Raw genomic sequence first — 54,260 nt, forward strand, 5'->3', positions numbered from 1 at the left:
CTGCTTCCATCAGGCGATCGACCGCCTGGATGCACATTTTCACCGCGTAGCCTTGGTTGGTGCGCCAGAACGCCAAGGTAGCGCGCGATGGGTATTCATGACGTTCGCTGTATTGCGCAATCTCGTCCCAGCTCTTTTCCAGCAACGCCCGTGCGGCAGCCACCTGGTGGGTGGACTCAGCCAGGCGCATCAGGGCGGGCGTGGCGGCACCGACCGCCGCACCGGTGTAGGCCCTAACCCGGTTGCGGGTTTTCTCGCGGAATACCTCCAGCATGCGCTCGGCAATGCCCAGGCTGACAGTAGAGAAGCCGCTGGCAAAATAAGGGCGATACGGAGCGAAGAAAATCTTGCTGTCCGGGTACATACCGAAGCCGGCGGACTTGCCTTCCATCATGTCCTTGGCCTTCTGGATGCGGTGCTCGGGCACGAAAGCGCCGCGTACGATCAGCGTCTTGCTGCCGCTGCCGCGCATGCCCACTGCATACCAGTCGTCACGGATTTCATAGTCGCTGCGGGGCAGAACCGCGAAGCAGTAATCCTGGGTGCCTTCGGCATTGGGCCGGCGGAAGCCGAGAATCGCCCACTCGGCGTGGTCGCAGCCGGAGCTCCAGCCCATTTCACCACTGAAAGTCACACCACCTTCCACCTCTTCGGTACGGCCGAAAGGCGCAATGCTGCTGCTGGCCGTGGCGTCCGGGTCAGTACCCCATACATCCTGCTGCAACTTGGCCGGGAACATCGCCATCTGGTGGCTGTGGGTGCACAGAAGGCTCATAGCCCAAGCGGTGCTGGCGCACGCGCCGGCCAGCAACGCGATGCACTGGGCGAACTGCGGCAAGGAAATTTCCAGGCCACCGTACTGCTTGGGCAGGAAAGCGCGATGCATGCCGATACTTTTGAGCAAGGTGATGTTCTCTGCTGGCACACTGCGGTTTTGCTCAGCCTTGAACGCGTTTGCAGCAATCGCCGGCAGGATGGCTTTGAGGTCTTCCAGCAAAGGATTTGGCTTTTTCATGAACGGTCTCTTTATTATTGGATAACCAGCGTGCAACCCCCTGCGCGGCAGCGGGCAGCCGAATAGTCTCAATGACACGTTCAGTATGTGGCGGAGGCAGGTGTCGAGAAATGCACGTTACGAGGGGAAAATTGTACTTTCCATGGTATCGGCCCTGGGTTCACTTCGAAGCGATTGACCCCTGCCCCAGTCGCCACCACAATCCTCCTCGAAGCGCGCGTGGCCTACCCGCGCCATTGATGGAGTGACCTGGTTGAAAGCGCTTTCCCCCTCTGCGGCACGAATCTGCGACGCCGCCGTCGGCCACTTCGCGGCATTCGGTTACGACGCCTCCTCGTTGAATGAGATCGCTCAGCTGGCTGGCATGCGTAAAGCCTCGCTCTACGCGCACTTCGCGAACAAGGATGCATTGTTCCTGGAAGCGTTTCAGCGTGCGCTGGAAGTTGAGACCCAATTCGTCGAGAGCGCTTTTCGAGAGGAGACGGCGGGCGCGGTAGCGCCTGGGCACTGGCTGGTGCTTCACCTTGCCGAGCGCTACCAACAATCACAGAACCTGCGTTTCATCCTGCGCACCGCGTTTCTACCTCCGATCGATATCAAGGAGGCCGTCACCTCAGGGTTCGAGCGATATCTGGAGGGCGTGCGCGAAGGTTTTTGCCAAGCGCTGCATGCGCACTATAGCTGGGCTGACCTGGCAAGCACACGCCTGGAGGTCTATGCCGATGCCTACTTGGGCATCATCGACAGCCTGCATGTGGAACTGATGTATGCCGACCCCGCCGTCTATGCACGGCGTGCGGCATCGCTGTTGAAAATCCTTGACGACTCATTGTCGCTGAACCGCTGAGACGAGGGGCAGTCACACGGGCCTACGGCTTGATCTTCTTCATCTCTTCGAGCAGCCGGGTCAGTTGCTGAAGCTTTTCCTCGCCGAACTGACTGAGGATCTTGTCGTAGTTGCGGCCCATTTCCTCGCTCATGGCCAAAAAAACCTGCTGCCCCTTGACCGTGAGGTTGATGAACACCCTGCGTTGGTCTTCAGAAGACTTGCGCCGCGCGACTATACCGTCGCGCTCAAGGCGCTTGAGCACGCCGCTCATGCTCGGTTTGAGAATACAGGCAAGCTCTGCCAACTGATGGCTTTCCAACTCACCCTGCTGTCGCAGGATACGAATGACTCGCCATTGCTGTTCGGTCAGCTCGTGGGCGTTCAGCGCGGGGCGGAAGAACGCCATGGTGGCTTCGCGAGCCTGGAGCAGCGTGAGCGTAAGGGAGGGACGTGGCGTGGTCATGCGTACGGGGGGCTCGTCGATAAAAAGCGTGCCGGCGAGTATGCCAGCACGCGCTCATTAATACATTAACCAATTACTCGATAAGCAAGTGGTAATGGCGCTTCTTGCCCAAGCTCAGGCGCCATTGATGCTGGCCAGGCGGTAAATCGGCGTCCACTGATAGCACCACCTCACCATCCAGGCGCAAGCCACCACCCTCCGCCAGTCGCCTTGCCGCACCACGCGATGGTTGCAGACCGGCCTGCACCAGTACCTCGGCCAGGCTCAAGACCTGCAGCGTGCTGCGGGCTACGGTAATAGTGGTCAACCCAGCGCCGATGCCGTCCCCGTACACGCCACTGGCGGCCTCTCGCGCAGCCTTGGCTGCCTCAGCGCCGTGCGCCAGGGCTGTCACCTCATCGGCCAGCAAAGCCTTGGCCTGGTTCAAGGCCGCACCACCCTCGCGCGTGAGTTCGGCGATCCGCTCCAGCGAAAGTTCTGTAAACAGGGCCAGAAAGCGCGGAAGGTCCCGATCATCGCAATTGCGCCAGAACTGCCAGAAGTCGAAGCTCGGCAGGCGACGCTCGTCAAGCCAGACTGCGCCGTTGAGCGACTTGCCCATTTTCTTGCCATCGCTATTGGTCAATAACGGCATGGTCAGACCGAACAACTGACGCTGATCACGGCGCCGGGCCAGCTCGACGCCATTGATGATGTTGGCCCACTGGTCAGCACCGCCCAATTGCAGCGTGCAGTCGTGCTGACGCGCCAGCTCGGTAAAGTCATGGGCCTGCAGCAGGGTATAACCGAACTCCAGAAATGATAGCGAGTGTTCCCGGTCCAGGCGTTGGCGCACCGAGTCGAACGTCAACAGGCGGTTGATCGAGAAGTAACGCCCAACCTGGTCGAGGAACCGCAGATAGCCGATACCATCGAGCCACTGCGCGTTGTCGACCACTAAGCCCTCCCCCTCACCCAAACGCAGGTAGCGCCCGAAGGTGCGCGTGATGCCAGCGATATTGGCCTGAATCTGCGCCTCATCGAGTACCGGACGGCTCTCGTCCCGGAAGCTTGGGTCACCGATGCGCGTGGTCGCGCCACCGATCAGCAGGATCGGGCGGTGCCCAGCCTTCTGCAGCCAGCGCATTAGCATCAAACCCTGCAGGTGCCCGACATGCAGGCTGTCGGCTGTGGCATCAAAGCCCAGGTAGAACGTGCGCGGTCCATCGCGCAGATGAGAGCGTAGTCCTTCGAGGTCAGTGCTCTGGTGAATGAAGCCCCTGGCTTGCAGGTGGCCGATCAGGTCGGAATGTAGGTCGCTCATGATAACTCCTGGGTAAGCCCGAGGAGCGAGACACACGTCCAGCCGCCCCGGGCGGATGACGTGCACGCAGTCACGACCGCCTCAGCTTGAGGTGGCGTAGCGGCGGTAACGTGGTAGATTGATTAACATATTCATGACATTCATGATCAAGGAGACTGCGACGCACGTCAAGCCTCCTCCTACACTGCGCCCTGGCACGCAGATCAAACGCCGTGGCAGGCTCAGGCAAGACGCCTACCGATCGTTAGGTGCTCAATGGCACCACTTGCACTGCTTCGGCAAAGGCCCTATCACAATTCCAATTCAGCAGGCTGCGTCATGATCAACATCGAGACCCCGACCTACTACACCGCGACCAAAAAGTACAACCTTAGCTTCCCCACCCTGGAAAGCGACATCGACGCCGATGTCGTGGTCATCGGTGGCGGCTTCTCGGGTATCAACACAGCACTGGAACTGGCAGAAAAAGGCGTCACCAATGTTGTGGTGCTCGAAGCCCGCTACCTGGGTTTTGGCGGTACCGGGCGCAATGGCGGGCAGATCATGGCCGGCATTGGTCATGATCTGGAAAAAATCAGAAGCAGCGTCGGTGACCAGGGGCTGAAGCGGATTTTCGAGATCAGTGAACTGGGCGCCGGCATCATCAAAGAGCGCATTGCCCGCTACAACATTGATGCGGACTTCTGCCACGGCTATGGCTACATGGGCTTCAACAAACGCCAGGAAAAGACCCTGCGAGCATGGGAAAAAGACTTCAAGTCGATCAACACCCATGACGAGATCCGCTTTCTGGGTGGCGCCGAGGTGAAGCAGATCATCGGCAGCGACGCTTACAGCAGCGCCCTGCTGCACATGGGCGGCGGCCACGTGCACTCGCTCAATCTGCTGTTGGGCGAAGCCCAGGCCCTGATAGGCCACGGCGCACGCATCTTTGAACACAGCCCGGCGCTGGAGGTGACCTACGGCGAGCGTATCAAGGTGCGCACCGGCCGCGGCTCGGTGCGAGCCAGCAAGCTGCTGTGGGCCTGCGACAGCTTCCTCAACAAAATAGAACCGGAGCTGCACGCACGCACCATCAACACCTACGCCTTCCAGATGATGACTGAGCCACTGCCGGAAGAACTGATACAGCGTATCAGCCCGATCCGCGGCGCCTACAGTGATATCCGCCCGGTGATCGATTACTACCGGGTCACCCGCGAGAACCGCTTGCTGTTCGGAGCCGCCACGCCGTTCATCGAGCACATCCCGCTGGACCTCAAGGCCTGGAACCGTGCCTTGATGCTGAAGATTTTCCCCTACCTCAAGGATGTGCGGATCGACCTCGCCTGGGGCGGTCCAATGGCCACAAGCGCCAACCTGTTCCCGCAGATCGGCACACTCAGCAATCGCCCCAACGCATTTTACGTTCAGGGTTATTCGGGCTTTGGCGTCACGCCCAGCCACATCATTTGCAAGATTCTCGCCGAGGGCATGCACGAAGGCTCATCGCGCTACGACCTGATCAGTTCGGTCAAACACGCACGGATCCTCGGCAAGGACCATTTCCGCCCTCTGCTACTCACCGCCGGCAAGACCGTGCACCAGCTTTCGGGCTATTTCAACGGCCGCCGCTGACCGTATCTTTCACCCACTGGAGAACTGCCATGACCCTCACTGCCGCCAAGCAAGGCATACAACTGTCCGAACTCGATGCCTGGGGCACCGTTGCCGATCTGGGCTCGGAAATCCTCGAAGGCGAAGTCAAAGCCTTTGGCAAAATGACCCACGGAGCGCCGACCGACCCCGTCAGCAGCGCTTACTTTGGCACCACGCGCGGCAAATTCCGCATGGTTTACCCGTTCAACGAGCAGGCGATAATCGTAACAGGCGAAATCCAGCTGACTGACGAGTCCACAGGCCAGATCACTCGCTACAAAGCCGGTGACGCCTGGTTCGTAACCAAGGGCACGCCGGTGCTGTGGGAGATTTTGAGCGAGTCGTTCGTCAAGCACTACTTCGCCGTAGCTTGACGCAAGCAGGTAATAAAAACGCCGCCAGCGCTACACGCGCTGGCGGCGTTTTTATTGCGGTGGGTTAGCGCAAGCAGGAGCCCATAGCCGTGGCCCGATAGTCCTTTGGAGATTGGTCATACTGCTTTTTGAACGAGCGGCTGAAATGGGCGGAGTCCGTAAAGCCCCACTTATAGGCGATTGAGGTAATCGACTCGCCCCTGAAGAACGGGTTGGCGAGATCCTCGGCGCTGCGCTTGAGCCGGGCTCGTTGAATGTAACGACAGACGCTGTCACCGTCCTCTTCGAACAAACGATAGAGGTGGCGCACTGAAATGTTAAGCCCGCCAGCCAAAGCAGCAGGCGTCAACCCGGGTTGTGACAACGATTTGTCAATCACCTTTTGCACATAACTGCGCATATCGCCGCCGTTAAGCGCATCTACGCTGCCAAGGTTGCCTTCTCCAAACTCAAAGCCCGGCTCCAAAAGCGCGGTGAACGCTGCTTCCAACGCAGCGCCCTGGGCCCCGTCTTCGCCTGTGTTCTCATCCTTGCACATCTGATCCATCAACACATGGAGCATGCGTCCACACGCGTTGCTGGATGAAATCTTTCCTACCAGAGTTCCTCGGCCAGGAACCTGTTTGCGCACCTGATCGCGGGAAAGCGCCAGTGAAACATGCTCGATCAGACCCGCCGGCTTGATTTCGCAGCGCCCCACCGAGTCCATGAGCATGAGATCACCAGGGGCCAGGTGGATGGTCAAACCGCCCTGCTCGACCGTAGAGCGCCCAGAACGCTGCAGGACCAGAAAACAGTGCTGGTCATCATCCAGCGCCGGATTATCACCTAGCCGCCGAATGACGCCGGCGTTCGTACGCAAAGAGGCGACTGGCAAGCCTGCACGCGTATGAGCTGAGACATCGCCAATGAAGAGCGAATGATTGCAAGCCAATTCCGTTTCGAAACGGCCGCAAATCCCCTGCATGGCAGCGGTCCAGTGATCAAGTCCCTGATGGTCGGGTTGTTGAGTCTGCATAGTGGCCTCGACGCGAAATTGTTGTTATGCAGCAATTGATAACATGTTAACAATGTCCGCACAACTGTCACATTTGGTCGAGTACACCTAGCAAAGGGTATGCCAGGTCGCTTCAGATCCGCTGCAGAAACTCCGTGAAGCCAGACAGACAGGCGAGTAAATGCGAACGCTGCTGCGGACTAATTTGAATATAGCGACGAAACGCCGGCATCCGGTTGACCACCTCGCTAGCGCCTATATGTTCCAGGGCAAGCTGCCATTGGCCATCGCGGCATTGCAGCGTCAGCCGCTTGAAATCCAGCGGCATCAGCTGCGCCAACAGCGTCGCATCTCGGCCTAAATGATCGCGTACTTGGGCAAAGAGGGCCTGGTCACCGCCCCGGAACACGCAGGTGACGCCGGTGCGCCGAAACGCCCCGGTATGGCGCAGTTCCAACCGCACATCGCCCTGTTGCAGGGCAGGCACGCTCAACCGAAACTCGCATGTCACGACGTGCATCAGCAGGTGCGCTTCGACGCACTCACGCACCTCGACCTGCCAACCCAGCGGCGGCAAACACAGCTGTGCGACACCCGCTTGCGCCCGCTGTATCTCCAGCGGGCCGAGATTACGCAGCAGGTGCCCCAAGGTTACACCGGGCCGATAACCGGCAGGCGCCCGAGGCGCCAGCAGCCGTTCACGCAAATGTCTGATCATGTTGCGTACGCTCCGCAGCGTGTCCAGGTTCGGCGGCGAATTCTTTTTCCAGCACATCCTCGACCCGGGCAGGCTTGAACGGGTTGACCTTCTGCACACACACAGACCAGAACAGCGCGTAGGCTGCCGTGCCGCCAAGCATGATGGCAAACGGCACGTAAATATCCGCGGGGCTCATTCCGGGCGGCGTGATAAACAGCATGCCGATGATGATACCGGCGCTGGAAACGATTTGCGGCAACGGGAACAGTGGCGAACGGTAGGCGCGCGGCAGATCTGGGCGACGGATACGCAAGATCACCACCGACAGTGTCACCAACAGATAGGCCGTGCTCCAGGCGCAAACGGCAGCCAGCACCAGGTGCAGGATGTTGTCTGGGTTGCCACCCAGATACCAGGCATGCAGGCACGGGATCAGTGCGACCACCAGAATGCACAGCAGTGGCGTCTTGAAGCGCGGATGCAGGTAGGTGAAGACCTTAGGCAACGCCCCGTCTACGGCCATCCCGTAAAGAATGCGCGGCACCCCGGCCATCAGCGTGTTGATGGTTGCCGCACCGGCGAACAAGAATCCGATACCCAGCCAAACTGGGCCGATGTCACCCATCACCTGTTCGGCAAAGCGTGGAATGGCCATGGGCGTATCCAGCAGGTGTACGCCGGTGGCGGCATCGAGTACGACGTTTTCCACCTGGCGCTTCATCGCCGCGCCGTAGATGAACATGCAACTGGCCACACCAAACAGACCCAGCGCCATGGCGCGTGGCAATACCCAGGCAGAGCGACGCAATTCGGGGGCAAGCGGCGTCACGAACTCGCAGCCGACAAACATGAACATGGCCATGCCGATCAGTGAAAGGATGGTCATCACATCAGAGCCCACCAGGGAGACGCCAAACGGGCCCTCCAGCTCCACCGCAGGTGCAGCGATAAGACCCACCACACCGAACACCATCAGGGTCGTCCACATGCCGAAGGTGAGAATCACCTCCGCGCGACTGAACGCGCTGACGCCGAACGCGTTCAGTACCGCGAACGACAGCACAAAACAGACACCCAACAGCCAGGAACCGCCTGCGGACTCAACCAGCGTGTTGAGGTGTTCGAAATTCACCAACGCCATCACCCCAGACAGAATGGTCTCGGCCGTGCCAGCGAACACATGCACGATCAAGTAGGCCGAAAGCGTACCGGTAATGGCGAAGAAACGCCCCATACCACAGTTGATGTAGTCGTAGACCGAGCCGGTGGTCGGCAGGATCGAGGCCGCCTCGGCGAAAGTGGTCGACTGGGCCAACATCATCAACGCGGCGATGACCATGGCGACAGCAAACGCACTGCCGCCGATGCCAAACCCCATGGTCGCGGTGAGAATAACGGGGCTGGCCATGATCAAGCCGACGGTGCTGGCTAGTGCGGTGGGAAAACCGACCGTACCTTTGTTCAAGTGCTCTGTGAGCTTATTGTTAAGTGACATCGTTATGCCCCGGCATGTTGTTATGGCTTTGAACGCGGCAAGTGACCCTGCACGCACGGCTGCTACTTGCCTCCCTGCACGCCTACTCTGCGCCCGCCGAAAAATGACGTCTTGCCAATGGCTGCCGCTGCCTTTGTTGCTCCCTGCCAAACCCGCTTACAGCGGCTCTGGCAGGGAGAGTCATGCCGCTGTCACTGGGACGCAAGATCACCGCCTCGCATAGCACTATCCTCCAAGTTTTGGCGGCCTGCAGGCCGGTCCTCACCTGCCCCTCGGAGTTCCCATGAGCGATATCGATCTTCTTCCTTCTGTCAGTGCCTTCCTAGCACGCGATCACGGCCTGTTCATCCATGGCCAAACCGTGGCCAGCCATGACAGCGCGAAAATATCGGTGGTCAACCCAGCCAACGGCCAAACCATCGCTCAAATCGCTGACGCCAACCAAGCCGACGTTGACCGTGCAGTGGATTCCGCTCGCCAGGGCTTTGGCCGCTGGTCGCGGGCCAGCCCAGCAGCCCGCGCCGGCGTACTTTTCAAGCTCGCCGACTTGCTCGAAGCGAATCGCGAAGAACTGGCCCAGTTGGAAACCTTGCAATCGGGCAAGCTGATCGGCATCTCGCGTGCATTCGAGGTCGAGCAGGCTGCACACTTCCTGCGTTACTACGCAGGCTGGGCGACCAAGATCACTGGCCAGACCATCACCCCGTCTTTGCCTTCGTTCGCCGATGAGCGCTACAGCGCCTACACCCTGCGCGAGCCAATCGGTGTGGTAGTCGGCATCGTGCCCTGGAACTTCGCGACCATGATCGCCATCTGGAAGTTGGCCTCGGCGCTGACCACCGGCTGCAGCATCATCATCAAGCCGAGCGAGTTCACGCCGCTAACGCTTTTGCGTATCGCCGAGCTGGCCATCGAAGCAGGCTTGCCGGCGGGCGCATTGAACGTGCTGACTGGCGCTGGCCATGTCGGCAAGGCCCTGATCGAGCACCCAGGCACTGACAAAGTATCATTCACCGGCTCCGTGCCTACAGGTATTGCTGTCGGCCAAGCGGCCATGGGCGCAAAACTTACCCGTGCCACGCTGGAACTGGGCGGCAAGAACGCCGTGGCGTTCCTGCCAGACGTAGGCCTGGAAAAAGCCGTCGACGGCATCATCGAAGCCGGCTTCCTGCATTCGGGGCAGATTTGTGCCGCCGGTGAGCGTTTCTATGTGCACCGCTCGCGCATCGACCCACTGCTCGAAGCCCTCTCCCAACGCTTGGGCCAGTTGAAGGTAGGCTCGCCGCTGGACGAAACCACGCAGTTCGGCCCAGTGGCCAACAAGCCACACCAGTTGAAGCTTGCCGAGCTGTTCGCCACGGCTCGCGCCGAGGGCAGCCAGATCATCCACGGCGGGCGTATTGGGGATGGCCCAGGATGCTTCGTCGAGCCGACTGTGATTCTGGCCAAGTCCGCCAGCGACACCCTACTCAATCAGGAAACATTCGGCCCGGTGGCGACCTTCCTGCCTTACGACAGCGAAGAGGAACTGCTTCAGTTGATGAACGCCTCGCCTTACGGACTAAGCGCCAGCCTATGGACCAACGACCTGGGCAAAGCCATGCGCCTTATTCCAGAAATTCAGGCGGGCACCTTGTGGGTCAACATGCACACCCTGCTCGACCCGGCTGTACCGTTTGGCGGCATCAAGGCCTCCGGCATCGGCCGTGAGTTCGGTTCGGCGTTCATCGACGATTTCACCGAACTCAAATCGGTCATGATCCGCTATTGAGAGGCTTGAGATGTCGCACTGGCTACGCGAACAACTCACCCTTACCTTGCCCCTGGCCATGCATGCGCTGCAGGCCGCGCTCGACGCGGCCACTGAGCAGCAGGTCAAAGTCAGCCTGGTAATCGTCGATGGCAGTGGTCTACCGATCCAAACCGCTCATATGGACGGTGCACCCCGCCCAGCACATGCCATAGCGTTGCGCAAAGCCCTAACGGCCGCGGGGTTCGGAATAGCCACGGCAGACTGGGATCAACGCTTGGAGCGCTGCTCCAAAGCGGTGCGCAACGGTTTGCCGCTGCAGCCAGGGATGGCCTTGTTCGGTGGCGGCGAACCTTTGTGCCATGCCGGGCAGGTCATCGGGGCGATAGGCGTGTCTGGTGCCAGCGAGGCCATCGACACACTCTGCGCCAAGGCCGCCGCCAATCATGTTACGACCCTTCTGCAACCCTAATCTAACGCTGTAAATCTGTATGTGGCCAAGGCGTGCAAGCGCCTTGGCAGCCAGAAACAAGACCTCGACCTGCCCCTCACGCACTAATAAGCCGTCGCAGCCAACCGCGACGGCGCTCGCCAATACGGGTGCCCACGTACAAGAAAGCGCCTTTTCAAAGGCGACTGACAACGAGGGAAAGTGCAATGGTCAAACCGCAAACGCTGTCGACCCTGGCCCTGGCGGCCCTACTCGCCAGCCAGGTCGCGCCGGCTTACGAACTGTACGCCGACGAAGACAGCCACTTGAATGCTGACATGCTCGCGGTCTGGGGTATGTTCAACAGCCGCAAGAACTATGACGGCACTTCTGGAGGCTCAACCTGGCGCGAGGGCTTCATCAAGTATGGACTCAGTGGTGATCAGGGCCTCGCTGGCAGTGGCACCCTGTATGGCGCATTGAACTGGGTAAGTTCCGCGACATGGGGCGACGGTGATGCCGCCGGCTACACGGACGGCTCCGAACGCACCACCAAGATTGAGGACGCCTATTTGGGCTGGCGTTCGGGCGACCTGGTGCCGCTACTGGGTAAGGATGGTGTAGATGTTTCCGCCGGCCGTCAGGTGGTCCGCCTCGGCAGTGGCTTCCTGATCAACGACGACGGGCCGAACCTGGGCAATGGTGTCGCAGACGGTACGCTGGATCGAGGTGGCGCTTACTACCTGGCGGCGCGCCATGCCTTCGACCGCACGGCAGTGCTGCGCCTGGGTGGCCAGGACGGTTTGCACGGCAGCCTGTTGTGGCTCAAATCCGACAACCGCGCCCAGGCCGAAACCGAACTGGCTGCCGGTACGCTGGACTACACCCACGCCCTGGGCACCCTGGGCCTGACCTGGATTCACGGCATCGATGTCACCGACCAGTGGGCCAGCGACTTCCAGAAGGCTCGCGAAGGCATGGATGTGTACAGCGTGCGTGGCGAAGGCAGTGCTGGTATCGAAAACGCCAGCTTCGCCTTTGAATATGCCTGGCAGGACAAAAACGGGGGACCGGAAAATGCCTGGTACCTGCAGGCCGGCTACACCTTTGCAGACTTGCCTTGGGCTCCGCAACTGACCTACCGGTATACCCGCTACTCGGCTGAATGGGATCCTCTGTTCAGCGGCCTGTCCAATGGCTACGGCACCTGGTTCCAGGGTGAAGTCGCTGCCAACTATGCCGGCCCGTTCAACAGCAACACCGGCATTCACCATATTGGCCTGAAAGCCAACCCCCTGGAAAACCTCACGGTCGGCGCCCTGTACTTTGACTTCGATACCGTGCGTACCCGCGACAGCTTGAACCTCGATGCCCGCGAGCTCGACCTGTATCTGGAATGGGCCGTCAACGACCACCTGATCATCAGCCCCCTGATCGGCCTGTATCAGCCGCGCAAGCATCAGGATAACGGTGGCAACCAGGTCGGCGGCAACGGCACCAACATCTATAGCCAACTGACCGTGGCGGTACCGTTCTGAATTGAGTAGGAGGCGGGCTCACACCCGCCGTCCTCTCACACCACCGTGCGTACGGTTCCGTACACGGCGGTTCAAGCTATGCGGCTAAGCCGGTTGATCGTATCCAGTATCGAGACCAGTCCGAGTCGGTCCCATAGTTTCTTCGGCAGCGCCTGATTCATATGTGGCGCCCCCGAGTTCCACCATGGGCCTCGGCCGTTATAGGCCGATTTACAGGCACGCTCCTCGCTTAAGCCCAGACGCATCAGGTTGCGCGCCCTCGTAGAGGGCTGTTTCCATTGGCGCCAAATGGCACAGCGGAGTTTGTGCCTGATCCAGCCATCCAGCTCCTCAAGTGGCCGCTTGCTCTGGCTGAGCTTGAAGTAACCCGCCCAACCTCGTAGTACGGGGTTTATCCGCTCGATGGTGTTTGCCATCTTGCGGCCCCGTGCGCCGCATAGCAGCTCTGCGAGCCGGTCGCGCAGGCGACTCAGGCTCACCGTTGCCACCCGCAACCTTGGCTGCTGATGCCAGCTCATCCCATAACCCAAGTAATCACACTTCCAGGCTCTCGCGACTCGACTCTTCTTCTGATTCACCGTCAGTTTCAAACGTTGACTCAGGAAGCGCTCCACACTAGCCAGTACCCGTTCGCCAGCCCGAGGACTGCGCACATAAATGTTCGCGTCATCGGCATAGCGCACGAAGCGATGGCCCCGCCGCTCCAGTTCGCGGTCAAATTCATCGAGCAGGATATTCGACAGCAGCGGCGAGAGCGGGCCGCCTTGCGGCGTCCCTTCCTGCCGTGGACTGACGACACCGCCTGACATGACTCCCGCTTCAAGGTAGCGACGGATAAGCCTAAGTACGCACTTATCTTTGACCCGGCGCTCGATACAGGCCATGAGGATGTCGTGGTTGACCCGATCAAAGAACTTCTCCAGATCGACTTCCACGCACCACCGGTGCCCCGATGCCACATGGGCACGGGCCATCTCGACAGCTTGATGCGCGCTCCTGCCCGGACGGAAGCCGTAGCTGAAATCCGAGAACAGAGGATCGAAGAATGGCGTGAGTTGTTGCAGCAATGCCTGCTGGATCAGGCGATCCACGACGGTGGGAATTCCCAGTTGCCGCGTGCCGCCCTGCGGCTTGGGAATTTCAACCGCACGTACGGCTTGGGGATGGTATTCACCGGCCAGCAATCTGCCTTTGAGGATTGGCCAATACTGATTCACATAGCCTGCAAGGTCGGCGACCGTCATGCCATCGGCACCCGGCGCTCCCTTATTGCTGACTACGCGCTTATACGCACGTCTGAGGTTGGCCGGTGCGAGCACCCGCTCCATCAGCGTGTCCGGCTCTGCGTTCGTCCACGCCGATGACGCCGTCGATACCTTTGCGCTGTCAGGCATCATCCTCGGCTTCTGGCCGGGATTCGGAGTGACAGATTCCGTTTTAGGAAATTTCTGCATTGCGGCTACCAACGAGACAGTGACGCCTACTGGCGGCATAACCTGTTCGGCCCTTGGTGACGCGGTTAACCGCCACTTACTACGGCCTCGGCTGACTTCTGCACGCTCATCCCGTCGCCTCTCGACGCTCGGTAGCACCAAGGCAAGCGTACAGATCTCCCAGGGTAATTCACGTGACCTTCCTGCTTATGCCTGTCGGATTTACGTCGCAGCGTTCCGTGCAAGTATTGGGCTTTGACGATTATGGCCGTCTTGCCCCGCTGCGCCGCCTGATCCGCTTCCTGTTCGTCAGGCCAGCATTTTGCCTCGGGCTTCCTTCAGATTCGTAGTCGCCCACGACACCCTTGCCTCTGGCTAACACTTCCCCTTGCCGGGTGTGTAGAGGACTTTCACCCCCAAGTCACCAACGAGGCCACCACAGCCAAGCTGGTTGCGCTATCGCGCAACGCGCCATGCCTGGCGCACCATAAAAAAAACCGCCGGCCCATGGCCGGCGGTCAAAGCGCTGTATCTATGAAGTATGAAAGCTGCCCTGGTGAGGCGGCGTCACTATCCCCTTTCCTTTCTGAGCCTGCTTGCCTCAGCGTGCCAGCGCCTTTGTCTGGGCGTGACGACCGCTACTCTGCACGTTTACAGCGTTTGACCTCACGGGCGCGCAAGCATACGATTCGCCAACCTACCGACCGGTAGGTAGCAATCTGAAAGAGATGACCATGCAACCCAATCAATCTTCTTTGGTACCGTTCAGACTAGCTCTGAGCCTCGGCCTGATCGGCGCTCTGGGGCCTTCAGCGGTCGACATGTACCTCGCGAGCCTCCCGGAGATTGCCGATCACTATCAGGCAAGCTTCACCCATGTGCAGCTGACCCTGACGTTCTTCTTGCTTGCCATGGGGGCCGGGCAGCTAGTCTTCGGTCCCATCGTCGACGCCTTCGGTCGGCGCAAACCACTGATGGCTGGCCTATTGCTCTTCATCCTGTGCTCATTCGGCGCAGCGATGGCGCCGAGCCTGAACGCTCTGATCACACTACGTTTCTTTCAAGGACTGGGCAGTGCTCTGACCCTGGTGGTGATCATGAGCATGGTGCGTGACGTCAGCCATGGCGTGGCCGCGACCAAACTGTTCGCACTGTTGATGACCATTGAAGGCGTAGCTCCGATCCTCGCGCCGGCTCTGGGCGGCGTGATCGACGCGTATTTCGGCTGGCGGGCGGTGATGCTGGCACTGGCCGGTATGGGCCTGGTGGTATGGATCAACAGTCTTTTGAACCTGCCGGAGACCCTCCCACACAATCACCGTGAAGCACTAAGCCTTGGCAGCGCTTGCCGAACCTACCTGACCCTCCTCGCTGACCGAAGGTTCCTACGCCCAGCCCTGGCGGTGGCTGCGGTGTTTTTCTTCCTGTTCGCCTACATAGGTGGCGCAACGCTGGTGTACCAGCAGCACTTTGGCATGACCGCACAAGCCTTCGGCCTGCTTTTCGGTGCCACCGGCGTGTCAGTGATGCTGGGTGCCCTGTTCGCCAGCCGACAGATCGGGCGCCTTGGCTTGAACAGGCTCAGTGCGCTAGGCGTACGTTGCATGGTTGCTGGCGCCCTGCTGACCTTGGTCAGCTTAGTGGTCGGCCTGGGGATGCCCGGTGTAGCCGGTGGCATGGCTTTAGCTCTATTCGGACTAGGCATAGCAGAATCGACGTTGATGTCGCTGGTGATGTCATCGCAAGAAAAATCCCTGGGCTCGACCGCCGCCCTGCTCGGCGCCATCCAACTATCAGTGTCTTCCAGCGCCTCGCCATTGGCTGCTGTAGTTCTGCAACACGGCCCGGTGGCTTGGGCCGGGCTTCTAGCAGTTAGCACACTGCTGGTCTGTGTGCTGACCACCCTGAGCCTGCGAGACGTGCCAGCAAGCTATTCATTGGCTGGGCATTGAGGAAGTGCAATGAACAATCACTTCCTAGGCTACTTGATTTGCAGCGGAATTATCGTGTTTGGCGTGGTGTACCACCTAAGCGAATGGAGACGTGCCAAACGGCCGAGGCCCTCAACTGACGACCAGAATTGAAGACGAACCGACTGAGCTGGCACAGATGATCAATTGCTCTGGCAGACACAAACAAGACGACCTACCAGTCGTTAGCGAAACTGCCCATTACCTTGAGATCACCTGTCCAGCCCGGTCCAGCCGGGTAACACAACAATAAAACCCCAATACGGCGGCCCCCCCAGGTACCGTCCGTACAGTGAGACCCGCTATGACCTTCGACACCCGTATCGATTTCATCTACCTCTCCGAACAGGACATGATCCGCGCAGGCGTGACGGACATGCCCGCCTGCGTCGACACCATGGAAGAAATGTTCGGTTTGCTCTACCACGGCGACTACCGCATGGCCGGTCCGAACAGTGACTCGCACGGCGCAATGATCACCTTCCCCGAGCATTCACCGTTCCCGACCATGCCCAAGCCAACCGCCGACCGCCGCATGATGGCGATGCCGGCTTACCTCGGCGGTAACTTCCAGACAGCAGGCGCAAAATGGTACGGCTCCAACATCGCGAACCGCGAAAAGGGCCTTCCACGCTCGATCCTGATGCTCACCCTTAACGACGCCGACACCGGCGCCCCGCTCGCGCACATGTCAGCCAACCTGCTTTCAGCCTACCGCACCGGCGCGATCCCAGGCGTCGGCGCCCGTCACTTGGCACGCAAGGATTCAAAGGTCATCGGCCTGGCCGGCCCGGGGGTGATGGGTAAGACCACGGTCGCCGCGTTCATGGCCGTGTGCCCACAGGTCGACACGATCAAAATCAAAGGCCGCGGCCAGAAGAATCTCGACGCGTTCGTCAGCTGGTTGAACACCACCTTCCCGCAGATCACCAACGTGCGGGTGGTACAGACCCTGGAAGAAGTAGTACGCGACTCCGACCTGGTCAGCTACTGCAGTTCCGGCGAAGTCGGCGACCCATCCCTCTACCCGCTGGTGAAGCGCGAATGGGTCAAGCCCGGCGCCTTCCTCGCCATGCCCGCCCCGTGCAGCATCGACGCGGGAATGGAACAGGCCGACGTGCGCAAGGTGGTGGACAACACCGGCCTCTACGAAGCCTGGTTCGAAGAACTCCCCAAGCCGGCCCACAACCATGTGCCGCTGGTGGGCGTGCGCTTCATGGACATGATTGCCGAAGGCACCCTTCAGGCCGAGCAGGTCGAGGACATCGGCAAGATCATTGCCGGTGAAGCGCCGGGACGCCTGAACGACGAGGAAATAATCCTCATGTCCGTCGGCGGCATGCCGGTGGAGGACGTCGCCTGGGGCACCGTGGTGTACCGCAATGCCATCGAGAAAGGCATCGGCGTCAAGCTCAATCTTTGGGAACAACCCGTTCTCAGCTAATCGATTTCTCTCGCAATGAAGGCATCTCCATGACCCAAATCACCAAACTGAAAACCGGCTCCAAGTTTGAAGACATGGCCAGCTACTCCCGCCTGGTGGCGGTCGATAACTGGATCTATGTCTCCAACACTGCTGGCCGTAACCCGCAGACTCAGCTGATCGCCGAAGACGTGATCGAACAGACTCACCAGGTGTTCGCCAATATTGAAAGCGCCTTGGCAGCCGTCGATGCCAGCCTGGCTGACGTCATTTGTTCACGTGTGTTTATTCAGCAGCCGAGCGACGTGCCAGCCGTTATGGAAGTGATCGGCGAGAAGTTCCGTGGCATCGACCCCGCCACCACGGTCACCTGCCCACCGCTGGGTTCTACCGTTTACAAAGTCGAGCTGGAAGTCACCGCCTATCGCGGGGCCTCGCGCGCCGAGGTCAAACTGATTCGCCTCGGCCAGTAAGGCCTAACACCAGCACCGTGCCACCTGTACTTATCGCCGCCGAGTAACGCCATGTCCCCTGCTATCGACCCTGTAATCACCTGCCCCCATCAACCGGAAGCGACCACTGTCGTGATCATCGGTGGTGGCATCATAGGCCTTACCGCCGCGCTGACTCTCGCCGAGCGCAACATCCCGGTGGTGGTACTGGAGAAAGGTCGCATCGCAGGCGAGCAGTCATCGCGCAACCTTGGCTGGGTACGTAAAACCAACCGCCATGCACACGACATCCCACTTGCGTTGGCGGCCGATCGACTCTGGGCCGAAATGCCGCAACGGGTCGGGAGTGACGTGGGTTACCGGCAGGCCGGAATCATGTTCGTTGGTCGTAACAACACGCAGATGGGCATGCACGAAGGTTGGCTGAAGAGCGTCGAACACCTTGGTCTGGACTCGCGCCTGCTGAGCAATGCCGAGATCGCCAGAATGGTTCCCGGTGGGCGCACTGACTGGGCCGGTGCTATCTACACTGCCTCAGATGCTCGTGCGGAGCCAACCCTGGCCGCCAGCGCAATTGCCCGTGCGGCGATGGCCAAGGGAGCAGTGATCGTTGAAAACTGTGCGGTACGCACCCTTCAGACCAGTGCCGGATGCGTCAGCGGCGTTGTCACCGAACTAGGCGAGATTCGTTGTGATCAAGTGCTGCTGGCTGGCGGTCTATGGTCGCGTAGATTCCTCGGCAACCTTAAAATCGACCTCCCGACTTTGCCATTGACCTGCTCAGTGCTGCGTACAGAGGCCATGGATGGCCCCACGGAGGTCGCCGTGGGTGCTCCAGATTTCTCATTCCGCAAGCACAAGGACGGAGGGTTCATCATCACCCAACGTGGCAAGCTGGATGCCTTCCTTACCCTCGATCACTTGCTGTTGGGTACACGCTACCTGCCACAGCTTCGCGCACAGCGCGACTTTCTGCAGATCAGTCTGGGCAAATACTTCCTCAAGGACATAGCCCTGGCGCGGCGCTGGAAGGCCACGGATGTATCGCCTTTTGAAAAAGTCCGGGTTCAAGACCCACAGGCAAACGTGGCGTTGAACGAAGACGCACTGCGCAACCTTAGGACTGCGTGGCCGGTGTTTGAGCAAGCACGGATGGCTTCTGCGTGGGCCGGGACCATTGACGTGACCCCTGACTCAAACCCAGTCATTAGTTCAGTATCGACTTTGCCCGGACTGACCCTGGCGACCGGTTTTTCCGGTCACGGTTTCGGCACCTCGCCCGCTGCAGGCCAACTAGCAGCAGATCTGGTATCGCAACAAACGCCGTTGATCGATCCGAGTCCCTATAGCTTTGATCGTTTTCTACGACCGCGGCATGGCGTGAAATGAGGGTGTCTGACTAGCGAAAGACTATTCAGACAACCGCCTGAGTCAATCTACTACCATCACATCGTGTAGTGGTCTAATGATTCCGGACACCCATTTAGGCGAGAATGCTCGCCACAGAGAGGTGTCTGATGACCAAGCAACGCCGTACCTTCACCCCTGAGTTCAAACGCGAAGCTGCCTGCCTGGTGTTCGATCAAGGCTACAGTCATGCCGAAGCAGCACGCTCGCTCGGCTTGGTCGAATCGGCCCTACGCCGCTGGGTTAATCAGCTTCAACAGGAGCGCAGCGGCGTCACGCCGGCCAGCAAAGCGTTGACGCCAGAGCAGCAAAAGATCCAAGAGCTCGAAGCTCGGATAACGCGCCTTGAACGCGAGAAATCGATACTAAAAAAGGCTACCGCGCTCTTGATGTCGGAAGATCTCGAGCGTATTCGCTGATCCACCAGTTCAGCGCCCATGAGCCCGTTGATTGGCTATGCGAGGTGTTCGAAGTCACTCGCTCAAGTTACTACGCACATCGCCATAGAAGGCGAACTCCGGACGTTGAGCGACTGAGGTTGCGTAGTCGAGTGAATGAGTTATTCACGCGCGGACGAAGTGCGCCCGGCAGCCGCAGTATCAAGATGATGATGCAAGAAGAGGGTGAGAAGATCGGGCGGTTCAAGGTCCGCAGCCTGATGCGTGAGCTGGCGTTGGTCAGCAAGCAGCCAGGGTCGCATGCGTACAAAAAGGCCACAGTGGAGCGGCCAGATATTCCGAATATGTTGAACCGAGCGTTTGATGCCGAAGCGCCAAATCAGGTCTGGTGTGGCGACATCACTTACGTTTGGGCGCAGGGAAAATGGCACTATCTGGCAGTTGTCTTGGATCTCTATGCACGCAGAGTCGTGGGCTGGGCCCTATCAGAAAAACCGGACGCAGACCTCGTGGTCAAAGCGCTGGACGTGGCTTACGAACAGCGCGGTAAGTCTCAAGGGCTACTGTTTCATTCCGACCAGGGGTCGCAATATGGCAGCCGTCAATTCCGCCAGAGACTGTGGCGCTATCGCGCGCCAGAGCATGAGCCGCCGAGGCAACTGCTGGGATAACGCGCCGATGGAGCGAGTCTTTCGCAGCTTGAAGTCAGAGTGGATACCGACCACGGGCTACCTGACCGGGCAGCAAGCCCAACGAGACATTAGCCAGTACCTGATGAGCCACTACAACTGGATCCGCCCCCATCAATTCAACGATGGGCTGGCTCCGGCGAAAGCTGAAGAAAAACTCAAAACTGTGTCCGGAATGAGTTGACCACTACAACACAAACTTGGCCACCAAAGTTCGCCAGTTCCAGTTCCGCGATATACGACCGAAGGCCGCGTCGGAGATTGAGGATATCAGCCACGCGAGCCGACTGCTTGGGCACTCCAAGGAGGAAATTACCAAGCGCGTTTATCGCCGGGTCGGTGAGGTAGTCAGCCCGACCAAATAGGGGGCTGATGCGGAAACGATGCCCAATGATGCGGAAACGATTGTTGTTTTCTGCGCACAAAGAAAAACCCCGCAGACGTTAATCTGCGGGGCTTTCGAATGGTGGAGGCCGAGGTCGGAATCGAACCGGCGTAGACGGATTTGCAATCCGATCCAAGAATCTCCGTCTCATGCTCCTTAGGCGCTAAAATCAGTTCCAAAACGAATCGGAATTTGCCGAGCTGTAACCCGCATTCTACAAGGGTCGCCGTTTTAGTTTTGGAACCGATTTTAGCCACTTTCACGAGGCGCTTTCTCATGACACAAAGCGAATTTTTCAAGCGCCTGGGCGCGCCGCTCAAAAACACCCGATGGTCGTGGGGAGCTCGTCGAGCTGGTGGCGATCTTGTGCTCAGAGTTTGGAAAGATCGCACAAGGGAATTCAACGGGCGTTCCTTCGCAATGCTCACGCATCACAGCAAATACGCGCATAACCAAAGAAACCCCGGATACAAGGAGCGCAATCGTCACGTGGATGAAATACGTGGTGGCACCTGCTGCTATATGGTCATGTGCCACGTAGAGGACGTCGCGGCCAACCCCCGCCAGATCCGAACTTTTGAGCAGGATAACGTCTATCTGGGAGGGACCTTGCTTGAGTGCGAAGGTGACTGGTGGATCGAAATCGTGAAGCCAATCCCCGCTGCGGAGCTTTTCACCCCAGTACTGCAGCAGTAGCGTGAGATTCGGGCCTCAGGCCGCGCCACAAGCGGCCTGTGCACCGCTCCTGTCTAATACAGTTCGGCTAGTTTCAGCGACTTTCACCCAGTAAAACCGAGAAGCTTTCGAGCAGTTTTAGACAGCCTCAGCCCCCCCCACCCTGGCGTTCTGCCAACGATGATCCGGCCTGGCTCATCACTCCCCATCCCCTGCCACGATTCGTACTTGAACAGGCCGATGTGATAGGCCTCTTCGAACTCCATCAGCGCCCAGTAGCGAGCCGCCTCGGACAGCTCGAGCATGTCGACCAGGTTCTCCGAACTCACTTCACGCCGGCGGTGAGCGGCATAGGCCATCTCATCGAGCACAGCGGCGCGGCCGTCTGGATCGGTTATCAAAGAGAACTGGTCGTTCAGCTCATCCAGCCATGCTTTCGGTATCCCGGCCATCATTCTGCCCTGCACCACCAGGACTGCGCGTAGAGCACGCCGTCGACCTCCTCCACCCCGTTGATGTTGATGCCGAGCTGGGCCATTCCGTTGACCTTGGCATCGTGCAGCCGCGGGAGGATGTCCGGCCCAGGCGAAGGGTTGAACACCCAGGCCTGTGTCGAAACTCGGCCCAGTGGCTCGCTGTGGTGGTCGCCGATGTGGATGTCGGCCCGCATAGGTGTGATCTTGCCGAGCTGATTCGTAGGGATGGCCACGCCATTCACGCGGCGGCGAACGAGGAGGAAGTACATAGGGCACCAATACTGTATGGATAAACAGTATCGTATAGGCGGGATCGGGCGCGGGCAATTGCCGATCAGCGGCTCAGTGAAGAGGTGGCAAATCCTTACCCCTGGCCTTGGCGATGACGCGAAGCTAATAATCGGAAACCACCTGGAACAGCGACTCAGCCAGCAGACGCAGGCGCTCGATTTCCTCCGCCGGCGCGCCGCGATGCTGGGCCTGGTGATACTCCCGCATGGCGTCGATAGCCTGCTGAATCAGCGGCTCGCCGGCCTCAACCATCCCTATAAAAGTGCGCTTGTCCACTTCCCTGCCCCGATCACTTGATCAGGGCATTATAGGACGCCTCACATAGATCACCTGCTATTCGGGCTTGGTCATAAGCTTTCGCCAGCTCTCCCGCTCGAGCATCAGCCCGTGTGAGCAGGTCGGAGAGCACCAGGGCGGCGCGGGTGGCTGCCTCGCCTCTGGCGACAGCGGCGGTATCCGTGCCGGGGCAACTGACGGAGGCGGCAAGCTTTCCGGCTTCGTCGCGCAGCCGCTGGCCAGCAGCATCGGCGTCAACAGCGCCAGCATCAGCAATCGTTCTTTCTTCATGCCCTTTTACCCTCGCCTCTTGCTGCGCATCTGCGCGCCGGTGTTCTTCCTGACGCGCCGCGCGCTCGCCAATTGCTTCTGCCAGTCGATCGCCGCTGTCCCGCTTCGCTGATTGCTGGCCGGCCTTGGCAAGTTCCACTGAACGGCCGTGCTCATAGGTCGCCCAGTGGGAAGCTATAAGCACCAGGCCTGCGGCAACTCCAGCCCACGGGCTCATGAAGCCAGGGCCCGCCGCACACCCTCGTCGATCACTTCAGCCTTGTATGGGTTGCCGCCGTTCTCGTGGACGATGATGCCCACCACAGCCTCACGCAGAACCTGCGGCTTGGAAATGTCGATGGAGTCGCGCACGCCCACGCCGAGGCGCTTGGCGATGGCCTGCGCATAGGCCAGGGTGTTGTTCTCGCTGGCCGGCGCCCAGCGGTTGATGAATTCCAGTGGGGTGTCGATGCCAGGTCGACCCACCCCAGGCATGCCATCCTTGCCGCGGTAGTTGAGCAGTAGCTTGGCCAAGGCCCGGATACCATTCTCGGCTTGATCAAACCGCGCGAAACGGGGCTTGGTCACTCCCACCTCCAAGCCAAGCTGGCCCTGCCACGCATTACGGGGGTTGAAATCGATGTTGCCTGGATTGTTGTTCCGGACGCCGCGAGGAGCGCTCATTCAGCAGCCTCCTCTGGTGCATCTTCGGGTACGACCTCTTCCGGCGCCTGGGCAGTAACGGTCACCTCAGCTTTGAAGACCTTGAGCACCTTCGCGGTGGAAAGAACCACCCGTGGATTGGCCTGCAGCTCCTGTGTTGCAGCTGCCTCGGCTTCAGCCTCGGTGGCGAACTGGCGTTTGTTGATTGGGTTGTAGTCGTTGGTAGTGTCGATGACGATGAAAGGCATGAGTTTTCTCCAGACAAAAAAATACCGCCAGAGGGCGGTAGGGTTTGAGATAGAGCTAAAGATCAGGCGGGCGGCGCCGGCCAGTCGATTAATTCGGGATAGCCTGGTTGTTCAGGCAGACGGCCTAATGCGATGCGATAGCGCTTCCACTCCTTCAGCGCTGCTGCCTCGGCCTCGGTGGAATCATCGAGATCTACGGCATCCTGCAGGGGCGCGATCGCATAATCAGCAGCCTGTCGAAGTTCAGCGGCCTTATCTGTCGCCTCGCGGAGCAGCAAGGCCGGGCGCAGCGCCTCCACCTCCGCAGACGATGCAATACGCCATCCAGGCATCCCCCCATAAGACAGCGCAAGCGAGATGCCATCGGTCCAGTACGAGGGCTCGGGGTTGAGGTGGCGCTCGATTTCTTGAACGCTCATAGGCCGCAGATCTTGCGGTATGAAACTATCTTGGCTGCCATCAATTTCGTAGGCGAACACCTCGCCAGTGGCCGGTCTAACCATGTATTTATGAGACATCGCATTTACCAATTTAAGTTAGCTCGCGCCATTGAATGACCGGGCAGGTGCCACTGACACCCGCCAGCGCGACGCTATACTGAGCACCTGGCGGGATGATTACGCAGCCGGAAGAAATGTATCGACCGGGCGATGCCGAGTAAGTCCCAATTGCAACAGAAGTGCCGTTGACCCATACCTGATAGCCGATATCGGCAGAGCTGGTCGGGCCACCGAACACAGAAATCTGAATGGGCTTACCGGTGGTATTCGTATAGGTGGTGTTCAACGAACGGGACACCGCCAACCAGACTTGGCCCATGCCAATATCGCCAATACTCAAAGCCGCCTTCGCGGCCGCTGGAGTTGTACCGCCCGTCCCTCCTTTAGCAATTGGCAGCGCTGCAGGTAGAGCATTACCACCCAGCGCTGCATAGATTTCATCAAAGTTTGCAATGGCCTTGATCCATGCACTGCGTCGATCATCGCCACCGGCACCGCTGGGCGCAGTCCCAAGATTGATTACTTGTTTTGCCATACTGGCTCCTTAAAGAGGCTTCATCGGACGCGAAGCGAACAATGTCCGGCCGTTTGCTGTAAGCGGGTTGATACCTGATCCGTTATCGCAGTACATCTGCAAGACGGAGCGATTGCCAGGCAGGAATCCGCCGTAATTTGCGCGCAGTGGCTGGGTTGTCTGCCCGATGTTCGTTACAGAAAACAAAGCATTGGCCAGAACATAGTCCTGATAGCTCCCTGTCCAGGGCATCTGCTGACTTGGCGAGTAATAGGCTCCCCCCACAATCGGGTCGCCCGCTTGAACGAATGAACTGGAGGCCGGCTGACCGTTGAGAAGAGCAAGGTTGGCGGTGGTGACAAAGGTTCTGCTACCTGCACTGTTCCGGACCGATGCCCCAAACTCTCCCGGTGGCGTGGCTGGCGTCAGGTAGCTCGCGCAATACCAATTGATCATCATCGGATAGAGTGCAGTTTCCCCATGCGCCACTTGGTTGTTCCAGGCTTTCAACCTGAACCCCGTCCAGTTCCCGGGGCTACCCTTCACCGAAAAATTCCCCACCATCATGTAGTTGTCAGCGTTCAGAAAGACTAATGGCCTCTCGTACGTAGTGATAGGCGCAGCGAAATTCACATCAGCCCACTGGATCTGGCTTCCGCTCCCCGGTCCTTGGAAACCAATGTTGAATCTTCCGTTGTAGCGAACCGTCAACACCTGGTTAACCGAGTCGATCTGCGTTCGAATGTTATTGTTCAAGGCGCGGATGCCATAAGAGCCCGGTGCGGCGAACGGCTCACCACCCAGCGAGAGAATCATCACTTGCCAAGTGCGCCCGTAGGGCTGCCGCAGCTGCAACTGCCCCGTCGAGAACCAAGCCTGAGGGCTGGTGGTGTTCTCGCCGCCGTCATACAACGCGTCCACGACCACGAACGATTGCGCCTGAATCTCGGGGATCGAGATGTATTGGTCGAATTCACCGTTGCCGGTCACCTGCATCATCTTGAGCGATCGCACCGAGGTGATTGTGGTGTCTAGGGTAATGACCCCGGACGCATCCCGCGTCCGGAGCCCGTAAAGATCAGCCATCAGGTAAGCCTCCCTACCGCCGTACGCTCGATACCGTTGGCGTCATAGACGTACAGGCCGCCGTTGTTCAGCAGCGTGGATCCGTTGCCGTCCTGTCCGCGCACGGTAAAGGCACCTGTCACCAAGTTGATTTCAATGAGCGGCAGGCCCTGAGAGTTGACCGCCTGAGACCTCAGCGTCATGCCGAGGACCAGGTTCTGGATGAAGGCCTGATTGATCACCGCCTGGTTGATGAATACCTGACCGTTTGATACCACGAACGGAAGCGTCATCTGGCCAGATGACTCATCCACAATCGCGAAGCGTTGTGCATAGGCCAAAATCTCGGCAGTTTCCCCATCGCTCCCCAGTGCCAAACCGGCCATCACTCGACGTCCACCGGAGAGGGTTTCCGCCTTGATGGTGGTCATCGCGGAAACCTTACCGTCAACTCCCGCAATAGTTTCGCTGACCTGCTGCACAGAGGCGCTGACATCACCCACTTGCGACTGGACCGTGTCCACCCGCTTGCCCATGGCAACGCCGTCCTCAATCCGAGCGGACTGCTCCGTCCAGACACCGACCAGGCCACCAGCCGCGCCCGCCAGGCCGGTGCTGTCGCCCTCCATTTCCGGATTCACCTGGACGTACAGACCATCCAGACGGCTGGCCTGAGCGGTAATCGCCGTCCCTTGCTGGTTCACCGTGGTATTCAGTTGGCTGATGGCCGTGGCCTGACCGCTCACCGCCCGTGCGGAAGGGCCTGCCACGAACGGCGAGGGCGTGTTGCTCTCTCCCACCCGCTTCTCGATCATCACCGAATCGATGATGGCCGTGAGCCCGGAAACAGCGCTCATGTTGAAGTAGATGGTGATGCCAACCTTTGCGCTGTCCGTGACGGTGACCGGGAATGTCACACGGGTCCGCGTCGTCGGCAGCGCAAGCGTCGGCCCATACCGATGCGTGCCGTTGTACAGCGAGATGCGCCCGTTGGTGGCAGCGCTGCACTGAATGTACATCGACACGAGGTATACGCCCGGCTCTATCCGCACGTTCCAGCCGGCCAGGTTGTTGGTCGGGCTCAACATCAGGAAGCTGTTGGTACTGCTCCCGGCCAGGTAACCAAAACCGGAATCGGCCTCCGGTACCGCTACCCCCTCCCGCGTCACGCCGCTGCCCACCGCCGTGGCTGGCAGCGAGGTAGAAGTCAGCCAGCTGTAGTCATCCGCCAGCAGATTGGAACCGCTGCCCCCAATGCCGCTGATGGAGCTCTGGAGCTGAGTGACTGCCTGCCCCTGCGAACTCAGGGTGTTGCCCTGCTGGGTCACGGTTCCCTGCAGGCTCTGCAGTGCGCTGTTGTCTGCCTTGCCCGCCACGGCGTTGTTCAACTGGGTGATAGCTGATCCCTGGCTGGAGACCGCGCCCTCAGTTACCGAAACACGGGCATCGACCGACTGCAGTGCGCTCGCCTGGGCATTGTCCTGACCGGCGCGCTTGCGAGCGATCGGCGACGACAGGAATACATCGGTGGCCTCCCCCACCGACACGCGGAAAGTCATCGCCATGCGCACGCAACCAGCCGGAACGGTGGCCTGCCCAGTCAGCTTCGTCCAGGTCTGTGCAACGTTTGTGGGGCGAACCCCGTCACCTGCTGCAACCACCCAGTTGTGACCCACGCTTGTGCCATCTAGATCGTAGAACTGAATCCACAACCCATGCTGACGCGCCACCGAGCTGTAGGCATACAGCTCGAAGTCATAGACCTCGCCGCCCGCAACCGATATTTGCGAAGTCACCGCATTCTCGGGAGGCCGGACGTTGAGAGCGCTCTGGAAGCCTAGGTAGTTGTTGCCGGTGGTCGTTGCCACAGGCCACTTCACCACCCGGGGCGACGGAGCGCCAGCAGGCACCGAGGCATCATTACGCGCCAGTACGCTGAAACCTGGCGAGCCTGAGAACACGGGCCCATCTGCGAAGGTCGGGTTGAACACCAAATTTTCAGCCGAAACTACGCCTACCGAGGCTTTGATGTTGGTGATCTCGCTGCCTTGCGCAGTGATGGCTGAACCTTGCTGAGTGACCGTATTGGTCAGAGCCTGCACCGTTGATGCATCTGCCTTGGTGGCAACCTGGCTCAGTGCGCTCGCGGCGGCAGTGGCGGCGTCCGTTGCCACCTTGTCCGTCACCGCTACCCAAGCGCTACCGCTCCACCGCTTGGGTGTGTTGGCGTTGCCCGTGGTATCGATCCAGAGGTTTTGGGCCAGGCGGTCAGCCGTGGCCGGCGTCGCGCTCTGGATGATCACCTTGCCCTTACCCCCCGCCAGGTCCGAAGCAGCTTGCGCCGCCTGTTGCGCCGCGGTGACGTTCTGGTTGGTGGTAGACAGACTGTTCGTCAGGTTTGTAATGGCCGACCCTTGTGATGTCAGTCCGGATTCGGTCTGCAATACCCTTGAGTCAAGCGCTTGAGTGGCCGAGGCCAGGGCCGCCTCACCCGCGTTCTGTCGGGCGATCTTCAGATTGGCAATCCACATCTTAAAGCCAACCGGAGCCAAGCCGTCCGGGACCAAGTACAACGACATCCGCCCCACGGTTTCGGGAACAGTGCGCTGCACCGTGAGTTTCTGCCAGCCACCCAAGGCCGCGTCATACCCCACCACCCGAATATTGCCGCCAACCGATTCACTGCCAGTCTCCCCAACCCAGAAGGTTAAAGCCAGCCTTCCCGCCCCCTGCACTGGGCTCTCGCAGAACATCTGGCATTCCAGATTGATGACTTCGCCGGGCTGGACAGGCACCTGAACACTGCCATTGCGGAAGACCAGCGCCTGACCGCCCCACCCTGCCGACTCGCCAATCTTGGACATGCACAGCAGTCGTTCGGCTGGTGCGCCGACCGGGACGCCCGAATCGCTGCGGTTGTGGTAGCTCATGGTGATCACCGAAGTGCTGTTGATCACCAGGTCGCCGGCCGCATTGAAGTCCGGGTTACGAAGCAGGTTCTCTTGCGAGAAATTGCCGACCGAGGTCTGGATGCTGGTGATCGCCTGTCCTTGGGCGGTCACCGTCTGGCCCTGCTGTGAAACGGTGTTGCTCAACTGTTGTACAGTCGAGGCATCAGCCTTCGTCGCCACTTGGGACAGCGCACTGGCTGCCGCCGAAGCTGCATCGGTGGCCACCTTGTCGGTAACCGCCACCCATGCAGTTCCGCTCCAGCGTTTCGGCGTGTTCGCGTTACCGGTTGTATCGATCCAGAGGTTCTGCGGCAGGCGATCCACTACTGCCGGGGCCGTGGACTGATACATCACCTTACCCTTCCCACCCGCAAGATCGGACGCCGCCTGTGCTGCTTGTTGGGCAGCAGTGACGTTCTGATTAGTCGTAGTCAGGCTGTTTTGCAGGCCAGTCAGTGCGATTCCTTGTGAGGTCAGGCCCGTTTCCGTCTGAACCACTCGGGCATCGAGCTGGTTGACCGAGTTGGCTAAGGCGCCGACCTGACCAGCACTGTTGCCAATGTTGAAGGTCGATGGGGTTGTGCCGGCCCCGACCTGCTCCTCGAGCATGATGCGGTCTATCAGCACCGCTATCCCATCCTTCGGGTTGGGCGACGCAGATATGCACACCACCATCCGATCAGCTACGAAAGCGGCGCTGGTCAGGTCAAACACGACGCTGTACCGGCCCCACTGATCGGTAATGGCGACATCCTGCCCAGGTGCGAACCTAACAGCACCGTCGGCATCAATAGTCCGTAGGCTGACCTGCATCTGCTTGGCCCCTGAAGTACTTTTGGCGTCCCAAGCCAGGATGTACTTCTTGTTCTTAAGGGCGATGTTTGCCCCCGAGTAGATATTGCTCGGCGCAAAGTAGGTGGTGCCGGTACCGGAGCTCTGAAGCAGGCGCAGGACATAGCCGCTGAACCCGTGCGGATCAGCCTCAACCGTGGCTGACTGCCCTCCACCCATCACCAGCGCGGGAACTGCCGGGCCAAACACAGCGTATTCGGCGGGCACCAGGTTGATCCCGTTGCCCGCGATGTTGCCTACCGATGCCTGCACATTAGTCAGCGCGGTTCCCTGTGCTTCAATCTTGCCTTCAGCGCTGGTTACCCGGGTACCCAGGTTGTTTACAGCGGTTGCGTCAGCCTTGGTCTGGGCCACGGCCAGAGCATTGGCCGCCGCAGCCGCCGCATCCGAGGCAACTTTGTCCGTTACCGCCAACCAGGCTGAACCACTCCACCGCTTTGGCGTATTGGCTCCGTTGGCGGTGTCGATCCATAGGTTTTGTGCCAGACGATCAGCCACCGCGGGCGCTGCCGTCTGATACATGACCTTGCCTTTACCGCCCGCTAGGTCAGCAGCGGCCTGAGCCGCCTGCTGCGCCGTCGTGACGTTTTGATTGGTGGTGGTGAGGCTCGCTTGCACGCCAGTGATGGCCTGGCCTTGAGCCGAAATTACCCCCTCCGCCTCGGTTACCCGGTTCGTCAGGTTGCTCACCGCCGAAGCGTCGGCCTTGGTCTGCGCCACGGATAAAGCGTTAGCCGCTGCCGCTGCCGCATCCGTTGCAACCTTGTCAGTTACCGCCGCCCAGGCGCTGCCAGTCCACCGTTTTGGCGTGTTGGCATTATTGGTGGTGTCGATCCAAAGGTTCTGCGCCAGGCGATCAGCTACAGCAGGCGCTGCCGACTGAACGATTACCTTGCCTTTGCCGCCGGCAAGAGTCGCCGCATCCTGGGCAGCCTGCTGCGCTGCGGTGACGTTCTGGTTGGTAGTGACCAGGCTCGACTGAACGCCGGTGATCTCCTGGCCCTGTGCCGTAATCGTGTCGCCCTGCTGAGTCACGGCGCTGCCCAACTGCGAGACAACGGTTGCGTCGGCCTTGGTCTGGGCGACAGACAACGCATTCGCTGCCGCAGCCGTGGCATCAGTGGCCACCTTGTCGGTGACGGCCATCCATGCCGTACCACTCCAGCGCTTAGGCGTGTTGGCGTTGCCGGTGGTATCGATCCACAGGTTCTGTGCCAGGCGGTCAGCCACAGCAGGCGCAGCGGACTGCACGATGACCTTGCCCTTCCCTCCTGCCAAGGTCGCTGCGTCCTGCGCGGCCTGCTGTGCAGCGGTCACATTCTGGTTGGTGGTCGTCAGGCTAGATTGCACGCCGTCGATGCGGGTGGATTGAGCCGTCAGCTTCCCGTCCTGCTCGGTGACCTTGGTCTCCACCGTGGTCATCCGGACGGCAAGGCCATTCGCTGTCTGCACGGCCTGGCCAATGTCGGTCCAGTATGTGGCATTTGGCGGCGTGGTGTTTACCGGCACGGCCTGGTTTGCTTGATACAGCTTGCCGTCGGCGCCTAGCACAACCTGACCCGAGGTGTAGGTCTTATCCTTGTTGTAGGGCAAGGCGCCCGCCGCAGCACTGACGGTGTCAATCTGCTCCTGCAGCTGTTGCTTAGCGGTCACCAGATTCTGCTGAGCCTGCTGGGTGGCGGTGTCTAGGTTGGATTGAACCTGCGTGACCGCAACGCCCAGTTGGTCGGTGATCTCGGTGACCTGCTCGTCCAGCTCTTCCAGACGGTTGTTGACCGACCCCGGAAGGTCGGGCGGCCCGGAGATCAGGGCGATTTCTTCCCGCACCGCCGGGGCAAGCTGGCCGTTCTCAATTTTGTCCTTCAACGCATCCAACATGTTGTCCACGCTCGTCGACGTGGAAGCGACCACCTTCAGGAATGCGCTCACACCATAGGCGTTCTTCGAACGAACGAAGTAGGCATAGTTAGTCGCAAATGCCAACCCGGTGTGAGTCAGGGTCAGGCCTTGCCCCAGATACTCGCCTTGCGTTGCCTGAGGGTTGGTCGAGAAGAAGTACTCGTAGGTGCCACCGTTCAGGCCATGCAGCGTGTTGCCGGGGATCAGCGTGATGGTGTCGATGGTGGACTGCACCACGCATGACTCAGGGATCGGAGGGCCGTCGATGCTGACCGTAATGCTGGCCTCGCCGGAGCGGGTCAGCGGGCCCAGAGCGGCCACGCTCATGGTGTAATTGCCCGACGACAGGCCAGCAATAGGCAGCTGCAGCGTGGTCTCGGGCACCTGCTGGGCCTGCACTGCGGTGCCGCCCTGGCGGACGGTTACGGCATAGCCGGTGACGATCCCAGCAGGCTGCACCCAGCTCAGCACCCCCTGGCTCACCTCTGCAGTTTCGGCAGGCGTCCAGGCCACATTGGTAGGACTGCCCAGCCCCCCGGTCGGCATACTGATGAAGCCGATCGGATTATACGGTTGCCCTACGGCATCATCGAACTGGGCTGCTTCATACTGCTGCAGCTGGGCAGTGCAGCCTTCGTTGGCGCCCATGCTCCAGTTGGTGACGATGAACTCACCCAAGATATTCAGCGACGGCAGATTTACCCGCACGGCACGGCCTGGGCGGCAGTTGTAGCCAAGGAAGTTCATCGGCACGCTGATGGTGCCGCCCGCGCGCCTCCGGCGCAGCTCGATGTTGGCCAGACGCTGGGCCTGATAGGCGTCGGTAACGTAAGAGAATGACAGGGTTTCCGCAGCCTCGCCGCCGTCTTCAACAACCCACTGAGCAATGCTCACCTCCGGGTAGTCGGTTTCGGTCCACGACTGGGCGGTGTCGATGAACGTACCGCGAACCGTATTGATGGCCGCGTCATTGGTCGGCTCAGTGCTGCCAGTAATGGTGCCAACGACCATGTCCTCGGTGATTTCAAAGTCGTACGGCCCGTAATAGGCCCCGGCCTGGAACATCCAACGGCCGCCCACGCGGATCGTGCGGCCGCCACACGCGGTTTCGAGTTTCTGAAGGACGTTTGTTCGTTGCTCGTCTGCGCCGATTACGCAGCTGCTGTGATAACGCGGGCTGGTGGTGCCGTCCGGGTTGACCACCGACTCATCGCAGACGTTCGCGCCACTGGCAAAGGTCTCAAACACAATCTCGTCATCCGGCACGCCGCAGCGGTTACGAAGGAACCACAGGATATGCAGCGCGGTGTTTTCCGTGTAAACGGCCATGCCGGTGCGCGGGTCGTAGATATCGTTCCGCCCGCGCACGATGAAGCGCGCGTCTGGAATGCCAGACGGGAACTTCTCGGCACTGTACTTGAGCGACAGGCGCACGAACGACAGGCCACGACCAATCTGCTCGTCCTTCCAGTCCGGACAGTTGGCCTTGAGGAAAGCGTTTACTTGGGTCGGATTGACGATCAGCTCATAGGAAGCGTGCTCGCCGTAGGTGGCGATCTCCTCCTCACCCAGGTAGATGTTCTCCAGGGCTTCGATGGGGCCCTCGCAGAGCACGTACACCAAGTGCAGCCACTCACCATCGGTCTGGTCACCAACCTGCTCCTGCGCCCACACCAGCACGCCACCGGTGCTGACGCGGCCTAGGATGAAACGCGCCGGTGCCTTGGAGGAACGGACCGTCTGCGCCGAAGGCTCGTTGTCTCGCAGAGGCGACTTGGTATTGAGCTTTTCCTGCTGCTCGGCCATGTAGAACGCCATGCCAGCACCGATAGCCGCCCCCACCGGGCCGCCCTGGATGAAGCCAATCACCGCACCAACAGCTACCTGCGCAATCTTCTTGACGCCACCGGACATTATTCGATTCTCCAGACTGCAAGTGGGTCGCACAACACGCGGGTCACCCCGTCGTCAGTGGTTGCCCAGAATTCATTGGCCCAGAAGACCGCCATGGATTTACCGCCCGGCGCCTCATACATCGCCACGTCACCGCGCTGGATATAAGCAGGAGCCACCCGGGTGAAGCAGGCATCCCATGCAGCCTCGAGGCTGCCGTGGTTTTTCTTCAGCGCTCGTTTGGCCCCAGCCTCGGTCTTATAGGTACCGCGATAGGCCTGTGCAGGGTCGGTACCGCATACCGCAGCCGCACAGTCCGCAGCGAACAGGCAGCAATCAAATTCTCCCCATGAAAAAGGCCGCTCTGAGGCGGCCTTGATCACTTCGCTGAGGCGTGTAGTCCAGTCTCGGTAGCGCATGCCTATTTCTCGTAGGTGAACGTCGGGGCGTCCTTCTTGGAGCCCCAGTAGATGGGCCATTCGGACATTTGAGCGATGGCGTAGAAGAACCGGTCACCCTGGTGCCGGGCCCGGTGGTTCTCGTCGGTAAAGCGTTCGGTACCGGTGCGGCTCCACTCGGCCATCCGGTCAACGATCGGGACGGTGATCTTGTTTCCGTCCTCGCCGTTGCCGGCGTAGGAAAAGGTGGCGGCGTCCATGCGGCCGGAGAACAGGATGTCGGCGGCGTAGTTGCCCTGCTCGTCGAACACCACAAACATCAGCTTGCCAGAGCGCCCGCGGCAGCCCCGGATGTTGGTCTCGGTGATGATGTAGCTGTCCAGGCCGGTGAGCGCTAAGTCGATCGACATGGGCGAGTTCGAGTTGTCGCTCTCCTGCGACTGCCCTACCTCGCCGAACTGCCCTACCCCCAGATACGTGATACCGCCGATCACCAGGTCACCGGTGCCGGTGTGCGCGTAGACCGGGCCATCCTCGAAATCGAGCTGACAGGCGTACACGCTCAAGAATTTGCCCGTGGCGATGATGTCGACCACGCTCTGGCTGAACGGGAATGTCGAGGGCATCAGAAGGCCTCCCTGAACTGGTAGCTGCCGTTCGACACGGTCTGGCGCACGGTCATGCTCCAGGTGTCCTGGGTCATGCGCATTTCGGAATACGGGTTGAGGTATTCGATGGCCGAACCAACCGCCAAGGTTTGGCGAATGCGCTTGTTCACCTGCACCACAGCCTGTCCCTGGGCGTTGGTCACGGCCGGCTTGATGACTTCGAACATCTCGCCGGCGATCGTCATGTAATCCCCGACCGAAAACATCTGAGCGTTTGGAATGGCGCCGCCGACCTGGATAGAGCGGGACTGCGACGGGCCACTGACGACCTTCAGCGCCCCCACACTGTTACCGCGGCGCCGAGTAAATGCCGGCACGTTGACCGTGCCGAACATCCCATCCAGTTCGCCCAGGAGCGAAGACAGCTGCCGCTCCTGCTTGCGCGTGAGCAACCCGAACGTAATGGTGCATTGCCAATAGGCGCCCGGCTGCCCAACGATCTGCTGGGCGTTCGAGAGGGTCGATGTGAAGGCGCGGCTGTTGTTGACTAAGCCCCACGTCATTTCAGACGGGCGCAGCGATGCCGGCCATTGGATAGCCATGCAGTACTCCTTCTTGCTATCGGTTTCGGGCGATAAGCTGGCGCGCCGGCCCGTTCATCTTGAGGTCGCGCAGCACCAAGTTGTAGCCATCCTGCGCGCCCTTCTGTGCGGCCTGCTGGATTCGGGCCAGGGTGGCGTCGTCTGCAGTACCTTGGACGCTGATGTGCTGAACGATCCCCGGCGCCGAACTGGTCGACGCCTCGGGTTGGCTAGCAGCCATTTGCGTAGCGGTCGAGGCTATCCGCGGCGTCACGAAACCGCCGGAGGCGTAACCCCTGACGTTCAGCCCCTCCAGGTAGTTGCGCATGCCTGGCTGAGCCACTACCTCCTTGCGGAGGACGAATTCACCGCCGTGCACAACTCCCTTCGGCTCGAACTTGCCGCCATCACCCGTATAGCCGCCAGTGGAAAGCTGCCTCAGCGGCTCACTGAAGCCTGTCATTGTGCCCTGCCCGAGCGCCTGAGTACCGCCGGTCATAAAACCAAACGCATTGCCCAAGAACCCAACAGCAGCTTGCCTCACCTGGATGCGGATCAGATCCTCGATGACCCCATCGGCGAAGTCCTTGAAGGACAGCTTCCCGGTCTTCACGAAGGTGACGACCGAGTCTTCCATGCTGGAGAAGGCGTTGGTGAATAGGCTTCTCGTCTGCCCAGCGACGTTGCGCGCTTGCTCAAGGTAGGTGTTGAACGCCGCCCTTGCGCCAAGCGACCAGTCGGATTGCTGCTCGTCGACACGGAGGTAGTATTGCTCCTGCATAGCCAGGCGTTGATCCAAAGCGTTCTGCAGCGCCGCGTTTTGCTTCTGGTAAAGCTCTTCGCTGATCCGCCCCTCGTTGCGCTGCTGCAACAAGTTGTCCATTTGCTGCTGGTACTGCTGCTCGATGCTGAACCGTTCTTCAATGCGCTGTCGTGCCTGGTCTCCCAAGCCCGCACCGGCCAGGCTGTTGTTCAGCCCTACGGAGGACCTCTGCAATTGGCTGTTCAGGTTGGCCTGGAAGGCTGCGAGCCTCTGCGCCTCCTCCGTGGCCACCTTTCGCAGCTGCATCTCCTTTTCCAGCTCGGCGTTCTTCTTGAGCTGATTGGTGATCTGCTGCTGGTTGGCTAGCAATGACCTCTGCTCGACAGTCAGGATCTTCTTTTCCTTGATGTCGGCCAGCTGCTGCTCCCAGCGCACCAGGACTTGGCCAGCTTCGCCCAGCTTCTGCATCTGCCCCATCTGGACACCGATGAGGCCGTTCTGCTGCTGGAGCACCGAGTAGTGCTGGCGAGCCTGGTCGAGGGCCTTGGTGCCGGCGTCTTCGCGGTAGGCAGGTCCTTTCGGGCCTGGCTTGTCCTTGTACTGCTCTCGGGCGGCATCGCGAAGTTGGTTCAGCTCTGCCTCGGTGTACACACGACCACCGTCGCCAGCGGCAGACTTCTTGGCGAGTTCGTTGATTTCCTTGAGGCGGGCCGCCAGCTTGTCTTGATTGCTTGCGGTCGTCCGTAACTGGCCATTAAGCGTTTCCTGAGAAAGGACGGATTCGCGCTGGCGCAGCCGATAATTTTCCTGAGCCTGGTCGATGGCTAGCTGCGTTTTTAACTGGTCCTGCAAAGCATTGATGCGGCTCTGGGCTACCTCCCGCGCATCTTGGTTCTGTTTGCTGCGCGCAGCGATTGGGTTCTGCATGCGCTTATCGATCTCGGCCAGTTCCTTCTGGGCATCCGACAGCTGGCCGGCAATTCCCTGAGTTCGGCCGAAGTTAACAGCGGCGTCACCGGCGGATTTAGTTGCACCCCATACTCCGCGCCAAGCTTTCTCAATCCACCCAAGATTCTCAACAATCTCTTTCGATCTTGTATCGATGGTCTGGGCGTAGGTGTCAGTCAAGAGCTTGGCTGCGCCGACAGTGTCCCCCTGATCCTTGAGCGCTTGGATCTGGGCGTATGTGCTGGCCGTGAGGAAATTGTATTGATCGTTCAGCTCTCGCGCGGCAGCAACTGGGTCTTTGCCGATCTTCACAAAATCGGCAATCGTTTCCTCTACCGCGCGACCAGTCGCATCTTTCATCTGCAAAGCGGCAGTAGTGACTACACCGAAGCTGTCACCAGCAATTTTTCCGCTGTTCGCTACCTGCGCCAAAGCATCCGCGGCTGCACCTGTCGTGCCCACAGTAGTGCTGATCTGTCTTGCAAGATCAGCCATCGCCCCGACATTGCTGCCTGCGGCATTACCGCTAAGTACCAAAGCCTTCCGAAACTCGTCCGCTTCTTGCGAGCCTTTGTAGTAGGCAATACCCAAACCAGCTGCCGCCGCGCCTGCGACAGTGAATGGGTTGACCAAACCAACAGCGTAACCGCCCAACGCTCGCATCGCTGGCCCGATTCCGCCGAACATATCTTTCAGTTGTCCGCCCTGCTGTAGTAAAACGGTGAACGGGTTCATGCCGCCCTGGAGGGAGACTACGATGTCGGTGAACTGTGCAGGTACACCGCGCAGGGCGGCGGTATATGCCTTAGTCGACATTCCGGCCGCCTGTGCCTGGCGGGCGTACCTGTCCATGGACTGCTCTGCTGATTGAGTGCTTGATGCGAGATCCTTGATGGAGACGCCGGAGCTTTTTGCCTGGAGGCCAACGTTGCCTGTAGCGGCCCCAGCACGCTCCCCTGCTGTTGTTAGCTTATCTAGATCTTCCGCAGCTGAGACCGCCTCACCTGACTCGACTCTGATGCCGAGAACCGCAATATCACCCTGACTCATGGTTCCTCCAGGCGTAAAAAAACCCGCTCGAGGCGGGTTCCAGTTCCTTCATTTGCTCATTGGATTCCGCAGTTTATACGGTCCACTGAGGTTTCATTTTCCCCTTCCAGGGCAACCACATTTGTGCCATCCGGCATCCACGTGACGGTGTAGCGCTTAAAGCCAACATAGCCGCCCATGGCGTTCTTCGAGTTCACCTCGCCACACACCCAGCCATCCTTCTTGCTTCGCTCATTCCTGAACTGCGCAGACGAGGGGTCAGTGAGTTGCTCGGCAACCGCCTCGCGCGCCCGGTCGATATCGCTCTTCCCGCAGCCTGCCAGGACGATCCCGGCCAGCGCGACCAATGCCAAACGCTTCATGCGTGCCCTCCTTGTTGATGAGGGCAATCTACCATCGCGTCGTGTCAGCGCAAAACTGAGGAGCGCCGCTAAAAGAAAAGGCACCCGAAGGTGCCCTCTCGATGCCGCCTAAAATCCATATCGCACCATAGGCGCGACCACTAACCAACCTTACGCGCGATGTTGAAGCGGCCCCGAAGGTTCACAACTGCCGCCATCAAGAACTCGAACATGTCGGGAGTCGAGACTGGAATATCCCCGGGCGACATGACCATTCCCTTGATGAGGTCGCGCGTCGAAAGTACGCAGGCATCGTCAGCCACCTCTTCCACGCGCTGCTCGCCTATGTGGTCGAACGAGACCAGATAGCGCTTCTGTGGACCTCCGACGATCTGGACCTGATCACGCTTAGGCAGGAGCTCGCCCTCAAAGACGTAGGCCACCACGAAGTTGCAGGCATCCGAAAGGCACTCGGCCGGGATGAGGGCAGTGCGCTGAACATTGAACCGGCTGCGCAACCTACTTTTCATCGTGTGCCGGTAGCTCCGGCGCATGCTGCGCGGGAGGTCCATAGCCTTCTGGTCAATGACCCGGTCCAGCACAATCTCACCGCTGCTTCCGATAACCGCGCCGACAAGGTCGCCCATCGCGCTGTGCTGATCTACATATGCACCAGTCTTGCGGATGGCTGGCAGCACATCACCGGCAAGCCACATCTGGAATGGGAGAGCCTTGGGCTTGTCGGAGCGCCCAAGCACAAAATACAAGCCTTGCTCGGAAATCATCAGCGTTTGCTGGGTGCCTCCGGGGGTGTGCAACCGATGCACACCCTTCCAGGCATCGGGTACGTGCGACATTGCGCGGGAGGGCTTGTAGGTTTCCGCGTACTCCAAGGAGTCGAGAACATCCTGCGCGGCAAACCATGGCTCGCCATCGATCAGCAGCGTGCGCACCTGCTGCTTGCCGAAATTGAAAGGGACTACGTTTGTGCTATTATCGCCCATGACGTTGTTTTCCTGATCGATGACTGCGTTGATTCCCAAAGCCCTGGCCGTTGGCGCGACCGGGGCTTTTTCATGCCCGCTGTTTCTGCCCATCTTGCATTTCCTCCTCCAGGGATTTCCTCAAGCGGAATACGATCTCGCCGCTCAGGCTGCGCCCGTTTTCAGCTGCCCGCGCCTCGAGCTTCTGCCGCATCGTGCACAGCATGCGTACTGCAGTGGTGATCTTGCGGGTTGACATAGATGCCTCCTTTTTTGCGTTTTGTGAGTTTATTGCTTTTCTCAACCTTGTCAAACGCATTTTTGCTCTTTGTGAGTTTGTATTACTCTAGAGCTATTCACGAGGCCCCTATGAATACTGAATTCGCGACCAATCTCATTCGACTACGCGGCGAGAAAAACCTAACCCAGCAGGAGCTGGGTGACGCAAGCGGCGTTTCGCCTTCTCAAATCTCGAGATACGAGGCTGGCCAGGCCAAACCGCGGAAGACTGTACTCGGGAAACTAGCTTGTGCCTTGGGCGTGAGTGTCGATGAGCTGCAGGGCCAGCCTCTTGAGCCTAGAACCGTCACACTCATTCTTGAGGAACCAGGCGGTGAAGACATGCCCCTGACCATCGACCGATCCGCCTTTGAGCTGCTGCAGAAGGCGGCCAAGGAGACCGGAAAGCCTTTGGGTGACATTGTGTCGGATACGCTGCTCTGGGGACTGCAGATGATCAAGAGCAGCCCAGAATTCGCTGAAAGCCTGAAGCGGCAGATTGAAGAAAGCCGCAAGTCGGATGAGAAGTAATAACCAGGCCAAGCCAGGTTAGCAACCTTGACTGATGCAAAGCTTGTTAAATCAAGACTTTTCTTGCAGCACGGACAAATACCACCTCTATTTCCAGGATATGGTGCAATGAAGTACACCGAACCCTCGGCGGGCCTTGACGGATTCAACTGCCCATTTTGCTCAGCTTTCGCTCACATGAACTGGAGATTCCTTGTCGGTTACTCCCAACTTGGATACGCAGAAGCAGAATGTGCAAAATGCAAGAAGCGATCAATGTGGAAAGTGTATGAACATGAGACGCTGCCGAGTACTGGCCACATAGTACCAACAAAAGGTGACATGCTCTATCCGGACCACGGTTTCGCTCCTCCTCCGCACGACGATATGCCCGAAGAGGTACGAGAAGACTATCTAGAGGCTGCTAGTATCGCACACCGTTCGCCCAGAGGCTCTGCAGCTCTTCTCCGCCTAAGCCTCCAAAAGCTATGTAAACATCTAAATCAACCGGGCGAAAACATTAATGATGACATACGAAATCTTGCGACAGAAGGTAAGCTACCACCAAGCATCATCCAAGCAGCAGACACTGTAAGAATAACGGGCAACTGCGCAGTACACCCGAGTCAGATGGCGGAAGAAGACATCGACTTTGTGTCTGTAAGGCTATTCCTATTGGTTAACAAGATCGTAGCCAAGGCCATCTCCGAGCCTCGCGAAATGGCAGAAATTTACAAACTAACTCCAGAACAGGCCCGTAAAGCAGCGGAAGCAAAGGACAAAGCCAACCGAGAAAAGAACGCAGAAAAAAGCAAATAATAGGCCCCGAAAGCTACGAACAATATAAGATCAGCCATTAACAATAAGTGGATTCAACTCACAATATTTATCCGACCTGGAAGTCTCTCAACGTCGTTTGGAGGCCAGGCAGCGGCCAACCTGCGTCAGTCATTGCCCTACTAATTGTAGAACTGAGGTGACTTCTGTTTACTAACGGTTGATCCCGGTCCATCTGGGCGAGATTCTCAAGGAAGAGTTGCTCCATCCACTGGACCTCACTCCGACAGAGGTTGCCCGGAAGTTCCACGTTTCCGCTCTCACTGTCCTGGACATTGTGAATGAAAAGCGCGGTGTTACCGCTGATGTCCCGGCTTGCCGCCTGCTTCGATACCACGCCACAGTTTCGACCAATTTTCAATATGCCTACGAGATCCGACGGACCGAAATTGCCCACGGTGCCCAGATTGGACAGGTACAAAAAGGCGGTGCAAACCAGCTGAGCTTGGGCTCCACGTATCTACATAGCCACAATCAGCTAATGCCAAACACAAAGCCCGGCTCAGGCCGGGCTCTGTTGAAGTCATATGTCAGGGCCTTTTGCTAGCGCTTACCCCCCCCTTTATCTCCTCCGGCACCCGGATTCCCACCACGATCAACGTTCCCTCCTCGATCAATGTGTCCACCACGGTCAACATGATCGCTACCACGCACATCGTTTCCTCCGCGATGGCGATCGCCACTCTGGACATATCCGCCACGCTCGTTACCGCGTCCTTCGTTCTTAGTCTCCGGCATTTCCCTACCCTCTATTAGCGCCCTCTCTGACGCGCGTAGAAGAATAGCTAGCGTACATTTCGGCTATAGTTTTTTTTGAAACTAGAGCTATAGCTAGAGCTAAGGAGAAGAACCCGGCCCGAATACGGTAAACGAGCAGATCCATCGTTGCAAAAAGCCCAGCGCTGGGCCGTGCTTACCAATCAATGCTCTTGGGGAGACCAGTTGAACTTGTAGTTCAACGGAGGTAGTTCGTAGTGCTCTGCCAGATACAGGCCCAGCATCTCGCCTTCCTTCGCGTATGCCGCTGCTTTGTCGACGGTGGGATACCAGCTTACCCAGAGCGTGTCCAATGGGAACATCTTTTCGAACGATGCGAAGCTGAACCGCCATCCTGCCATGTGGCCGGTAGCGCCTTTCGTACGTGCACATCGAATGAATGCTGCAAGACGGCGCTTGAGGTTGTCCGACTCTCCGACAGTCAAAATACCGTTATCGTCAATGCCCACCGCTCGCGCGATAGCACGGTCTGCACAGATGATGTACACACCAGGTACTGCGGGCGCGCTCTGATAATGATCTACGAGCTTCAGCCACTCGGGCTCCCAGCCGTCCCAATTTTTGACTTTCATCGAACGCCTCCATTCTTAGAGGCAAAACGATATCACAGTCGCCACCCGCGCACGGTCAGATGCAAAAAGCTCAGCGCAGGGCTGGGCTTCGACCTGTAGTCATGCAGTGGCACCTTCGCTCTTTGCAGCCGCACGCTGGAAGATGAGTTGATCCATCACAAAGATCAAGGCGATTACGGACACCCAAGTGAACAGCAGAAAATCTTCCGTCACCAAGCTAGTTGAAAGACCTACACTCCCCAGCGTGTATTCACGTACGTACCCGATGCCAGGCAGCGCTACAAAGGCCACAACGAAAGAGAAGGCCAAAGATTCAAAGCGTACGCGCTTAGCCGAAATTGTATACCCACAGACCAAACACAGTAGTGTCAGGCTGGTGATAAGGTTGAGTGAGTTGTAGGGGCCGGAAGCAAGAAAAATAGAAACCGAACTTGCAGTCGCCGCGGCCGAAAGAGCCGGGATATCTGTTTTATTACTCAAAATGTTATCCATTTATATGCCAAAATCTCCATTGGGATGGTACCAGCCGCAACGCAAGCAAGGCAAATAGCCATCACCAACTAGAGCGTAATCGTTGGTCCTGTCCACCCATCCACCCTGGACGGAAACCCAGTACCCCGCCCCACCGCCGCCGTAGTAGCGTTTGGCCTTCAAGACGACTTGAGATGTTTGGAGGCTGAAGTGAAGATGCTCAAGAAGGTAATCCAGTTGATCCGAAACGAAAGCAAGCGGCCTTGGTCGGAGGTCAGTAGCTGGGCCCTGGCTCCAATTGGTGGCGCAAGCAAATTTATCGCATGGGCTCTAACACTGGCCGTGTTGGGTGTAATGCCGGGCCTGATCCAAGCTACAAACGAGGTTGGCATTACCGCTCTGGGTGTCGGAGCATACAGCGCAGTTGGTTTGATGGCATTGACCGCCGGCCACTTCAGGACTGTGGCCAAACGCTGCTTCGAGCTGCTCTACCAACGCCATTACAGATAATGCACTAACCGGATAACCAGCTTGGAAATGTAGCAGACACGCAAGAACATAAAGCCCAGCGCGGGGCTGGGCTTTTCTCTGGGTTATGGGCCTTTCATTGCATCCGTGGTTGCCTTGATGATCTCCTTTGCTGCCTCGACGCTGATTGGCAACGGAGCTTGCGGATCGTCCTGCTCCGGCTTGGGCCGATGATGGAAGTATCTGAGCAAAGCGATGAGCAGCAAGGTCGGCACAGTCGAAAGTGAAACAATGATTGGAATATCGCCAGTGGTATGCGGCCTTACTGACGCGAAGAAATACCAAAAACCCATAGTGAAACGGATGTTGCCAAAAAAAACGAAGCCCAGCAGCGCCAGATAGAAAACGATCACCAAGCCAACTGTCACGTTGGTCAGTCGTTTCTCCCATCGGAACCGCCAAGCCTCCTTTTTTAGGTAGTCGCTAATCAATCCTGGGTTTTCGGCCTCACCGCCTGCCAAATCATCACTTGTGCCAGTCATAGAAGCCCAATCGCTTTCAGCCTGAATTCCATTGCAGCTGTAGAAACACCAAAGGTACTGGCTAACCTCGAAAGGTCAGTGACTCGTTGCTCAAGCACCATGTGTTTCACCAATGCTGCCGGCATTAGAAGAGCTGCAGCAAACCTGTTGGCAGCGACCTCTTTGGGATCCCGGGAGCGCGCGCTGAATTGCTCAGATGTATCCCGAGGGGCGTCCAAGTCTCCATGAACGTGGTGGCCGATCTCATGAGCAATGGTAAAGCGTTGCCGAACCGGGGCATCCATCATGTTGTAGGTGATGAGTGGGTCACCATTGCGGTACATATAATGACCGCTTTCAGTGGCGCTGCCCCCGTTAAAGGGACTGCTTACCCGCACCTCAATGCCCATGGAGCGAGCAATGGCCTCAGGATTTACGGGGAGCCGACCATCCCAATGTGCCTGTAGGACGTCGTTTGCAGTGCGATACTCCATGCGGCCTCCTTAGCTTGATGGGTTCGTTCATCAAAAATGAGGCGCGATTCTGCACAAGTCAAGGCTAATCGTCAAATTTATGTTGACAGGCCTTATCGCCCTCGTTCTCGCGTGGACTATAACAAAATACTGATCATTTATACAGCAATCTGAGTATCCGGCTGGACGGATAGCCAGTAACCAGTCAATCCGGCGGTGTAGTAGCGTAATGATGCCAATACAGGGAGATCACCATGGCTTTCGTAACACGAGAAACGGCACGCTTCATCACGGAGACAGATAAACCTGGGAACACACACTGGAACACATTGTATGAGCCAGCAGACCGTGTTCCTGTCTCTGGGATTTATCGATGCGAAGGCTGCGGTGACGAAATCACCTCCAACGCCGGGGATCCTTTCCCTCCGCAAAATCGCCATCAGCATCAGAACCGATCTGCAATCCTATGGCGCCTCATTGTGCGCACTAGGACCAGCTGACCCTGACCAACCAACCGCTCCGGTCCATTGCCGGCAAGCCCATGGACTGGATAGCGTTTCTTCTAGCGCAATCAGTTAAGGATATCGAATGGCCACAACACTTGTTCAACTCAACCTGTCCCTCGCGCCCAAGGCGATAGTAGGGCTCGGGAATGGGACCAGCGCGAACCTGATGGTTGAAGTAGACCTCTTGGGCAAGCCGATCGGTGATTTTTCGATAAAGGAAATTGAGGAGCTCGCACGAGCTGAACTCAAACGGGTCGCTGCAACTGCCTGACTTTCTCATCTAAGGCAGCAATGCGGGCGGTTAATATCGCCTCATATGCTAGCCGCAAGCTCGACTCCGTCGTGAGTCGAGCTTGCAGCTCTTCAATCCTACGGTTTGCTTGTTTCAGCCCGTCAGCCGATGTTGAGCTCATTCAATGCTCCTATGGATTCACCGCTTCACTTCGCGTCCCGATGACGCAACACAAGGCGCGTCCGGTCGAGCCAGGGCCCGCCAAACACGATGATTTCTGATGGTCTCCACTACTCCGCCGCCTCGGCCATCACCGTCAGCGCTTCGTTCTCCATAACGCGCACGTCATCAAAGGTTTCGGACAGCTCGCGGCTCTTCAGACCGATCATCTTGGCGGTCCCGGGAATGGCAGCGTAATCGAGCCCTGAGGGCCCGCCCGGCCCCAGGCGCCATTGCGTGCCCAGCGCTTCGAACAGGCAGAAGGCAGGCCACGCATCCGGCCAGACCTCCACGTCGTCGATCTCGATGTCGTCCAGGGTAAGGCCCAGGAAGGCCAGCTGCTCGGCGGAGGGACCTTGCTCATACAAGGCCCGCGCCGCCGACTTCAGTTTCCCAGGCGGGCAGGGTTGTAGGCTTCCTGATAGGCGTCCAGCACGGCTTGCGGCGCGCCGACACAGGTGGTCACTAGGTCGAGGATGGCCTGATCGGTGAACTTGTCGTCGAAGCCCCAGCCGGCGGTGACGGCCTTGATCTGATCGGCCTGCAGTTGTACCTGGCCGGCAGTGAACTGCTCGAGACTTGCCCCTTCGGTCTTGCACTTTTCGGCGTGCGCTTCGAAAGCTTGGTTCCAGCCGTCGTACAGCTTGGCCAGGGCGGTGCGGTCGAAGTAGCGGAACGTGAACTCCACCGCAACCGAGTCGCTGCCCACGCGCGGGATCTTCACCTCGGCGCTAAACGTTGGGTTCTGAGCAATTTTGATCTTCGCCATGAGTTCTCCTTACGCACCGGCCAGGTAACGCAGCGAACGAGCCGACAGGCCGACGCTGATGGTTCGGGTCATCACGTTATTCCGCTCCATGGTCGGGTCTGGAGTGATGCTGACGTAGCCCGGGTACAGGATCTGGTCACCGTTGCGGAGCTTCATGCGGATCACCGCCAGTTCCTTCGACGCGTCGTAACCTTCCACGGCCTCAACGTACGCAGCAGTGGGCTGGTCCTCGACCACAATCGACAAGCTGGTTGGGTTCCGGTTGGTTGGGAACTGCTTGTCGTCGTCATCTTCTAGGTATCCAACGGTCGCATACTGCTGCTCGCCGCCCGAGGAAGTGAACGAGGTGACCTTGGAGATCTGCACCCAGTCAGAGACGGGAAGCACGGAGCCAACGCCGGCGCCAGCGGTGAAGCGCTCCACATTACTGGTGTCCAGGCCGCCCAGCGAGAAGGTATCGGCGGCGACACTGGCTGCTTTGACGGCGCGGTCGTTGATCAGCGCCCAGCCGGAGTTGACCAGCAGAACATCGCCGTTCTGGATGGCGTGACCAGCAGCGGTGGCCACCGGCGGCTTGGCGTTGGTCAGCGCAGTGAATGGGACGGCAGCGCCGATGACGCGTGCGATCTCCAGCACTGCGCCGTTTGGCAGCGGGAAGCGTGCGGCCATGGTGTGTTTCCTCTTGGTTAGAAACGACGAAGCCCGCACTGGGCGGGCTTTCGTTCGTCAGGGTGGTGTCAGTGAAGTGGAAGTGATGGCTGCAACTGCGACGCCAGGTCGCTCAGCTTTGCTTCAAGTGGAGGCTTCTGTCGCTGCCATTGGCGCAGGCCTTTTCCGCAAAGGCTTGCCACAGCCTGCTTGCCGCTGTATTCGAGCAATGTTCGCTGGAACTCGGCACCAAGCGACTGCCCTTGGCGAGATTGCTCGTCCAGAACATCGAGCACTTTGCGCCTGAAGGCCTTCGCACGCTCGGTGCGGGCGAACATCCCAAGTAGGTGAGCACCACGAAGACTGAAAACCCGCACCTCTTGCTCACCACCTCTGGTCTTCATCTTGACCAGGGCTGTCATTGTCGGCGTGAACTCGTCCGCATGGCGCCGGTAGAGGTCACGCACGCGTGTTTCAAAGGGGGTCGCATTTCCGTCACCCCCTTTTCCATAGAGCGCGGTCGCCACCTCGGCAAGCGTGAGACACGGCTGCCCGCCGTGATCGATCACGCTCAGTTCGGTGTCGCCAATAATCAGTTTGTCCATGATGTATCCCCTGAAATAGCCCTGGAAATAGATCGGCCACAGCAACGCCCCAGGGAAGGCGCTTTCGGGTGCCCCCTAGCTGTAGCCTGAAAGGTGCTCTGGTGTTACTGGTCCGCGACACCGCGGTAGGTGAAGCTGGCCGGTACCGTGTAGGTTGCCGACTCGGTGATAGTTGGGCCCTGGTCAACAGGTTCGGTGACCAAACCCTCGAAGCCGTTGCGGCTGAGCTCCGAATCAGCCCGGAAGAGGCTCGAAAGCTCACCGACCAGGGCCTCAGCGGTAGCCAGTGGCTGGCCCGCCGGGCAGACGATGCTCACTTGGTAGACACCGGTGTACTCGTAGGCGTCTCCGCCTAGATAGCGGCAAGTAGTTGCACCGGGCAGTTGGTATGCCTGCAAGTAGGTTTCTTCTGGCAGCGCCTCGAACCCCTGCTCGAAGTTCGCGACCCGAATCGGGCGCGCAGCGGCCCAGGCCATCAGCTTGATCTCGATGGCCTGGCGGGCTCGTGCATGGCTCATACGCTGTTGCTCCTGATGGCTTCGTCGACAATGCGCTGGAAGTTGGCCAGGGTGACCCGGACCATGCCGGCCGGCGCCTGGGATGAATGGCCGTACTCCAGCGGGACCGCGTACGCCAAGTTGTTCACGATGTAGGCCGTCTGGCCAATGGTCAGCGCCTGCACCTGGGTGATGAGCGCTGTAATGGCTTCGCTACCCGACGGGTCGATGCGGTCAAGCTCTTCGGTAGCCGGTGAATCGATGGAGAACTGCCAGTTACCCCGGAACCGGCCGCCGACGTATCCCTGACCAGCTACCAGGCCATTCGTGGCGAAGTTCTGCTCCCGCTCCGTCTTCGTCAGAGGCTTGGCGTACTTCACGCCCTTGCGCAGTTTGCCGGCCTTGGTGAAGTTGTCCTGGTTCAGGTTGATCAGGGCATTACGCACCGAGACCTTGAAGTCGTAGTCGTCGGCAGCCTTCTTAGCCTTGGTTCGGTGGGCCACGTTGGCCGCCCAAAGTTCTGGATTGCCTACCGGCGACATGAGGATGACGCTGCTGCCGATCTCGATGACGATCGCCCTAAAGGTGGAGTTCAACGCCTGCTGAGCTTGCTCCGTAAATGCTCGAATGCTGTCGGCAAAACCACCTTCAAGCCCTCCGTATCGTTGAGCCATATGCGAGCCGCGCGGCATGTCACTTCCTCAGTTGGATAATCCAGGTAGCCCTAGCCGGGTCCTCAGATACGTTGAGCGCCCGGTAACCACTGACTTGATCGCCAATCTTGGGAACCGCCGGGGTTTCCCCAACCACTCCGGCCTGCTGCTCAAACAGCTCGTTCTGCAGTACCACCAGCTTCACATCCTCAGTCTGAATGCGTGATCCGTCGATCTCCTTGGCCAGGTAACTGCCAAACACCCCGCGGCCAGTGTATTGGATGGTCTTGTCCGGGGCAGCACCGCCTAAACCTGGGTCGTAGATACCTTTCACCGTGCGAATGCCGGCGACTGGCCTTACAGCATCAGCCAAGCCGTCGGGATCATCGAATGACTCGGCCAATTCGGACTGAATATTTTCACGCAAGCCCATGGCTATCCCCTTCTCACCGCAAAGGCGAATGGGTTACTGCGCCAGGGTGCCAGAATGGCCAGCGCAAGCTGTACGGCGGCTGGCTGGGCGAGAGAGCCAGCCTTATCGATCGAGCCAAATGTCTTGCTTGTCGATACCGAGTCAGCCTTGACCGTTTTCGATTCGAGCGAACCCTCGGTCTGCTGCACGTACAGCTTTCCTTGGGAGGCGCACTTGGCCAACCGGGCGCCGGCCTTCTTCACGTCGTCAGGGATGTTGCTCATGTCGATGCCAACCAGATTGAGCGCGGTCAGATAGGCGTTTGCCTCGAAGACCGCCTCGTCCTTCAGCTCTGGAGATGCCCAGTCAGACCCGAGGATGGCGTCTACGTCGGCCACTGTGATGTAGGTAGCCATCAGGCCTCCGCTTGAATGAGTGGGGCCGCAGCCCCGGGATTACTGCTGGCCGAGTTCAGCGACCTGCTTCTGCAACGACTCTTTCGAGGCGTTGGCGCGGTAGGTGACGTTCGCAGCGTCCAACGTGGCCTTGAGCTCGGCGACCTGTTTGGCCTCGCGGCTTTCTTCGGTCTCGAGCTCCTGCTTGGCTGCTTGGGCCAGCAGATCGTCCACTTGCTTCTGCAGCACTCTGGCCTTCTCGACTTCACTGTCGCGCTCGCACTGAAGGCTAGCGATACCGGCGTTGACCGCTTCCAACACCTGGAATAGGTGGCCAGCAGTTTCGCCAAGCTCGCCTTCAGGGTGCTCCAGGCGCTGCGCGGCGAAGGAGTCGACAATCACACCGATGGATGCAAGCTCGGTGACCAAGCGATCGAGCGCTGCATGATCGGGACCTTCAACAAGAGCCACACGTGTAGGTACCTCAACCACTGACACATCAGCGCCAGCGGCTTCGTAAGCATCGACCACCTTGGGCCAATTGCCGATCACCACAACCGATTCGACGCCTGGTTCGGCCTGATCAAAATGTCGTGGGTTGCGATAGGTCCGGCCTTGCTCGAAGCCGTCACGCTGGGTGGTGTAAATCAGTTCCATGGATTATCTCCAAGGCAGGCCCGCTGGACCCGCCTTTGCTATGGCCGATTAAGGCGCGGACAGGTCGATCAGGACGCCGGCAGTAGCCTTGTCGCTGGTCGCGTGCTTACGCCAGTTCGCACCGGTGCCGAGCGCTGCGAGGTTCGGGTTTACGCCTGCGGTGTCCTTCCAGGAGTAACCCATGATGTCGACGTTGAAGGCGCCTTCCGCGCGATAGCCGATCGCCAAGTTTTCCTGGGTGTTTACCGGATACGAGCGCACACCCGGGGCTTGGGACTCAGTCACCGAGACAGCGCCCACCTGCAGGCCGAAGATGCGCTCTTCGGTGACTTTGTCAGAGACGAGGACCGGTTTGCCCATGGTGCCAGGCGAGCCGCCGTAGATGACCACGCCCGCCTCTTCGTAAATCTTCTGGTCGATTGCGTCGTCAACCAGGTCGAAGTAGGTGGCGGAGTCCATGGCGAAGAGCGCGATGCGATTGAAACGATCGCCGAACTTGCGCATGCCCTTGGTCAGCACCTTCTTGTGATCGACTGCGAAGGACCCGGTGGCGACCATGTTGGCGTTAGCACCGATAGCCGCGCCCAGAGCCGCGAAGGCAGTCTGGATGTAGTAGTCCAGGGCTGCGTCGGCCATATCCTGGCCAACCAGCATGGAGAACTCTTCGGGGCTTCGCGCACGTCGTTTGAAGGCCTCCTCCGTGGTCTCGTACGGGCCGTACTTCCACGGGGTTTTCACGCCGACCGCTTCGTCGGCACCGATCTTGATGCCGGCTACAGTGGCGTCGGAGTTGACGTTACGGTGGCCCAACGTGCCGCCGATCTTGTAGAACGAACGCTTGCGCAGGTCGCCCTCGATCAGTTCGTTACGCAGGATCAGCGCACCGCCCGACGAGGCGTTGAACACCTCCAGAACGTCCTGCAGACGCTCCAGGTAGGCGGTTTGGGCAAGATCGTTGTAAATGATCATGTCCGAGTTGAGGGTGGTAGGCATCTGCTACTTCCTATTTTGGCAATTTGAGGTATGCCTCCTGCCCATGCGCTTCGATGTATTCGCGCTTTTGGACAGAGGTCATTTCGGAGCGTTTCTGTGCGGCCCCGCCGCCTTTTCCAGCACCGCCGGCCCCGCCGCCAGATGCCTTGCTGCCAGCGATCAGCGGGCCAAAGGCCGGATCGTTGGTGAATTCTGCTTTCAGCTCGTCCAGCGTTGCCGCCGAGAGCTTGCCGGCGGCGTCCAGCACGACAACGGTTGGTTTACCGTCGCGCTGCTCGACGCTCAGCCGGCGTTCGATGTGGGGAAGCAATGCCTTTGCGGTACCTGGCACAGCCAACTCGGTGGCCAACTCGGTGGCGGTACGCCCCACAGTCAGATCCCGGATCTGGCCCTGCAAGGTTGAGCGTTCAGTTTCCAGAGCCGAGGTCAGCTCAGCTTCGCGACGGTTGAACTTGTCGGACCAGGACTTCTCCAGGCCTTCGATGTCACCTGCCTTGCGGGCAGCCTCCTCGGCCTCGGCGCGAGCCTTGTCTTCAGCCTCGCGGCGTGCCTTCTCGGCGGCCTTCTTCTCGCCCAGGAGCTCTTCCACCTTGGCCTTCAGGCCGGTGACGTCCTCCTGCTGAGGCAGGCCATCAATGCCGAGAACGAACTTGCCGTCCTTTTCGACGTACAGGGCCTGGATGGATTCTTCGACGCCGTCGAGGCTGTCCAGCTGGAATTTCAAGGTCATTGCTGTCTCCCTGAGACGTTGAGCAGGCCCTGCCTGCGGGCATAAAAAAACCCGCCGAAGCGGGTTTGGGTCAGAGACCTAAATCAGTAGCGAGCTTTTCGCCTCGGTCGGTGAGGCTCAGAATTGGCCTGTCACCCAAAATCGTGCTGAGAACAGTCGATACCAGTGGTGGGTTTGGTTCAACCAGATCGCAGCAGTTCTCATGCTCTAAAATTACCATGAGCGCGGTAACAAGCGATTGATCGGTAGTGTGACCATCGATGACAAGTTGTGAGTTGATTCTGTGCATGGCCAAGACCTGCTCGAGCACTAAAGCAGGGTTCCCGCGATTCGCAACAGCGATTTTGACAGTTGCAAAAATTTTCATGAGCTCAGGCATAGCAAGGGATTGAAGCATTGCGGCGTCCATCGAATGGCGCTGCAGCCTACTACATCTCGACCCGATTGAAAGCCATCGGCTCACGCTCGTGCAGCTGCTTGAGGGTTAGGGTCGTGCCGTCGTCATCGACGAAACGGTCGATGGACAACTCGCCTTTGTTGAACAGTTCGTAGCGAGCAGGGCCAAGCACGTCCTTCTGGAACGCTGCGGGCTGCCGTGCAAGCCATTCGGCGTAACTGGTCTTGCTGTTAACCTGCTCGGCACCATCAGGGCCGATAGAAGGCCTGGTTGAGCCGGGGATCTCCCTGGCGAACTCGTCTTTCAGCACCGGGATGACCGTGGTGCGGCACCGCCAGTGATACGGCGGCTTCGGCCCATCCAGCGGAATGATCGTCTGATCGATGCTCATGCAGAACAGCGTGGTGCGGCTGTCCAGGGTGGCGATCCGGCGCATCCCCTTGAGGATGTCGTCGTTGTCCTTGAGCACCTCGACGCGCGCCGTTGTGGCGATGTGGTTGGTCATGGTGTTGACCAGGGCCTGTGCCTGATCGCGCTGCTGGACGCCAAGTGACGTCAACCGGCGAGTGATCTGCCCGGAAGTCTCGCCCAGCGCCGACCCCACGCGAATCTCACTGATGATCTCAGCGCTCTTCTTGGTGCCGTACTGGTCGAGCGCGCCATTGATGCTGATGCGCTGGCGGCCTTTGCCGACCTCCAGGTCGAGCGGATCTGCCAGAGCTGCAGCAGCCACCTGCTCGATGCTCGGCCTGTCCAGTTGGACGACCGTCTTCACGACCTTGCCCAGCAGGGTCATGTTGAATTCAGCCTCGTAGCCGCCGAATTCGGTCAGGTCTAGCACGGCTTGCTGCTTCATCTCGCCGTAGACGCCCGCCAGCTCGCCCTGTAGCTCTTGGATCTGCTTCTCGTACCTCTGGGTGCCGTAGCGGCTCAATCCTTCTGATACGCGCGATTTGGCGGTGCTGATGGCCTTGGTGATGAACTTGGCCAGCCGCTTGAGGCTTCCCCCGGCATAGCGCTGCACGTGCACCTGGTGGCGAGTCGCTACGTCGGACAGGTAGCCGTCACTGCTCATCCTCACCGCCTCCGGTGTCGTTGCCGGTCACCGGCGGCTGCTGGGCGATCTCTTCGTCGATCTTCTCGTCGCTGCGGTCTGCCTCGAGCACACCGCCCTGGCGCAGGTTGGTGCGCAAATCGGACTTAGCGATCAGGCCCTGCTGCCACAGCTGTACCTGAGCCAGGATATCCTGGGCGGTCATGGTCTCGTCGAAGAACGATTGGTTGAGCCAGAAGACGGTACCGGCTTCGTCCGGGTCGCCCATCATGAATCGCTCAGCGTCCAGAATCGCCCGTTTCAGGGCCTCGGACACGTTGCCGGCGATGGTGCCCAGCACGCTATTGTCCGAGCTATAGCGGATGCGCACCGCCTCAGCCGTCTCTGCACCACCCGCTTTCTGCACGATGCGCGCGCCGATCATCAGCATCTGCTCTTCCTTGTCCTTCATCAGCGTACGGGCCAGTTGGCTCTCGGTTGCCTGGACAAGCTTTGCGTCACCGGACTTGCCGAGGTTGTAGCCCCGGGTCGACCCGATGTGCATGCCGTTCGGGTTCACCTTGGCGAACTCGTCGGCGCTGATATCTGTGGTGATGAACAGCGTGGGCTGGCTGCTGATGAACCCGCTCTCTTCTACGGTGGCGCTGTTGCCGTAATGCAGGATGTTCACGTCAGCCAGGTCTTCAAGTGGCGACTTGTCGACACTGGCGTCGTTGTTCTGCGAGCCGTAGAAACTGAACAGGATGTGATCGAAGGGGCGCCCGTTCTTGTCGAGCGGCGCGACCTCTGTGTAGCTGTTGCCGTCTTCGGCGTAGACGCGCTGCATATAGCGGCCGTCGACCAGCAGCAAGACGCGGTATTGGGTGCTAGTTGTGCGCTCCAAGATGTCCGGACTGAACGTGGACACGCATTCCAGCAGGCAGACATAGACCAGTCGCTTCACGCCATCGACCACCTGCTCATCCCAGTCGATGATCGACTCGGCGCCATAGTGATGGATCAGCGCGCTGCGGCCCTGCATGTCGGCCATAGAGGACACACCCTCAACTGCCGGGAAGTCCACGAGGAACCCGCCCCGACCGGCGTCCAGGCATTCACCTACGGCATCCTTGGAAAGTTGCTCCAGGCTCGTGCCGTCGCCGCTGGCGTTTTCTTTGAGGTACTCGACCCCGGCGGGCAGTTCCAATTCTGCAGTCTTGCGGAACACCGCCCCCAGCAGCCCGGTACGCGTGCGCCCGGTGATGTTTAGGAACATCGCCCGCTTCTTGTACTGCTTGTACCGCGCCTGGTTCTCGGGAGACTTGTTCTCCGGGTCCGGCATCGGCAGGTAGATATCGTGCTTGCGCACCTCTCGGGCGCCCGCCACGCAGCGCTTGACCAGCTGCCAGCCGGGCAAGGCCTCCGAGTACTCTGCCCGGGGGAGGAAATTAGGCATGGATGGCCTCAGAAAGTGAACGAGATTGGAACGTGCTTGACTACGGAGCGCTTGGTCTTGGCCACGGCGAAGTAGCGGAAGGCGTCGGCCGGGTGTGATGACCAGTCGTGCAGGGGTTTGTCTTTCCAGCACCCGCGCTTGTCGTCCCACTCCTTGCGGTAGCTCTCAAGGGCGGTAATGCCCTCCTCGCACTTGGATTCGTCGAAAGCGCAGTTC

The 54,260-nt window shown here is 59.2% G+C and carries 59 protein-coding genes and 3 pseudogenes (2 of these 62 cut by a window edge); 18 read left to right on the top strand and 44 right to left on the bottom strand.

Features of this window, described 5'->3' with window-relative positions; all coding sequences use genetic code 11:
• On the bottom strand, positions 1-1,015 hold the 5' portion of the coding sequence (locus tag C4Q27_RS00625) for a p-hydroxyphenylacetate 3-hydroxylase oxygenase component (RefSeq protein ID WP_104886238.1). Its footprint begins 155 nt before the window's first position; only the first 1,015 of its 1,170 coding nucleotides appear in the window; its start codon is at positions 1,013-1,015; its stop codon lies beyond the left edge, outside the window.
• A 253-nt stretch (positions 1,016-1,268) separates the two neighbouring features.
• Here C4Q27_RS00625 and C4Q27_RS00630 point away from each other — a divergent pair, with 253 nt between their 5' ends.
• Positions 1,269-1,862 (top strand): TetR/AcrR family transcriptional regulator, encoded by a 594-nt coding sequence (locus C4Q27_RS00630; RefSeq protein WP_177409982.1) that lies wholly within the window; start codon positions 1,269-1,271, stop codon positions 1,860-1,862.
• A 22-nt stretch (positions 1,863-1,884) separates the two neighbouring features.
• Here the strand turns inward: C4Q27_RS00630 and hpaR are convergent, their stop codons facing one another.
• Positions 1,885-2,307 carry a homoprotocatechuate degradation operon regulator HpaR gene (hpaR, locus tag C4Q27_RS00635; RefSeq protein WP_028634146.1) on the bottom strand — a complete coding sequence of 141 codons (423 nt, stop codon included), beginning with the start codon at positions 2,305-2,307 and terminating at the stop codon, positions 1,885-1,887.
• A 73-nt stretch (positions 2,308-2,380) separates the two neighbouring features.
• Positions 2,381-3,610, bottom strand: coding sequence for a tyrosine--tRNA ligase (gene tyrS / locus C4Q27_RS00640; protein WP_104886240.1), 1,230 nt, complete (start codon positions 3,608-3,610; stop codon positions 2,381-2,383).
• A gap of 318 nt (positions 3,611-3,928) precedes the next feature.
• Between tyrS and C4Q27_RS00645 the strand changes: the two genes are divergently transcribed.
• Together C4Q27_RS00645 and C4Q27_RS00650 are read left to right on the top strand one after the other, a co-directional pair.
• Positions 3,929-5,227: an FAD-binding oxidoreductase gene (locus tag C4Q27_RS00645; protein WP_104886241.1), complete on the top strand. Its 1,299-nt coding sequence runs from the start codon at positions 3,929-3,931 to the stop codon at positions 5,225-5,227.
• Positions 5,228-5,256: 29 nt separating this feature from the next.
• Positions 5,257-5,622, top strand: coding sequence for a cupin domain-containing protein (locus tag C4Q27_RS00650; protein WP_104886242.1), 366 nt, complete (start codon positions 5,257-5,259; stop codon positions 5,620-5,622).
• A 64-nt stretch (positions 5,623-5,686) separates the two neighbouring features.
• On the opposite strand, the gene feaR is transcribed toward C4Q27_RS00650, so the two are convergent.
• From feaR to C4Q27_RS00665, 3 genes are all read right to left on the bottom strand, one after another.
• Positions 5,687-6,640 (bottom strand): transcriptional regulator FeaR, encoded by a 954-nt coding sequence (gene feaR / locus C4Q27_RS00655; RefSeq protein WP_104886243.1) that lies wholly within the window; start codon positions 6,638-6,640, stop codon positions 5,687-5,689.
• A gap of 112 nt (positions 6,641-6,752) precedes the next feature.
• Complete coding sequence (locus C4Q27_RS00660; protein ID WP_371919362.1) at positions 6,753-7,268, bottom strand: DUF3156 family protein; 516 nt, start codon at positions 7,266-7,268, stop codon at positions 6,753-6,755.
• Positions 7,269-7,317: 49 nt separating this feature from the next.
• Positions 7,318-8,814: an APC family permease gene (locus tag C4Q27_RS00665; RefSeq protein ID WP_104886245.1), complete on the bottom strand. Its 1,497-nt coding sequence runs from the start codon at positions 8,812-8,814 to the stop codon at positions 7,318-7,320.
• A 283-nt stretch (positions 8,815-9,097) separates the two neighbouring features.
• On the opposite strand from C4Q27_RS00665, the gene C4Q27_RS00670 reads away from it, so the two are divergent.
• The 3 genes from C4Q27_RS00670 to C4Q27_RS00680 all read left to right on the top strand — a co-directional run bounded on the left by C4Q27_RS00670 (position 9,098) and on the right by C4Q27_RS00680 (position 12,532).
• A complete protein-coding gene (locus tag C4Q27_RS00670; protein WP_104886246.1) occupies positions 9,098-10,585 on the top strand; it encodes an aldehyde dehydrogenase family protein in 1,488 nt (495 codons plus the stop codon).
• A 10-nt stretch (positions 10,586-10,595) separates the two neighbouring features.
• Positions 10,596-11,036, top strand: coding sequence for a heme-binding protein (locus tag C4Q27_RS00675; RefSeq protein ID WP_104886247.1), 441 nt, complete (start codon positions 10,596-10,598; stop codon positions 11,034-11,036).
• A 185-nt stretch (positions 11,037-11,221) separates the two neighbouring features.
• The gene (locus C4Q27_RS00680) at positions 11,222-12,532 is read left to right on the top strand and encodes a hypothetical protein (RefSeq protein WP_104886248.1); all 1,311 of its coding nucleotides are present in this window, start codon (positions 11,222-11,224) and stop codon (positions 12,530-12,532) included.
• Positions 12,533-12,603: 71 nt separating this feature from the next.
• On the opposite strand, the gene ltrA is transcribed toward C4Q27_RS00680, so the two are convergent.
• Positions 12,604-14,025, bottom strand: coding sequence for a group II intron reverse transcriptase/maturase (gene ltrA / locus C4Q27_RS00685; RefSeq protein WP_104886249.1), 1,422 nt, complete (start codon positions 14,023-14,025; stop codon positions 12,604-12,606).
• Between the two features lie 674 nt (positions 14,026-14,699).
• On the opposite strand from ltrA, the gene C4Q27_RS00690 reads away from it, so the two are divergent.
• From C4Q27_RS00690 to C4Q27_RS00720, 7 genes and pseudogenes are all read left to right on the top strand, one after another.
• Complete coding sequence (locus tag C4Q27_RS00690) at positions 14,700-15,917, top strand: multidrug effflux MFS transporter (protein WP_104886250.1); 1,218 nt, start codon at positions 14,700-14,702, stop codon at positions 15,915-15,917.
• Between the two features lie 322 nt (positions 15,918-16,239).
• Positions 16,240-17,379: a tyramine oxidase subunit B gene (locus C4Q27_RS00695; protein WP_104886251.1), complete on the top strand. Its 1,140-nt coding sequence runs from the start codon at positions 16,240-16,242 to the stop codon at positions 17,377-17,379.
• Positions 17,380-17,408: 29 nt separating this feature from the next.
• A complete protein-coding gene (locus C4Q27_RS00700) occupies positions 17,409-17,831 on the top strand; it encodes a RidA family protein (protein WP_104886252.1) in 423 nt (140 codons plus the stop codon).
• 51 nt (positions 17,832-17,882) lie between these two features.
• Complete coding sequence (locus tag C4Q27_RS00705) at positions 17,883-19,199, top strand: FAD-binding oxidoreductase (RefSeq protein WP_104886253.1); 1,317 nt, start codon at positions 17,883-17,885, stop codon at positions 19,197-19,199.
• Between the two features lie 128 nt (positions 19,200-19,327).
• Positions 19,328-20,488, top strand: a pseudogene (locus C4Q27_RS00710) (IS3 family transposase).
• A gap of 16 nt (positions 20,489-20,504) precedes the next feature.
• Positions 20,505-20,669, top strand: a pseudogene (locus tag C4Q27_RS29590) (integrase); the annotation flags it as partial.
• 296 nt (positions 20,670-20,965) lie between these two features.
• Complete coding sequence (locus C4Q27_RS00720) at positions 20,966-21,385, top strand: hypothetical protein (protein ID WP_158666110.1); 420 nt, start codon at positions 20,966-20,968, stop codon at positions 21,383-21,385.
• An 83-nt stretch (positions 21,386-21,468) separates the two neighbouring features.
• Here the strand turns inward: C4Q27_RS00720 and C4Q27_RS00725 are convergent, their stop codons facing one another.
• The 17 genes from C4Q27_RS00725 to C4Q27_RS00805 form a co-directional block, all read right to left on the bottom strand.
• A complete protein-coding gene (locus C4Q27_RS00725; protein WP_104886255.1) occupies positions 21,469-21,819 on the bottom strand; it encodes a hypothetical protein in 351 nt (116 codons plus the stop codon).
• Positions 21,816-22,109, bottom strand: coding sequence for a hypothetical protein (locus C4Q27_RS00730; protein ID WP_104886256.1), 294 nt, complete (start codon positions 22,107-22,109; stop codon positions 21,816-21,818). The genes C4Q27_RS00725 and C4Q27_RS00730 overlap by 4 nt, the downstream gene beginning before the upstream one ends.
• A 124-nt stretch (positions 22,110-22,233) precedes the next feature.
• Complete coding sequence (locus C4Q27_RS29365) at positions 22,234-22,407, bottom strand: hypothetical protein (RefSeq protein WP_177409983.1); 174 nt, start codon at positions 22,405-22,407, stop codon at positions 22,234-22,236.
• A 13-nt stretch (positions 22,408-22,420) separates the two neighbouring features.
• Complete coding sequence (locus C4Q27_RS00735; protein ID WP_104886257.1) at positions 22,421-22,915, bottom strand: DUF2514 domain-containing protein; 495 nt, start codon at positions 22,913-22,915, stop codon at positions 22,421-22,423.
• Positions 22,912-23,361, bottom strand: coding sequence for a structural protein P5 (locus tag C4Q27_RS00740; protein WP_104886258.1), 450 nt, complete (start codon positions 23,359-23,361; stop codon positions 22,912-22,914). The genes C4Q27_RS00735 and C4Q27_RS00740 overlap by 4 nt, the downstream gene beginning before the upstream one ends.
• Complete coding sequence (locus C4Q27_RS00745) at positions 23,358-23,588, bottom strand: hypothetical protein (RefSeq protein WP_104886259.1); 231 nt, start codon at positions 23,586-23,588, stop codon at positions 23,358-23,360. The genes C4Q27_RS00740 and C4Q27_RS00745 overlap by 4 nt, the downstream gene beginning before the upstream one ends.
• Positions 23,589-23,650: 62 nt before the next feature.
• On the bottom strand, positions 23,651-24,106 hold the full coding sequence (locus C4Q27_RS00750) for a tail fiber assembly protein (RefSeq protein WP_104886260.1): 456 nt from the start codon (positions 24,104-24,106) through the stop codon (positions 23,651-23,653).
• A 13-nt stretch (positions 24,107-24,119) separates the two neighbouring features.
• Positions 24,120-24,623 carry a hypothetical protein gene (locus C4Q27_RS00755; RefSeq protein WP_104886261.1) on the bottom strand — a complete coding sequence of 168 codons (504 nt, stop codon included), beginning with the start codon at positions 24,621-24,623 and terminating at the stop codon, positions 24,120-24,122.
• Between the two features lie 9 nt (positions 24,624-24,632).
• Positions 24,633-25,688 carry a hypothetical protein gene (locus C4Q27_RS00760; RefSeq protein ID WP_104886262.1) on the bottom strand — a complete coding sequence of 352 codons (1,056 nt, stop codon included), beginning with the start codon at positions 25,686-25,688 and terminating at the stop codon, positions 24,633-24,635.
• Positions 25,688-33,283 carry a DUF1983 domain-containing protein gene (locus tag C4Q27_RS29595; protein WP_256599924.1) on the bottom strand — a complete coding sequence of 2,532 codons (7,596 nt, stop codon included), beginning with the start codon at positions 33,281-33,283 and terminating at the stop codon, positions 25,688-25,690. Before C4Q27_RS29595 ends, C4Q27_RS00760 begins: the two co-directional genes overlap by 1 nt.
• On the bottom strand, positions 33,283-33,681 hold the full coding sequence (locus tag C4Q27_RS00775) for a hypothetical protein (protein WP_104886263.1): 399 nt from the start codon (positions 33,679-33,681) through the stop codon (positions 33,283-33,285). The genes C4Q27_RS29595 and C4Q27_RS00775 overlap by 1 nt, the downstream gene beginning before the upstream one ends.
• A 2-nt stretch (positions 33,682-33,683) precedes the next feature.
• Positions 33,684-34,286 carry a hypothetical protein gene (locus C4Q27_RS00780; protein WP_096010339.1) on the bottom strand — a complete coding sequence of 201 codons (603 nt, stop codon included), beginning with the start codon at positions 34,284-34,286 and terminating at the stop codon, positions 33,684-33,686.
• Entirely contained in the window at positions 34,286-34,870 is a 585-nt protein-coding gene (locus C4Q27_RS00785) for a hypothetical protein (RefSeq protein ID WP_104886264.1), read from the bottom strand. The genes C4Q27_RS00780 and C4Q27_RS00785 overlap by 1 nt, the downstream gene beginning before the upstream one ends.
• A 16-nt stretch (positions 34,871-34,886) precedes the next feature.
• Entirely contained in the window at positions 34,887-37,610 is a 2,724-nt protein-coding gene (locus tag C4Q27_RS00790) for a phage tail tape measure protein (RefSeq protein WP_104886265.1), read from the bottom strand.
• Positions 37,611-37,666: 56 nt separating this feature from the next.
• A complete protein-coding gene (locus C4Q27_RS00795; protein ID WP_104886266.1) occupies positions 37,667-37,972 on the bottom strand; it encodes a hypothetical protein in 306 nt (101 codons plus the stop codon).
• A 140-nt stretch (positions 37,973-38,112) separates the two neighbouring features.
• Positions 38,113-39,048 carry a BRO family protein gene (locus tag C4Q27_RS00800; RefSeq protein WP_256599926.1) on the bottom strand — a complete coding sequence of 312 codons (936 nt, stop codon included), beginning with the start codon at positions 39,046-39,048 and terminating at the stop codon, positions 38,113-38,115.
• Positions 39,026-39,193, bottom strand: coding sequence for an Arc family DNA-binding protein (locus C4Q27_RS00805; protein ID WP_104886267.1), 168 nt, complete (start codon positions 39,191-39,193; stop codon positions 39,026-39,028). The genes C4Q27_RS00800 and C4Q27_RS00805 overlap by 23 nt, the downstream gene beginning before the upstream one ends.
• Positions 39,194-39,303: 110 nt before the next feature.
• On the opposite strand from C4Q27_RS00805, the gene C4Q27_RS00810 reads away from it, so the two are divergent.
• From C4Q27_RS00810 to C4Q27_RS00820, 3 genes are all read left to right on the top strand, one after another.
• Positions 39,304-39,744, top strand: a complete 441-nt coding sequence (locus tag C4Q27_RS00810) for a helix-turn-helix domain-containing protein (RefSeq protein ID WP_158666111.1) — start codon at positions 39,304-39,306, stop codon at positions 39,742-39,744.
• Positions 39,745-39,852: 108 nt separating this feature from the next.
• Complete coding sequence (locus tag C4Q27_RS29600; protein ID WP_104886269.1) at positions 39,853-40,542, top strand: DUF4145 domain-containing protein; 690 nt, start codon at positions 39,853-39,855, stop codon at positions 40,540-40,542.
• 217 nt (positions 40,543-40,759) lie between these two features.
• Positions 40,760-41,107, top strand: a complete 348-nt coding sequence (locus C4Q27_RS00820) for a hypothetical protein (protein WP_256599927.1) — start codon at positions 40,760-40,762, stop codon at positions 41,105-41,107.
• Positions 41,108-41,480: 373 nt separating this feature from the next.
• On the opposite strand, the gene C4Q27_RS00825 is transcribed toward C4Q27_RS00820, so the two are convergent.
• Both C4Q27_RS00825 and C4Q27_RS00830 read right to left on the bottom strand, forming a co-directional pair.
• Positions 41,481-41,909 carry a hypothetical protein gene (locus C4Q27_RS00825; RefSeq protein WP_104886271.1) on the bottom strand — a complete coding sequence of 143 codons (429 nt, stop codon included), beginning with the start codon at positions 41,907-41,909 and terminating at the stop codon, positions 41,481-41,483.
• A gap of 99 nt (positions 41,910-42,008) precedes the next feature.
• The gene (locus C4Q27_RS00830) at positions 42,009-42,401 is read right to left on the bottom strand and encodes a hypothetical protein (protein ID WP_104886272.1); all 393 of its coding nucleotides are present in this window, start codon (positions 42,399-42,401) and stop codon (positions 42,009-42,011) included.
• 189 nt (positions 42,402-42,590) lie between these two features.
• Here C4Q27_RS00830 and C4Q27_RS00835 point away from each other — a divergent pair, with 189 nt between their 5' ends.
• Positions 42,591-42,890 carry a hypothetical protein gene (locus C4Q27_RS00835; RefSeq protein ID WP_104886273.1) on the top strand — a complete coding sequence of 100 codons (300 nt, stop codon included), beginning with the start codon at positions 42,591-42,593 and terminating at the stop codon, positions 42,888-42,890.
• Between the two features lie 83 nt (positions 42,891-42,973).
• Here C4Q27_RS00835 and C4Q27_RS00840 read toward each other — a convergent pair whose 3' ends face one another.
• Positions 42,974-43,390, bottom strand: coding sequence for a hypothetical protein (locus C4Q27_RS00840; protein ID WP_104886274.1), 417 nt, complete (start codon positions 43,388-43,390; stop codon positions 42,974-42,976).
• The gene (locus tag C4Q27_RS00845) at positions 43,387-43,863 is read right to left on the bottom strand and encodes an ImmA/IrrE family metallo-endopeptidase (RefSeq protein WP_104886275.1); all 477 of its coding nucleotides are present in this window, start codon (positions 43,861-43,863) and stop codon (positions 43,387-43,389) included. Before C4Q27_RS00845 ends, C4Q27_RS00840 begins: the two co-directional genes overlap by 4 nt.
• A gap of 567 nt (positions 43,864-44,430) precedes the next feature.
• Between C4Q27_RS00845 and C4Q27_RS00855 the strand changes: the two genes are divergently transcribed.
• A complete protein-coding gene (locus C4Q27_RS00855; RefSeq protein WP_104886277.1) occupies positions 44,431-44,619 on the top strand; it encodes a hypothetical protein in 189 nt (62 codons plus the stop codon).
• A 167-nt stretch (positions 44,620-44,786) separates the two neighbouring features.
• Here the strand turns inward: C4Q27_RS00855 and C4Q27_RS29605 are convergent.
• The 16 genes and pseudogenes from C4Q27_RS29605 to C4Q27_RS00935 form a co-directional block, all read right to left on the bottom strand.
• Positions 44,787-44,867: pseudogene (locus C4Q27_RS29605) on the bottom strand (phage tail protein); the annotation flags it as partial.
• A 3-nt stretch (positions 44,868-44,870) separates the two neighbouring features.
• Entirely contained in the window at positions 44,871-45,167 is a 297-nt protein-coding gene (locus tag C4Q27_RS00865) for a DUF1799 domain-containing protein (protein ID WP_104886278.1), read from the bottom strand.
• A 17-nt stretch (positions 45,168-45,184) separates the two neighbouring features.
• Positions 45,185-45,568 carry a phage tail assembly chaperone gene (locus C4Q27_RS00870; protein ID WP_104886279.1) on the bottom strand — a complete coding sequence of 128 codons (384 nt, stop codon included), beginning with the start codon at positions 45,566-45,568 and terminating at the stop codon, positions 45,185-45,187.
• A 9-nt stretch (positions 45,569-45,577) separates the two neighbouring features.
• Positions 45,578-46,237: a phage tail protein gene (locus C4Q27_RS00875; RefSeq protein ID WP_104886280.1), complete on the bottom strand. Its 660-nt coding sequence runs from the start codon at positions 46,235-46,237 to the stop codon at positions 45,578-45,580.
• Positions 46,238-46,305: 68 nt separating this feature from the next.
• Positions 46,306-46,821 (bottom strand): hypothetical protein, encoded by a 516-nt coding sequence (locus tag C4Q27_RS00880; RefSeq protein WP_070383680.1) that lies wholly within the window; start codon positions 46,819-46,821, stop codon positions 46,306-46,308.
• Positions 46,822-46,925: 104 nt separating this feature from the next.
• On the bottom strand, positions 46,926-47,339 hold the full coding sequence (locus C4Q27_RS00885; RefSeq protein WP_104886281.1) for a phage tail terminator-like protein: 414 nt from the start codon (positions 47,337-47,339) through the stop codon (positions 46,926-46,928).
• Positions 47,336-48,010, bottom strand: coding sequence for a hypothetical protein (locus C4Q27_RS00890; protein ID WP_104886282.1), 675 nt, complete (start codon positions 48,008-48,010; stop codon positions 47,336-47,338). The genes C4Q27_RS00885 and C4Q27_RS00890 overlap by 4 nt, the downstream gene beginning before the upstream one ends.
• A 1-nt stretch (position 48,011) precedes the next feature.
• On the bottom strand, positions 48,012-48,404 hold the full coding sequence (locus tag C4Q27_RS00895) for a hypothetical protein (RefSeq protein ID WP_104886283.1): 393 nt from the start codon (positions 48,402-48,404) through the stop codon (positions 48,012-48,014).
• Positions 48,405-48,406: 2 nt separating this feature from the next.
• The gene (locus tag C4Q27_RS00900; protein ID WP_104886284.1) at positions 48,407-48,799 is read right to left on the bottom strand and encodes a protein singed; all 393 of its coding nucleotides are present in this window, start codon (positions 48,797-48,799) and stop codon (positions 48,407-48,409) included.
• A 39-nt stretch (positions 48,800-48,838) separates the two neighbouring features.
• The gene (locus C4Q27_RS00905; protein WP_104886285.1) at positions 48,839-49,435 is read right to left on the bottom strand and encodes a hypothetical protein; all 597 of its coding nucleotides are present in this window, start codon (positions 49,433-49,435) and stop codon (positions 48,839-48,841) included.
• A 48-nt stretch (positions 49,436-49,483) separates the two neighbouring features.
• Positions 49,484-50,428 carry a major capsid protein gene (locus tag C4Q27_RS00910; RefSeq protein ID WP_104886286.1) on the bottom strand — a complete coding sequence of 315 codons (945 nt, stop codon included), beginning with the start codon at positions 50,426-50,428 and terminating at the stop codon, positions 49,484-49,486.
• Between the two features lie 10 nt (positions 50,429-50,438).
• Positions 50,439-51,158, bottom strand: a complete 720-nt coding sequence (locus C4Q27_RS00915) for a hypothetical protein (RefSeq protein ID WP_104886287.1) — start codon at positions 51,156-51,158, stop codon at positions 50,439-50,441.
• A 70-nt stretch (positions 51,159-51,228) separates the two neighbouring features.
• Complete coding sequence (locus tag C4Q27_RS00920) at positions 51,229-51,555, bottom strand: hypothetical protein (RefSeq protein WP_104886288.1); 327 nt, start codon at positions 51,553-51,555, stop codon at positions 51,229-51,231.
• Between the two features lie 31 nt (positions 51,556-51,586).
• Positions 51,587-52,630 carry a phage head morphogenesis protein gene (locus C4Q27_RS00925; RefSeq protein ID WP_104886289.1) on the bottom strand — a complete coding sequence of 348 codons (1,044 nt, stop codon included), beginning with the start codon at positions 52,628-52,630 and terminating at the stop codon, positions 51,587-51,589.
• Positions 52,620-54,044 carry a DUF4055 domain-containing protein gene (locus tag C4Q27_RS00930; protein WP_104886290.1) on the bottom strand — a complete coding sequence of 475 codons (1,425 nt, stop codon included), beginning with the start codon at positions 54,042-54,044 and terminating at the stop codon, positions 52,620-52,622. Before C4Q27_RS00930 ends, C4Q27_RS00925 begins: the two co-directional genes overlap by 11 nt.
• An 8-nt stretch (positions 54,045-54,052) precedes the next feature.
• Positions 54,053-54,260: the final stretch of a terminase gene (locus tag C4Q27_RS00935; protein ID WP_104886291.1), read on the bottom strand. 1,280 nt of this gene lie beyond the right edge of the window; only the last 208 of its 1,488 coding nucleotides appear in the window; its start codon lies beyond the right edge, outside the window; the stop codon is at positions 54,053-54,055.

Origin of the sequence: Pseudomonas sp. SWI36, assembly GCF_002948105.1 — a bacterium.
GTDB lineage: Bacteria > Pseudomonadota > Gammaproteobacteria > Pseudomonadales > Pseudomonadaceae > Aquipseudomonas > Aquipseudomonas alloputida.

Bases quoted from the DNA above. Each gene is read 5' to 3' on its own strand.
- C4Q27_RS00920 (WP_104886288.1), bottom strand. From the start codon at position 51,555: ATGCTTCAATCCCTTGCTATGCCTGAGCTCATGAAAATTTTTGCAACT.
- feaR (WP_104886243.1), bottom strand. From the start codon at position 6,640: ATGCAGACTCAACAACCCGACCATCAGGGACTTGATCACTGGACCGCT.
- C4Q27_RS00650 (WP_104886242.1), top strand. From the start codon at position 5,257: ATGACCCTCACTGCCGCCAAGCAAGGCATACAACTGTCCGAACTCGAT.
- C4Q27_RS00645 (WP_104886241.1), top strand. From the start codon at position 3,929: ATGATCAACATCGAGACCCCGACCTACTACACCGCGACCAAAAAGTAC.
- C4Q27_RS00725 (WP_104886255.1), bottom strand. From the start codon at position 21,819: ATGATGGCCGGGATACCGAAAGCATGGCTGGATGAGCTGAACGACCAG.
- C4Q27_RS00925 (WP_104886289.1), bottom strand. From the start codon at position 52,630: ATGAGCAGTGACGGCTACCTGTCCGACGTAGCGACTCGCCACCAGGTG.
- C4Q27_RS00800 (WP_256599926.1), bottom strand. From the start codon at position 39,048: ATGGGCAGAAACAGCGGGCATGAAAAAGCCCCGGTCGCGCCAACGGCC.
- C4Q27_RS00750 (WP_104886260.1), bottom strand. From the start codon at position 24,106: ATGTCTCATAAATACATGGTTAGACCGGCCACTGGCGAGGTGTTCGCC.
- hpaR (WP_028634146.1), bottom strand. From the start codon at position 2,307: ATGACCACGCCACGTCCCTCCCTTACGCTCACGCTGCTCCAGGCTCGC.
- C4Q27_RS00700 (WP_104886252.1), top strand. From the start codon at position 17,409: ATGACCCAAATCACCAAACTGAAAACCGGCTCCAAGTTTGAAGACATG.
- C4Q27_RS00740 (WP_104886258.1), bottom strand. From the start codon at position 23,361: ATGAGCGCTCCTCGCGGCGTCCGGAACAACAATCCAGGCAACATCGAT.
- C4Q27_RS00755 (WP_104886261.1), bottom strand. From the start codon at position 24,623: ATGGCAAAACAAGTAATCAATCTTGGGACTGCGCCCAGCGGTGCCGGT.
- C4Q27_RS00840 (WP_104886274.1), bottom strand. From the start codon at position 43,390: ATGACTGGCACAAGTGATGATTTGGCAGGCGGTGAGGCCGAAAACCCA.
- C4Q27_RS00915 (WP_104886287.1), bottom strand. From the start codon at position 51,158: ATGACCTTGAAATTCCAGCTGGACAGCCTCGACGGCGTCGAAGAATCC.
- C4Q27_RS00870 (WP_104886279.1), bottom strand. From the start codon at position 45,568: ATGGCGAAGATCAAAATTGCTCAGAACCCAACGTTTAGCGCCGAGGTG.
- C4Q27_RS00855 (WP_104886277.1), top strand. From the start codon at position 44,431: ATGGCCACAACACTTGTTCAACTCAACCTGTCCCTCGCGCCCAAGGCG.
- ltrA (WP_104886249.1), bottom strand. From the start codon at position 14,025: ATGCCGCCAGTAGGCGTCACTGTCTCGTTGGTAGCCGCAATGCAGAAA.
- C4Q27_RS00690 (WP_104886250.1), top strand. From the start codon at position 14,700: ATGCAACCCAATCAATCTTCTTTGGTACCGTTCAGACTAGCTCTGAGC.
- C4Q27_RS00705 (WP_104886253.1), top strand. From the start codon at position 17,883: ATGTCCCCTGCTATCGACCCTGTAATCACCTGCCCCCATCAACCGGAA.
- C4Q27_RS00790 (WP_104886265.1), bottom strand. From the start codon at position 37,610: ATGAGTCAGGGTGATATTGCGGTTCTCGGCATCAGAGTCGAGTCAGGT.
- C4Q27_RS00875 (WP_104886280.1), bottom strand. From the start codon at position 46,237: ATGGCCGCACGCTTCCCGCTGCCAAACGGCGCAGTGCTGGAGATCGCA.
- C4Q27_RS00910 (WP_104886286.1), bottom strand. From the start codon at position 50,428: ATGCCTACCACCCTCAACTCGGACATGATCATTTACAACGATCTTGCC.
- C4Q27_RS00845 (WP_104886275.1), bottom strand. From the start codon at position 43,863: ATGGAGTATCGCACTGCAAACGACGTCCTACAGGCACATTGGGATGGT.
- C4Q27_RS00885 (WP_104886281.1), bottom strand. From the start codon at position 47,339: ATGAGCCATGCACGAGCCCGCCAGGCCATCGAGATCAAGCTGATGGCC.
- C4Q27_RS00675 (WP_104886247.1), top strand. From the start codon at position 10,596: ATGTCGCACTGGCTACGCGAACAACTCACCCTTACCTTGCCCCTGGCC.
- C4Q27_RS29600 (WP_104886269.1), top strand. From the start codon at position 39,853: ATGAAGTACACCGAACCCTCGGCGGGCCTTGACGGATTCAACTGCCCA.
- C4Q27_RS00745 (WP_104886259.1), bottom strand. From the start codon at position 23,588: ATGCCTTTCATCGTCATCGACACTACCAACGACTACAACCCAATCAAC.
- C4Q27_RS00775 (WP_104886263.1), bottom strand. From the start codon at position 33,681: ATGCGCTACCGAGACTGGACTACACGCCTCAGCGAAGTGATCAAGGCC.
- C4Q27_RS00780 (WP_096010339.1), bottom strand. From the start codon at position 34,286: ATGCCCTCGACATTCCCGTTCAGCCAGAGCGTGGTCGACATCATCGCC.
- C4Q27_RS00785 (WP_104886264.1), bottom strand. From the start codon at position 34,870: ATGGCTATCCAATGGCCGGCATCGCTGCGCCCGTCTGAAATGACGTGG.
- C4Q27_RS00880 (WP_070383680.1), bottom strand. From the start codon at position 46,821: ATGGACAAACTGATTATTGGCGACACCGAACTGAGCGTGATCGATCAC.
- tyrS (WP_104886240.1), bottom strand. From the start codon at position 3,610: ATGAGCGACCTACATTCCGACCTGATCGGCCACCTGCAAGCCAGGGGC.
- C4Q27_RS00805 (WP_104886267.1), bottom strand. From the start codon at position 39,193: ATGTCAACCCGCAAGATCACCACTGCAGTACGCATGCTGTGCACGATG.
- C4Q27_RS00735 (WP_104886257.1), bottom strand. From the start codon at position 22,915: ATGAGCCCGTGGGCTGGAGTTGCCGCAGGCCTGGTGCTTATAGCTTCC.
- C4Q27_RS00900 (WP_104886284.1), bottom strand. From the start codon at position 48,799: ATGGCTACCTACATCACAGTGGCCGACGTAGACGCCATCCTCGGGTCT.
- C4Q27_RS00930 (WP_104886290.1), bottom strand. From the start codon at position 54,044: ATGCCTAATTTCCTCCCCCGGGCAGAGTACTCGGAGGCCTTGCCCGGC.
- C4Q27_RS00760 (WP_104886262.1), bottom strand. From the start codon at position 25,688: ATGGCTGATCTTTACGGGCTCCGGACGCGGGATGCGTCCGGGGTCATT.
- C4Q27_RS00890 (WP_104886282.1), bottom strand. From the start codon at position 48,010: ATGCCGCGCGGCTCGCATATGGCTCAACGATACGGAGGGCTTGAAGGT.
- C4Q27_RS00810 (WP_158666111.1), top strand. From the start codon at position 39,304: ATGAATACTGAATTCGCGACCAATCTCATTCGACTACGCGGCGAGAAA.
- C4Q27_RS00825 (WP_104886271.1), bottom strand. From the start codon at position 41,909: ATGAAAGTCAAAAATTGGGACGGCTGGGAGCCCGAGTGGCTGAAGCTC.
- C4Q27_RS00895 (WP_104886283.1), bottom strand. From the start codon at position 48,404: ATGGGCTTGCGTGAAAATATTCAGTCCGAATTGGCCGAGTCATTCGAT.
- C4Q27_RS00695 (WP_104886251.1), top strand. From the start codon at position 16,240: ATGACCTTCGACACCCGTATCGATTTCATCTACCTCTCCGAACAGGAC.
- C4Q27_RS00730 (WP_104886256.1), bottom strand. From the start codon at position 22,109: ATGTACTTCCTCCTCGTTCGCCGCCGCGTGAATGGCGTGGCCATCCCT.
- C4Q27_RS00795 (WP_104886266.1), bottom strand. From the start codon at position 37,972: ATGAAGCGTTTGGCATTGGTCGCGCTGGCCGGGATCGTCCTGGCAGGC.
- C4Q27_RS00905 (WP_104886285.1), bottom strand. From the start codon at position 49,435: ATGGAACTGATTTACACCACCCAGCGTGACGGCTTCGAGCAAGGCCGG.
- C4Q27_RS00830 (WP_104886272.1), bottom strand. From the start codon at position 42,401: ATGGATAACATTTTGAGTAATAAAACAGATATCCCGGCTCTTTCGGCC.
- C4Q27_RS00670 (WP_104886246.1), top strand. From the start codon at position 9,098: ATGAGCGATATCGATCTTCTTCCTTCTGTCAGTGCCTTCCTAGCACGC.
- C4Q27_RS00720 (WP_158666110.1), top strand. From the start codon at position 20,966: ATGACACAAAGCGAATTTTTCAAGCGCCTGGGCGCGCCGCTCAAAAAC.
- C4Q27_RS00680 (WP_104886248.1), top strand. From the start codon at position 11,222: ATGGTCAAACCGCAAACGCTGTCGACCCTGGCCCTGGCGGCCCTACTC.
- C4Q27_RS29595 (WP_256599924.1), bottom strand. From the start codon at position 33,283: ATGTCCGGTGGCGTCAAGAAGATTGCGCAGGTAGCTGTTGGTGCGGTG.
- C4Q27_RS00665 (WP_104886245.1), bottom strand. From the start codon at position 8,814: ATGTCACTTAACAATAAGCTCACAGAGCACTTGAACAAAGGTACGGTC.